This window comes from Tenacibaculum discolor (genome assembly GCF_003664185.1).
In the GTDB taxonomy this organism is placed as follows: domain Bacteria; phylum Bacteroidota; class Bacteroidia; order Flavobacteriales; family Flavobacteriaceae; genus Polaribacter; species Polaribacter discolor.
The window spans coordinates 115,344-173,014 of the sequence record NZ_RCCS01000006.1 but is presented as its reverse complement, the minus strand read 5'-3'; the positions used below and the strand labels follow the sequence as shown (position 1 = coordinate 173,014).

Annotated in this window: 47 protein-coding genes (2 of these 47 cut by a window edge); 21 read left to right on the top strand and 26 right to left on the bottom strand. The window is 31.2% G+C overall.

The features are described from left to right. Positions 1-572, bottom strand: the 5' end (the start) of a protein-coding gene (locus C8N27_RS06935) for a proline dehydrogenase family protein (RefSeq protein WP_099214461.1). Its footprint begins 592 nt before the window's first position; the window shows 572 of its 1,164 coding nt (coding positions 1-572); the start codon lies at positions 570-572; its stop codon lies beyond the left edge, outside the window. Positions 573-677: 105 nt separating this feature from the next. On the opposite strand from C8N27_RS06935, the gene aroB reads away from it, so the two are divergent. Then, positions 678-1,736 (top strand): 3-dehydroquinate synthase, encoded by a 1,059-nt coding sequence (gene aroB, locus C8N27_RS06930; protein WP_121146783.1) that lies wholly within the window; start codon positions 678-680, stop codon positions 1,734-1,736. Positions 1,737-1,753: 17 nt separating this feature from the next. On the opposite strand, the gene C8N27_RS06925 is transcribed toward aroB, so the two are convergent. From C8N27_RS06925 to C8N27_RS06915, 3 genes are all read right to left on the bottom strand, one after another. Next, the gene (locus C8N27_RS06925; protein WP_121146782.1) at positions 1,754-2,548 is read right to left on the bottom strand and encodes a patatin-like phospholipase family protein; all 795 of its coding nucleotides are present in this window, start codon (positions 2,546-2,548) and stop codon (positions 1,754-1,756) included. A 48-nt stretch (positions 2,549-2,596) separates the two neighbouring features. Further along, positions 2,597-3,724, bottom strand: coding sequence for an N-acetyl-alpha-D-glucosaminyl L-malate synthase BshA (gene bshA, locus C8N27_RS06920; RefSeq protein ID WP_121146781.1), 1,128 nt, complete (start codon positions 3,722-3,724; stop codon positions 2,597-2,599). Positions 3,725-3,867: 143 nt separating this feature from the next. Further along, complete coding sequence (locus tag C8N27_RS06915) at positions 3,868-4,713, bottom strand: transketolase (RefSeq protein WP_121146780.1); 846 nt, start codon at positions 4,711-4,713, stop codon at positions 3,868-3,870. 321 nt (positions 4,714-5,034) lie between these two features. On the opposite strand from C8N27_RS06915, the gene C8N27_RS06910 reads away from it, so the two are divergent. Further along, a complete protein-coding gene (locus C8N27_RS06910) occupies positions 5,035-6,480 on the top strand; it encodes a hypothetical protein (protein WP_121146779.1) in 1,446 nt (481 codons plus the stop codon). Further along, complete coding sequence (locus C8N27_RS16195) at positions 6,480-6,710, top strand: helix-turn-helix domain-containing protein (RefSeq protein WP_121147007.1); 231 nt, start codon at positions 6,480-6,482, stop codon at positions 6,708-6,710. The genes C8N27_RS06910 and C8N27_RS16195 overlap by 1 nt, the downstream gene beginning before the upstream one ends. A 25-nt stretch (positions 6,711-6,735) precedes the next feature. Here C8N27_RS16195 and C8N27_RS06900 read toward each other — a convergent pair whose 3' ends face one another. From C8N27_RS06900 to dnaB, 4 genes are all read right to left on the bottom strand, one after another. Beyond that, the gene (locus tag C8N27_RS06900) at positions 6,736-7,644 is read right to left on the bottom strand and encodes a hypothetical protein (RefSeq protein ID WP_121146778.1); all 909 of its coding nucleotides are present in this window, start codon (positions 7,642-7,644) and stop codon (positions 6,736-6,738) included. Between the two features lie 83 nt (positions 7,645-7,727). Then, on the bottom strand, positions 7,728-8,777 hold the full coding sequence (locus tag C8N27_RS06895) for a hypothetical protein (RefSeq protein ID WP_099214468.1): 1,050 nt from the start codon (positions 8,775-8,777) through the stop codon (positions 7,728-7,730). Positions 8,778-9,082: 305 nt separating this feature from the next. Further along, positions 9,083-10,267 carry an asparagine synthetase B gene (locus C8N27_RS06890; RefSeq protein ID WP_121146777.1) on the bottom strand — a complete coding sequence of 395 codons (1,185 nt, stop codon included), beginning with the start codon at positions 10,265-10,267 and terminating at the stop codon, positions 9,083-9,085. Positions 10,268-10,414: 147 nt separating this feature from the next. Then, entirely contained in the window at positions 10,415-11,929 is a 1,515-nt protein-coding gene (gene dnaB, locus C8N27_RS06885) for a replicative DNA helicase (RefSeq protein WP_047788883.1), read from the bottom strand. Positions 11,930-12,056: 127 nt separating this feature from the next. Between dnaB and C8N27_RS06880 the strand changes: the two genes are divergently transcribed. From C8N27_RS06880 to lysA, 3 genes are all read left to right on the top strand, one after another. Further along, positions 12,057-13,130: a DUF3810 domain-containing protein gene (locus C8N27_RS06880; RefSeq protein WP_121146776.1), complete on the top strand. Its 1,074-nt coding sequence runs from the start codon at positions 12,057-12,059 to the stop codon at positions 13,128-13,130. Between the two features lie 70 nt (positions 13,131-13,200). Continuing rightward, entirely contained in the window at positions 13,201-14,439 is a 1,239-nt protein-coding gene (pepT, locus tag C8N27_RS06875; RefSeq protein WP_121146775.1) for a peptidase T, read from the top strand. Positions 14,440-14,722: 283 nt separating this feature from the next. Next, on the top strand, positions 14,723-15,928 hold the full coding sequence (gene lysA, locus C8N27_RS06870; RefSeq protein ID WP_099214472.1) for a diaminopimelate decarboxylase: 1,206 nt from the start codon (positions 14,723-14,725) through the stop codon (positions 15,926-15,928). A 247-nt stretch (positions 15,929-16,175) separates the two neighbouring features. On the opposite strand, the gene C8N27_RS06865 is transcribed toward lysA, so the two are convergent. The 4 genes from C8N27_RS06865 to rpsF form a co-directional block, all read right to left on the bottom strand. Beyond that, positions 16,176-19,388 carry a TonB-dependent receptor gene (locus C8N27_RS06865; protein ID WP_208639306.1) on the bottom strand — a complete coding sequence of 1,071 codons (3,213 nt, stop codon included), beginning with the start codon at positions 19,386-19,388 and terminating at the stop codon, positions 16,176-16,178. 106 nt (positions 19,389-19,494) lie between these two features. Then, a complete protein-coding gene (gene rplI, locus C8N27_RS06860; protein ID WP_099214474.1) occupies positions 19,495-19,941 on the bottom strand; it encodes a 50S ribosomal protein L9 in 447 nt (148 codons plus the stop codon). A 15-nt stretch (positions 19,942-19,956) separates the two neighbouring features. Further along, positions 19,957-20,253, bottom strand: a complete 297-nt coding sequence (rpsR, locus tag C8N27_RS06855; RefSeq protein WP_028892048.1) for a 30S ribosomal protein S18 — start codon at positions 20,251-20,253, stop codon at positions 19,957-19,959. A 3-nt stretch (positions 20,254-20,256) separates the two neighbouring features. After that, positions 20,257-20,598, bottom strand: a complete 342-nt coding sequence (gene rpsF, locus C8N27_RS06850) for a 30S ribosomal protein S6 (RefSeq protein WP_099214475.1) — start codon at positions 20,596-20,598, stop codon at positions 20,257-20,259. Positions 20,599-20,721: 123 nt separating this feature from the next. On the opposite strand from rpsF, the gene C8N27_RS06845 reads away from it, so the two are divergent. Then, positions 20,722-21,618, top strand: a complete 897-nt coding sequence (locus C8N27_RS06845) for a sterol desaturase family protein (protein ID WP_121146774.1) — start codon at positions 20,722-20,724, stop codon at positions 21,616-21,618. Between the two features lie 67 nt (positions 21,619-21,685). On the opposite strand, the gene C8N27_RS06840 is transcribed toward C8N27_RS06845, so the two are convergent. From C8N27_RS06840 to C8N27_RS06825, 4 genes are all read right to left on the bottom strand, one after another. Beyond that, positions 21,686-22,756, bottom strand: coding sequence for a hypothetical protein (locus C8N27_RS06840; protein ID WP_121146773.1), 1,071 nt, complete (start codon positions 22,754-22,756; stop codon positions 21,686-21,688). Positions 22,757-22,822: 66 nt separating this feature from the next. Continuing rightward, on the bottom strand, positions 22,823-23,605 hold the full coding sequence (locus tag C8N27_RS06835; RefSeq protein ID WP_121146772.1) for a hypothetical protein: 783 nt from the start codon (positions 23,603-23,605) through the stop codon (positions 22,823-22,825). Further along, entirely contained in the window at positions 23,592-24,152 is a 561-nt protein-coding gene (locus C8N27_RS06830; RefSeq protein ID WP_121146771.1) for an RNA polymerase sigma factor, read from the bottom strand. The genes C8N27_RS06835 and C8N27_RS06830 overlap by 14 nt, the downstream gene beginning before the upstream one ends. Positions 24,153-24,398: 246 nt before the next feature. Next, complete coding sequence (locus tag C8N27_RS06825; RefSeq protein ID WP_121146770.1) at positions 24,399-25,775, bottom strand: TPM domain-containing protein; 1,377 nt, start codon at positions 25,773-25,775, stop codon at positions 24,399-24,401. 155 nt (positions 25,776-25,930) lie between these two features. On the opposite strand from C8N27_RS06825, the gene C8N27_RS06820 reads away from it, so the two are divergent. The 4 genes from C8N27_RS06820 to C8N27_RS06805 all read left to right on the top strand — a co-directional run bounded on the left by C8N27_RS06820 (position 25,931) and on the right by C8N27_RS06805 (position 30,533). After that, positions 25,931-28,147 carry a RelA/SpoT family protein gene (locus C8N27_RS06820; RefSeq protein WP_099214481.1) on the top strand — a complete coding sequence of 739 codons (2,217 nt, stop codon included), beginning with the start codon at positions 25,931-25,933 and terminating at the stop codon, positions 28,145-28,147. A 74-nt stretch (positions 28,148-28,221) separates the two neighbouring features. Next, entirely contained in the window at positions 28,222-28,671 is a 450-nt protein-coding gene (locus C8N27_RS06815; protein ID WP_099214482.1) for a Fur family transcriptional regulator, read from the top strand. A 24-nt stretch (positions 28,672-28,695) separates the two neighbouring features. Then, on the top strand, positions 28,696-29,967 hold the full coding sequence (locus tag C8N27_RS06810; protein ID WP_121146769.1) for an adenylosuccinate synthase: 1,272 nt from the start codon (positions 28,696-28,698) through the stop codon (positions 29,965-29,967). A gap of 32 nt (positions 29,968-29,999) precedes the next feature. Then, a complete protein-coding gene (locus C8N27_RS06805) occupies positions 30,000-30,533 on the top strand; it encodes a DUF1572 family protein (RefSeq protein WP_244174719.1) in 534 nt (177 codons plus the stop codon). Between the two features lie 57 nt (positions 30,534-30,590). Here C8N27_RS06805 and C8N27_RS06800 read toward each other — a convergent pair whose 3' ends face one another. The 4 genes from C8N27_RS06800 to C8N27_RS06785 form a co-directional block, all read right to left on the bottom strand. Beyond that, on the bottom strand, positions 30,591-31,310 hold the full coding sequence (locus C8N27_RS06800; RefSeq protein ID WP_121146767.1) for an SCO family protein: 720 nt from the start codon (positions 31,308-31,310) through the stop codon (positions 30,591-30,593). Further along, positions 31,307-32,083, bottom strand: coding sequence for a formylglycine-generating enzyme family protein (locus C8N27_RS06795; protein WP_121146766.1), 777 nt, complete (start codon positions 32,081-32,083; stop codon positions 31,307-31,309). Before C8N27_RS06795 ends, C8N27_RS06800 begins: the two co-directional genes overlap by 4 nt. Positions 32,084-32,112: 29 nt before the next feature. Then, positions 32,113-33,567, bottom strand: coding sequence for a copper-containing nitrite reductase (gene nirK, locus C8N27_RS06790; RefSeq protein ID WP_121146765.1), 1,455 nt, complete (start codon positions 33,565-33,567; stop codon positions 32,113-32,115). A gap of 143 nt (positions 33,568-33,710) precedes the next feature. Continuing rightward, positions 33,711-35,141 carry a pyridoxal phosphate-dependent decarboxylase family protein gene (locus C8N27_RS06785; RefSeq protein WP_099214487.1) on the bottom strand — a complete coding sequence of 477 codons (1,431 nt, stop codon included), beginning with the start codon at positions 35,139-35,141 and terminating at the stop codon, positions 33,711-33,713. A gap of 104 nt (positions 35,142-35,245) precedes the next feature. Here C8N27_RS06785 and C8N27_RS06780 point away from each other — a divergent pair, with 104 nt between their 5' ends. The 3 genes from C8N27_RS06780 (at position 35,246) to C8N27_RS06770 (ending at position 38,498) form a co-directional block, all read left to right on the top strand. Next, a complete protein-coding gene (locus tag C8N27_RS06780) occupies positions 35,246-35,602 on the top strand; it encodes a hypothetical protein (RefSeq protein ID WP_121146764.1) in 357 nt (118 codons plus the stop codon). A gap of 71 nt (positions 35,603-35,673) precedes the next feature. Next, on the top strand, positions 35,674-37,284 hold the full coding sequence (locus C8N27_RS06775; protein WP_244174718.1) for an OstA-like protein: 1,611 nt from the start codon (positions 35,674-35,676) through the stop codon (positions 37,282-37,284). A gap of 35 nt (positions 37,285-37,319) precedes the next feature. Next, positions 37,320-38,498: an aspartate aminotransferase family protein gene (locus tag C8N27_RS06770; RefSeq protein ID WP_121146762.1), complete on the top strand. Its 1,179-nt coding sequence runs from the start codon at positions 37,320-37,322 to the stop codon at positions 38,496-38,498. An 88-nt stretch (positions 38,499-38,586) separates the two neighbouring features. Here the strand turns inward: C8N27_RS06770 and C8N27_RS06765 are convergent, their stop codons facing one another. The 3 genes from C8N27_RS06765 to C8N27_RS06755 all read right to left on the bottom strand — a co-directional run bounded on the left by C8N27_RS06765 (position 38,587) and on the right by C8N27_RS06755 (position 40,885). Further along, positions 38,587-39,039 carry a hypothetical protein gene (locus tag C8N27_RS06765; protein ID WP_121146761.1) on the bottom strand — a complete coding sequence of 151 codons (453 nt, stop codon included), beginning with the start codon at positions 39,037-39,039 and terminating at the stop codon, positions 38,587-38,589. A gap of 144 nt (positions 39,040-39,183) precedes the next feature. Then, positions 39,184-39,675 carry a DinB family protein gene (locus tag C8N27_RS06760; protein WP_099214491.1) on the bottom strand — a complete coding sequence of 164 codons (492 nt, stop codon included), beginning with the start codon at positions 39,673-39,675 and terminating at the stop codon, positions 39,184-39,186. A 118-nt stretch (positions 39,676-39,793) separates the two neighbouring features. Further along, the gene (locus tag C8N27_RS06755; protein ID WP_121146760.1) at positions 39,794-40,885 is read right to left on the bottom strand and encodes a hypothetical protein; all 1,092 of its coding nucleotides are present in this window, start codon (positions 40,883-40,885) and stop codon (positions 39,794-39,796) included. A gap of 580 nt (positions 40,886-41,465) precedes the next feature. Here C8N27_RS06755 and C8N27_RS06750 point away from each other — a divergent pair. From C8N27_RS06750 to C8N27_RS06740, 3 genes are read left to right on the top strand one after another with little or no spacing between them, the layout of a single operon-like run. Further along, positions 41,466-43,898, top strand: a complete 2,433-nt coding sequence (locus C8N27_RS06750) for a PAAR domain-containing protein (protein WP_121146759.1) — start codon at positions 41,466-41,468, stop codon at positions 43,896-43,898. Further along, positions 43,858-44,904: a hypothetical protein gene (locus C8N27_RS06745; protein ID WP_147431705.1), complete on the top strand. Its 1,047-nt coding sequence runs from the start codon at positions 43,858-43,860 to the stop codon at positions 44,902-44,904. The genes C8N27_RS06750 and C8N27_RS06745 overlap by 41 nt, the downstream gene beginning before the upstream one ends. Position 44,905: 1 nt before the next feature. Beyond that, the gene (locus C8N27_RS06740; protein ID WP_121146757.1) at positions 44,906-45,151 is read left to right on the top strand and encodes a hypothetical protein; all 246 of its coding nucleotides are present in this window, start codon (positions 44,906-44,908) and stop codon (positions 45,149-45,151) included. Between the two features lie 265 nt (positions 45,152-45,416). Here C8N27_RS06740 and C8N27_RS06730 read toward each other — a convergent pair whose 3' ends face one another. Both C8N27_RS06730 and C8N27_RS06725 read right to left on the bottom strand, forming a co-directional pair. Further along, the gene (locus tag C8N27_RS06730) at positions 45,417-47,426 is read right to left on the bottom strand and encodes an AAA family ATPase (protein ID WP_121146755.1); all 2,010 of its coding nucleotides are present in this window, start codon (positions 47,424-47,426) and stop codon (positions 45,417-45,419) included. A 154-nt stretch (positions 47,427-47,580) separates the two neighbouring features. Continuing rightward, the gene (locus tag C8N27_RS06725; protein ID WP_121146754.1) at positions 47,581-48,165 is read right to left on the bottom strand and encodes a hypothetical protein; all 585 of its coding nucleotides are present in this window, start codon (positions 48,163-48,165) and stop codon (positions 47,581-47,583) included. A 716-nt stretch (positions 48,166-48,881) separates the two neighbouring features. Between C8N27_RS06725 and thrA the strand changes: the two genes are divergently transcribed. The 4 genes from thrA to thrC are packed head-to-tail and all read left to right on the top strand — an operon-like array spanning position 48,882 to position 54,173. Next, a complete protein-coding gene (thrA, locus tag C8N27_RS06720; RefSeq protein ID WP_121146753.1) occupies positions 48,882-51,323 on the top strand; it encodes a bifunctional aspartate kinase/homoserine dehydrogenase I in 2,442 nt (813 codons plus the stop codon). 3 nt (positions 51,324-51,326) lie between these two features. Further along, complete coding sequence (locus C8N27_RS06715; protein ID WP_121146752.1) at positions 51,327-51,956, top strand: class I SAM-dependent methyltransferase; 630 nt, start codon at positions 51,327-51,329, stop codon at positions 51,954-51,956. Then, positions 51,953-52,882, top strand: a complete 930-nt coding sequence (locus C8N27_RS06710; protein ID WP_121146751.1) for a homoserine kinase — start codon at positions 51,953-51,955, stop codon at positions 52,880-52,882. Before C8N27_RS06715 ends, C8N27_RS06710 begins: the two co-directional genes overlap by 4 nt. Positions 52,883-52,892: 10 nt before the next feature. Continuing rightward, positions 52,893-54,173 carry a threonine synthase gene (gene thrC, locus C8N27_RS06705; RefSeq protein ID WP_121146750.1) on the top strand — a complete coding sequence of 427 codons (1,281 nt, stop codon included), beginning with the start codon at positions 52,893-52,895 and terminating at the stop codon, positions 54,171-54,173. Positions 54,174-54,222: 49 nt separating this feature from the next. Here thrC and C8N27_RS06700 read toward each other — a convergent pair whose 3' ends face one another. Further along, positions 54,223-57,671, bottom strand: the 3' portion of a protein-coding gene (locus C8N27_RS06700) for an ABC transporter permease/M1 family aminopeptidase (protein WP_121146749.1). Its footprint extends 109 nt past the window's final position; the window shows 3,449 of its 3,558 coding nt (coding positions 110-3,558); its start codon lies beyond the right edge, outside the window; its stop codon occupies positions 54,223-54,225.

The following is a 57,671-nucleotide window of genomic DNA, read 5'->3' as shown; positions in this document are numbered from 1 at the left end:
TCAGCAGCATCTTGCATCCAACTTTCTTCAGCATCTATCAATAACGGAACATCTTTAGCTTTTGCTGCTTTACATACAGTATGAAAACGTTCTACAACTCTATCCCACTCTACTTTTTCCTCTGAAGTTAATTCTTTTCCTTCAGTTAACTTTTGATATAAAGCGAAACGCCCAAAACCTGTTGGTTTAAAAACTGCGTAAGGTATAGATTGTTTTTCTTCAGCAAAATCAATCGTTTTTAAAGTCATTTTTAAAGCGTCATCAAACTGAGCTTCGTCTTCTTTTCCTTCAACTGAGTAGTCTAAAATACTATGTACATTACCTTGTTCGTACATTTTTTCGATATTCGGTAAGCAATCATCTTCACTTACTCCTCCACAAAAATGATCAAAAACTGTTGAACGGATTAACCCTTCAACTGGTAAATGTGCTTTTAAAGCAAAGTTTGTTACCGCAGTACCTATTCTAACCATTGGCTGGCTCTGAATCATTTTAAACAAAAAATATGCGCGTTCTAACTCTGAGTCAGATTTTAATTTAAAAGCAGTTTCTGTATTGTCAAAAAGTCTCATTATCGAGGTAATATTATATCTTAATTAATAGAGACAAATATAATTGAGTAGACTGATATATTTTAATTTTTTCTATTTAATTTCGCCTTATATTTTTTTGTTATTATGACCACAATTAACGCAGCAACATACCCTATTCATTTTGAAGAAAAAGGCTATAATGAATTAACTTCTTTAGTTTCTGAAAAAGATTATTCTTCAGTTTTTATTTTAGTGGATGACAACACTTTAGATTTTTGTTACCCTCGATTTATGCAATTATTTGCTACAGATAAGCCGATTGAAGTTATTCAAATTGATGCTGGTGAGGTTCATAAGAATATAGAAACTTGTATGGGCGTTTGGAATGTAATGACTGAATTAGGTGCTGACAGAAAAAGCTTGTTAATAACTTTAGGTGGCGGTGTTATTACTGATTTAGGTGGTTTTGTAGCTTCTACTTTTAAGCGTGGAATTGATTTTGTAAACATTCCTACTACTTTGTTAAGTATGGTAGATGCTTCTGTTGGTGGTAAAACAGGTGTTGATTTAGGTGTGTTAAAAAATCAAATTGGTGTATTTGCTAATCCTGAGTTAATTATTATTGACCCTGAATATTTGCATACATTAACTCCCAGAGAAATTCGTTCTGGTACTGCAGAAATCATTAAGTATGGAATGACTCATGATATTCGTTTGTTCAATGAAATTAAAGATAACGACAAACTAAATATTGTTGATTTAATTCATCGCTCGATAGAAATTAAGAATGAAGTTGTTTTGGAAGATCCTAAAGAACAAGGAGTTCGTAAGGTTTTAAATTGGGGACATACTATTGGACATGGTGTAGAGTCTTATTTTTTAGAGAACCCGAAAAAAGAAGCCTTAACACATGGTGAAGCTATTGCTATTGGAATGGTTTGCGAAGCTTATTTATCATCAAAAGTTTTAGAATTTTCTGAAGATAAAGTCTCTGAAATAAAAGATGCTATTATTAAGATATATGGTAAAGTACCGTTATCAAAAGAAGATTTTCAACCTATTCTTGAGTTAATGAAACACGATAAAAAGAATATAGGAGGAGAAATTAACTTTGTACTACTAAATGATTATGAAGATTTTAAAATAAATAGTAAAGCTTCTGATGAATTAATCAAAGAAAGTTTACAATTTTATAATTCATAAAGAGTTTTTTTACATCTTTATTTTAGTTTTCCATTTATATACTCCTTGGCTGTTTTATAAATAGCATCTACTTCTTTAGTACTGAATCCACTAAATTCACCTAAAGGAAAACAAATAGTAGCATATGTTTTAAAAAACTTATGTTCTTCTGAAGACAACATCAAAAGCTTAGATGTGTGTGCTAAAACTTTTAGAGTTGTATTTAATTCTTCACTTGTTTTTTCAGAAGGATATACTACATAACTTCCTACAATAGGATATTCAGAATCTTTGAATGGTGTAGTTGGAAAGTTGTCTATTATTCCTCCATCAGAATAAAGCATATCGTTTATTTTCACAGGATTGAATAAACCTGGTAATGCGCATGAAGCTAAAACTGGTTTTAATAACTCACCTTCATGAAAATACTCAGTTGTACCTCTATTTAAATTGGTTGTTGATACCGTTAAAGGTATCTCTAGTTCTTCAAATGTTGGTTTAATTTTATCTTTAATTAATCTTGCATAATTCGAGGAATTAAAAATTCCTGGTTTAGCAATTGTTATCCATGTAAACTGGAAAATTTCTGTCGTTTTAAAAAAATTTAATATTTCTTTTGGCCTCATTCCTGAAGCATACATAGATCCTACAAGAGAGCCTGAACTACAAGCCGAAATAGCATTTATTTTAATGTTTAACTCTTCAAGTTTTTCTAATAAAGCAATATGAGCCACTCCTTTTTCTGCTCCTCCACTTAACACTAAATTAATTGGTACATTAGTGTCTAAGTTTTTTATTTTTTCAAGAGAACATTGATATTTTTCTTTAATCATCTTTTTCTATTTATTAGCTTTCTTAAATATAGTATAATAATTCTATAATTAACTCACATAACATTTTTTATAGAGTTTTTCATAAGCTGGTAAAATATTATCTAAAGAAAATAACTTTATATGTTCTTTAGCATTTTCTTTAAACTCATTTAAAACCGTATCATCTTTTAGGATATTAATTGCATTATTGGCCATACCTTCAATATCACCTAACTCACTTAAAAAGCCTGTTATTCCATTAATGTTTACTTCTGGTAATCCTCCTGTATTTGTAGAAATAACTGGTGTACTTGCGGCCATAGCTTCTAAAGCTGCTAACCCAAAACTTTCTGTTTCAGATGGTAATAAAAACACATCTGTATAACATAGTATTTTTGCAACTTCTGTACTATTTCCCATAAAAAGAACCTTGTCTTCAATTTCTAACTCTTTAGCTAAATTTTCCGCTTTTAAGCGTTCTGGTCCATCACCAACCATCAATAATTTTGAAGGAACTTCTTTTTGAACTTTATTAAAAATTCGAATTACATCGTCAGTACGTTTTACAGGTCTAAAATTACTTATATGTGTTAATATTCTCTCTTCTGGTTTAGCTAATGCTTCTCTTTTACACTCTCCTTCATGTGCCTTATCATACTTTTCACCATCAATAAAATTATATACAACTTTAATATCTTTTTCTATATTAAATAATCGAAGTGTATCTTCTTTTAAACTGTTGGATACGGCAGTAACTTCATCCGATTTGTTTATACTAAATTCTACTGCTGTTTTGTATGTTGGATGGCTTCCTACCAAGGTTATATCTGTACCATGTAGTGTTGTTACAACCTTTACATCAATCCCCTTATCTTCAAGCATCTTTTTTGCCATATAGGCAGCATATGCATGTGGAATCGCGTAATGTACATGTAATACTTCAAGATCATATTTTTGTACTATTTCTACCATCTTACTAGATAAAGCTAACTCGTAAGGCTGATATTGGAATAGTGGATATTCTTCTAAAACAACTTCATGAAAATGTAAACGGTGAGAAAAGAAATCTAATCGAACAGGTTGATTGTAAGTTATAAAATGTACTTCGTGTCCCTTATCTGCTAATGCCATTCCTAATTCGGTTGCTACTACTCCACTCCCTCCAAAGGTAGGATAACATACAATTCCTATTTTCATGTGTATCTGTTGATTATTTTTTGAATATAATTACTGACGTAAATTTACGGTATTACTTACTTTTTTTTGTAAAGATTTTCATAAAATAAAACGCCATTACGTAGTTTGTAATGGCGTTTTTAATATTGATTATAAAGTTTTTCTTAGTAATCTCCTAAAGTTTCAGGATTTTGAGCTAAAGCAACCTCTAACTGTTCATCATTAGGTGCTTTACCATGCCATGCATGTGTATTCATCATAAAATCAACTCCATTCCCCATTTCTGTGCGTAATAATACACAAACCGGCTTTCCATTACCTGTGCGTGACTTTGCTTCTGCCATTCCTGCTAAAACAGCTTCAACATTATTACCTTCTGCAATCTCTACAACGTCCCAACCAAAAGCTTTAAATTTAGCTTTTAGGCTTCCCATAGCTAAAACTTCATCAGTAGATCCATCTATTTGCTTTTCGTTTACATCTACCGTAGAAATTAAATTGTCAACTTTTTTAGCCGCTGCATACATAACAGCCTCCCAAATTTGACCTTCTTGTAACTCTCCATCACCATGTAATGAATATACAGTTTTGTTATCACCGTCTAACTTTTTTGCCTGAGCAGCACCAATAGCAACACTCATACCTTGACCTAACGACCCCGAAGCAATACGTATTCCTGGTAAGTGCTCGTGTGTAGTTGGGTGTCCTTGTAAACGAGAGTCTAATTTTCTAAATGTATCTAACTCAGCTACAGGAAAAAATCCACTACGAGCTAAAACACTATAATAAACTGGCGAAATATGTCCGTTTGATAAAAAGAATAAGTCTTCGTTTTTACCATCCATAGAAAAATCAGTAGAATAATCCATGATTTCTTGGTATAAACACGTAAAAAATTCTGCACATCCTAAAGATCCTCCTGGATGTCCTGAATTTACAGCATGTACCATGCGTACGATGTCTCTACGAACTTGTTGTGTAAACTCTTGTAATTGTTGTGTTGTTGGCATTATTGTTTTGTTTTATGCCCACAAATGTAATTGATTATGGAAAAATGAGCAATTACTTTTTTATTTAAGTAAAAGAAAAAGGGTTCATATGAGTTAAGTTTTCTTTTTCGTTAAATTTTCCCTTTCTAATTGAATAATTACTGAACCCTTTATTTACGTGGTTCAAAGAACTTGTTTGTTTGTTTGATTTACAAATAGTTATACACGTATTTTATAAAAAACGCCTTTTATAAATAGATAAAAAACTCATTTACAACATGTTAATTAAAATCAAAAAATCATGATTTTTTGGTACTTTTGGCCTCTATTTGATTATTTTTTATGAAAAAGATATTTGTTTTACTCCTAGTTATTGGATTAAGTTTAAAAGTTTATTCTCAAAATCATATAAAACAAGACACACTATTACAAAAAAGTTTTGAAGAACTATCTGAACTTTTTTATACAAGTAAACCTGATACTTTAAAAGCAACTATATATGCTAAAAAGTATTTTTCAAAAGCTTTAAAAGAAAAAGATACTTTACGGATGATGTCTGGTAAATATTTTTTAGCTGACATTTTAAATAATGAAGACATCTATTTAAATTTTTGTGACTCACTAATTAGAATAACTAAAAATAAACCGACTAAAAAATACCCATCAATTATTTACTTTCAAAAAGGTAAGTTCTTCTTCCATAAAAGGAGGAATAGCGAAGCCCTAAAAGAATTTCTTTTAGTTAATGAAACAAAAGATAGTATTAAAGCATACAAGAATATGTATTTGGGAATGATTAAATCATCAATAGGTGAAAAAGAAAGAGCTCTTTCTTTTTATCTAAAAGCTTTCAAATACTTAAAAAACAGAAATAAATTACATAAAACAAACGAGTATCTTTCTTTACTTAACAACATCACTTCAATTCACTTAAAGAAAAAAAACTTAGACTCAGCATATTATTACAACGCTAAAAGTATTAATTCAAGTAAAAAGTCAAATGATACACTATTTTTACATTTTTCATATTTTATGAAATCATTAATTAATTTTGAAAATAAAAAATATGAAAAAGCGTTAATTGGGTTTCATCAATTTATACCATTTATAATTGAAGACGAGAATTATGTAGTACTTAACCAAACATATACTTTAATGGGTATTTCTTATGACTCTATTAATAATTATAGCTCTTCCCTTAAGTATCATAAAAAAGCCGATTCTATCTATAAAATTAAAAATTTATCTTCAAAAAAATTAGAAGATAGTTTTATGTTTCTTTTAAAGCATTATAGAAAAAAGAATAACTTAAAAAAACAACTATTATATATAGAAAAATTACTAAAGTTAAAAGATTTCAACCTGAACGAAAAAAATAAAATAAATAAAATCCTTACTGAAAAATACGACATCCCTAACCTATTAGCAGAAAAGAAACAAGTTATTGAAAAGTTAGAGAATGAAGTACAGGAGTCTAGAAGAAACAAAATTATTTATATTTCTTTGTTAGTTTTTTCATTTGTTTTAATAAGTTATCAAATCAATAAAAAAAGAGTTTATAAAAAGCGATTTGCCGCTCTGATGAAACAAAATGAAGCTACGAAAACAAAAGAAATAGAGAAAAATATAACACAAGCTACTAGTAAACACGTGCTTTCTGATGATACTGTCACTACTCTTATGGAAGGGCTTGAGATGTTTGAAACACATGAAGATTTTTTAGACTCTAAAATCAACTTACAACTATTGGCTGACCGGTTACCAATACAAGCTACTTATCGAAAGTAATCAATCAATATAAAAACACTTCTTTTTCTAATTATGTCAATCAACTTAGGATAGAATATACGGTTGAAAAACTTAAAAATGATACTTTATGGAGAAAGTATACTGTAAAAGCTATTGCACAAGAAGTCGGATTTAAAAATGCAGAGTCTTTTTCAAAAGCTTTCTATAAATTCACTAGTATAAAACCTTCTTATTTTATTAAAGAGTTAGAAAAAACAGAAACTAATTAAAAAGGTTACTGCATACTATTGACGTCTATGTAAGTAAGTGTTTAACGCTTATATATTGCATTCCAAAAACATAATTTTGATTTTTCGGTATCACTAATCGTATAGTGATACTTTTATCTTCTTCCAATCTATAACTAATACTAGAGTTATTAATTTTTTGATAAAAAGGAAAAATAACTTGCTCAGGTACTGATTCTAACATAGTAATAGTTTCTCTATTATAATTACCAGAGATATGTATTTCTATGGTCATGTCAGAAACCGATGTTATATATGAATTAATATACTTTAAAATTCCTGTTTCTTCATTAAAAACAGTTTCCCATGAAATTACCGAATCATCCCAATTACTCGGAGTTTGATATGCATACAAAAAAGCTGCTGATGAAAACCAATTACCAAATAAAATCCTTTGACTTGAAGCCTGATTAAAGGTTATAGTGGTTGTAATAATCGCTTTTTCCACTTGTTTATTAAACTCCATCAAAGGATTAGATACTACTAAAACTGGAAATTCCGGATAAACAGGGATTCTTATTGGATACTGATTTGATTTAACTATCAAATGTGATTTACTTGAATTTTCTATGGCTTCTTTAACTGTATTAATAGTTGGCGTATATTTTGGAACGGTATAGGGAACTATCCAATTTTCAGTATTATTATAATTATTCAAACCTATTTCAATAGATAAAGGTTGATTTATCTGCGCCTTCAGAATTTCTCCATAAACCTCACTAAAATAGTTTAAGGGAACTGTACTATCAAAAAACTCGTTTCCTATAGGAACTGAATCAAGAAGTTTTACAAAATCAGTTTCTGTTTTGGGTAAATCTGGTAAAGTTGCATAAAATGTAAAATCACATAGTTGCGCGTTAAACAATCCTGCTAGTTCATTTAATACTAAATAATTGAGGCTCTCGGGGGACTTCATACCTTTAGTTTTAAGTTAATTATTTAATTTAAAAAAGATAAAGTAGAGCACATGTTTCCATGTGCTCTTTTTACCAAAAAAGATTAAATTAATCTTGAAGGTGCTTTTAAAATGTGATTGTCACTACCACCTGTTACTGCTCTATCTGTTGGAATTACTCCCATACCAAGAATTTGTAAATTTCCTTTTTCAGATGTAATTCTTACAGAAATTGATTTATCATCATTAAATTTATAGCTTGAAGTAGCTTTTGATGAAGATCCAGACGTATAGAATGGCCATACATTAGTTTCTGTACTTTTTTGAATTTCTTCGTAGTCAGATTGACTATAAGTTGCCCATGATTTTACCTCTATTGTATAACCTGATACAAGTAAAGCTTGGTTGTTTACTCTTTGTAAGGTACCAGATGGTCCAAATAAATTATTCCAGTCTTCTTTTGATTGAAATTGATCTGGGTTTTTATACATATCTGTAAAATAGCCTGAGAAAAACCATCCACCAGCTCTAACAGGTAAGAAAGCATATTTATGAAAATGCATGTCAACAGTTATTCTGCTTGCTGAAGCTTTTTCATTCAACGATTTTGATACACTATTAGATTTCTTTCCCCAGAAACCTACTCCTGAAGAACCATTACTCTGTGCCCAAGAATTTTCAATATTATCATTTGATGTTGATGAATCAAAATGAATATCTGCAGTAGATCCTTTTACATCAACTAATGTCTTTAACTCCTCTAAGCTAGGTGTGTAAATAGGGTTTGTCCCCATATTACCTCCAATCCAATTGTTAGAGTTTGTATAATTACTCATAGCTATTTTGTACAAGAACGTATTAGTATCTTCTGTTTTACTTAGCATAGTAGCGTAGTTACCACTTAAGTTATTTAAGGGGTTTCCTTCATACAACACGCCTACAGATTTAGGGGGAATGCCATCAAAGTAATTATATAGTTCTTGAGCTAAATTTTGTACTGGTAATACCCCTTGTATCATTTGAAAACTTTTATCACTTAAGTTTAATGATTGACAAAGCGTGTTGTACATTCCGTTAGTTGGAGATATCATATTTGCTTCTCCTACCTCTTTAGTCAAGGCACCATTAGATGGCTTTGCTAGATTTGTTGCCATAATAATTTAGTTTTAAGTTAGTGTTACCTACTCTTTTTAGGCTTTTCGGTGTACGCCTAAAAACCAAAACTATTCAACAGATGATCAAACCATTAAACTAAAGAATGAAATATGAAATTGCGCGCTAATCATAAAACATTCAACACATTACAAAATGAATTTTGGTTTTACTCTTACTAAGTTATATAAATAAAAAGCTAGTTTCTTTACAAAAACCTTAAACGTAGGTTATTAATATATTAAGGATTATTAAAAAGGTATAGGAGTTAACAAAAAACAAACATAAATAACTAATTTACAATTATTTAAGTTTTTTGTTTTTTCTTTTTAGCTGCAGGAAACAGTACATTATTCAATATTAAACGATATCCTGGTGAAGTTGGGTGTAAATCTAATTCTGTTTTAGGGTCTCCTACCCTATGCTGATAATCTTCAGGGTCATGGCCACCATAAAAGGTAAACATTCCCTTACCTTTAGTTCCATGAATATAACGTCCTTCTTTATTAGTTTTGTTTTCACCTAAAACAATGATGGTAGATTTTATGGTATTAGGATCAAAAGATGTTGTTTGCCCCATGAAACCTTTTACTAACATCGTGTGGTTTTGGGTAAGCATTGTTGGAACTTGATCCCATTTTGCAGAAAATTCTTTTAATACAAAGTAGTCTACTTCTTTTCTTATTCTTCGTTTACGAGTCATATCTATTGAAGAGAACTCATACGTAGTAGGATTCCGAATCAATTCAAAATCTTTAAACGCAAATGTTTTATTAAAATTTATTTTCGATTGGTAATTAGGTTCTGAAGCATCACCATCAAACATTCCTTCACAAATATCTACACCATCTGCAGCCAGCGCAATATCAAAACTATCGGTTGCAGAGCACATCGCAAACATAAACCCACCACCTACTACATAATCACGGATTTTTTTAGCTACGTCTCCTTTTTCTTCTGATACTTTACTGTATCCTAGTTTTTTTGCTAAAGCTTCTGCATCTTTTTTTTGTTGAATGTACCAAGGCGCTGTTCTAAAAGCTCCATAAAAACGCCCATACTGACCTGTAAAGTCCTCATGATGCAAGTGTAGCCATTCATACAACAATAGTTTATCATTTAGTACTTCTTCATCATAGATTACATCAAACGGAATTTCAGCATATGTCAGTACCATAGTTACTGCATCATCCCACGGCATTTTATCTTTCGGTGAATACACCGCTATTTTAGGGGCTTTTTCTAAAGTTACTGCTTCTTGGTTTTTAGATGGTGATGAAATTTCTTCTAAAATTAATGCTGACTTAGCATCAGAAATGATTTGATAGGATACACCTCGTATTTTGCATTCTTTTTCTACTGCTTCATTATTTTCAATTAAGAAAGCACCTCCATCATAATTCAATAACCATTTTGCCTTCAACCCATTTTCTAAAGCATAGTAAACAATACCATAGGCTTTTAAATGATTTTTTTGATTTTCGTTACTCATAGGTACATAAATAAATGATGCCCATAGAGAGTTAGAAAAAAGGAAAAATGTTAGTATGTAGAGAAATTGTTTCATATCAAAAACTAAAATACACAATTACTTTTAAGCAATTATGTATTCTATAATATTTTAAGTTTTATTTAAAGATTAAAACGGAACATCATCATCGCTAGGTCCAAAAGCATCTTCTGGTGAAGCAAAATTACTAGACGCTACTTCATCGTTAAATCCTGAGTTCATACTCGATTGGAATTCACTACTAAATCCTTCTTCTAAATCTGAGAATTTTGCCAAGTGTCCTGTAAACTTTAAACGGATATTATCTAATCCACCATTACGGTGTTTTGCTACAATAAACTCTCCTTGTCCTTCACATGGTGAGTGATCATCATCATCCCATTCTGTCATTCCATAGTATTCAGGACGATAAATAAACGATACAATATCGGCATCCTGCTCAATTGCTCCAGATTCACGAAGATCGGATAGTAACGGACGTTTACTTCCTCCACGGGTTTCAACCGCACGTGATAACTGAGAAAGTGCAATTACAGGTACATTTAATTCTTTACCTAGTGCTTTTAAGTTACGCGAAATCGTCGAAATTTCTTGTTCACGGTTACCTCCTGCCCCTCCGGCTGTCATTAACTGTAAGTAATCAATAATTAAGATTTTAACTCCGTGTTGCGACACTAAACGACGTGCTTTTGCACGTAAATCAAAGATTGATAGTGCAGGTGTATCATCAATAAAAATAGGTGCATCAGAAAGTTTTTTCACCTTCACGTTTAATTGCTCCCATTCGTGTGGTTCCAAGTTTCCTTTACGTAATTTTTCAGAAGTTAATCCTGTTTCTGAAGAAATCATACGGGTAATTAACTGTACCGATGACATCTCTAGTGAGAATAATGCTACTGGGTGTCCGAAATCAATCGCCATATTTTTTGCCATCGATATTACGAAAGCGGTTTTACCCATACCGGGACGTGCTGCAATAATGATTAAATCGGTAGGTTGCCAACCTGAGGTTAATGCATCTAGTTTGGTAAATCCTGTTGCCAAACCACTCATTCCCTCTTTGGTTGAAATTTCTTGAATTTTATTAATCGATTGTTGTACTAACGAATCGGCTCTTTCAGCTCCTTTTTTAAGGTTTCCTTGTGTTACTTCAAATAATTTTCCTTCGGCATCATCTAACAAATCAAAAACATCAACAGTTTCATCATATGCATTTTCAATAATTTCTGAAGAAATGGTAATTAGTTTACGTTGAATAAACTTTTCTAGGATAATTCTAGAGTGAAATTCAATATGAGCAGATGAGGCTACTTTTTGAGTTAACCCAATTAAGTAAAAATCTCCTCCAGCTAAATCTAACTTTCCATTTTTCTTTAATTGATTTGATACAGAAAGTAAATCAATTGGCTCTGAGTTTTGGAAAAGCTCATAAATAGCTGCATAAATTTCTTGGTGCCTTTTATCATAAAAAGCATCTGGATGCAAGATATCAATTACTTCATCAATCCCTTTTTTATCAATCATCATAGCGCCCAAAACAGCCTCTTCTAACTCTAAAGCCTGCGGTGGTAACTTTCCTTTTTCTAAGCTTATAATTCTAGCTTTATCTATTTTTGTTCCTTTGAGAGATTGGGTTCTTTCCATAACAGCAAAAGTAAATTTTTAAGATGATATTTTTAGAGACTATGCTCAATTTTCTTTATGCACATTTTTTGTAAATAAACTGTTATTAACTTGTTGATAACGTTACAACTTTCTTATTTTTGGAGGCATGCATAACCTAAAAAAATATTTTTTTGTTGCTTTATTTTTACCTGTTCAAGTAATTTTTGTGCTTTTTATTAGCCAAAAACCACAGTGGATTGAGTTTTATTATAGTAACGGAATTTATCCTTACATTTCTCAATTCTTTCGAACTATTTTAGGTTGGGTTCCTTTTTCTGTTGGGGATATAATTGGTTTTGGTTTGCTTTACATTTTATTAAAATCTATCTATTATTTAATTAAAAAAAGGTTTCAAAACTTCCTTCCTAAGTTAGTAAAATTTATTGCAATTCTATCTATTATTTATTTTTGTTTTTATGCTTTTTGGGGATTAAATTATTTTAGACAGCCTTTGGCTAAGAATCTTGGACTAAAACAATCTACCTATACAACTGATGAGTTAATTTCAACCACTAAACATATTGTAACAGAACTAAACAAAATTCATTTACAAATAACAAAAAATGATTCAGTTTCTGTAATAGTTCCATATTCTCAAAGAGAAATTTATAAGTTAGCTCCAACTGGATTCCAAGAACTCTCAAAAATATACCCTCAACTGGCTTATCAAACTTCCTCTGTTAAAAGTTCTTTAGTTAGTTTATTTCAGTCTTATAATGGAACTTCAGGATATTTAAATCCAATAACAGGAGAAGCTCAAGTAAACAACATGATTCCTAAAACTGGTTATCCAGCAACGACCTGCCATGAAATGGCACATCAAATTGGTTGGGCAGCTGAGAATGATGCTAATTTTGTGAGTTTTTTAGCTTCAATAGCCAATAAAGACTTATATTTTAAGTATTCTGGCTACCGTATGGCTTATAACTATTGCATAGGCCAAGTTTATAAAAGAGATAAAGAATTAGGTAAAGAAATAGCTAAAACGGTAAACAAAGGTATTTATAAAGATTTTAAAGCTACTTACTTACACTGGAAGCAGTTTAAAAACCCTATAGAACCTTATTTAAAGAAAGGGTATAACTCTTATCTTAAAGCCAATAATCAATCTAAAGGGATTCAATCGTATAGTTATGTTGTTGATTTGTTAATTGCTTATTTTAAAAAGAAAGATTCCTAAAAATTTCATCTTGTTTCAATTGACAAAATACATTTGAAATGGCTATTTTTGATGCTTTAAAAATACTACGATGAACAAACAACATATAATCGACCGATTTGTAAAGTATGTAACTATTGATACTGAAAGTGATCCTAATAACCCAGCATTTCCTAGTACTGAAAAACAATGGAATTTAGCTAAAGTTCTTGAAAAAGAACTTAAGGAAATAGGAATGGAAGATGTTGAATTAGATGAAAATTGCTATTTAATGGCAACGTTACCTAGTAATTTAGATTATGAAGTACCAACTATTGGTTTTGTTGCTCATATTGATACTAGTCCAGACTTTACTGGAGCTAATGTAAAGCCTCAAATTCATGATAATTACGACGGAAAAGACATCTTATTAAACAAAGAAGAGAACATCGTTTTATCTCCTGATTATTTTGAAGATTTATTACAATATAAAGGTCAAACTATCATTACTACTGACGGTACTACTTTATTAGGTGCTGATGATAAGGCTGGTGTTACTGAAATTGTTTCTGCAATGGAATATTTAATCCAAAACCCAGAAATTAAACATGGTAAAATCCGTATTTGCTTTACTCCTGATGAAGAAGTTGGTAAAGGGGCTCACATGTTTGATGTAGAGAAATTTGGAGCTGAATGGGCTTATACCATGGATGGAAGTCAAATTGGTGAGTTAGAATACGAAAACTTTAATGCTGCTGGTGCTACAGTTACTATTCAAGGTAAAATTGTACACCCAGGATATGCAAAAGGTAAAATGATTAATTCTATGCTTATTGCTAGTGAGTTTATCAATGCTTTACCTGAAGATGAAGTTCCTGAAAGAACAACTGGTTATGAAGGTTTCTTCCACTTACACCATATGGAAGGTAAAGTTGAACAAACTACGTTGAGTTATATTATTAGAGATCATGATATGGATCAATTCAACAATCGTAAAAAAGCTATGTTAGATTTAGCTGAAGTTTTGAATGCTAAACGTGGACAAAAACTAGTTTCTGTTGAAATTAAAGATCAATATTTTAACATGAAAGAAAAAGTTACTCCTGTAATGCACATTGTTGATATTGCTGAAGAGGTAATGAAAGATATGGGAATTACTCCGTTAATTAAACCTATACGTGGTGGTACTGACGGTTCTCAATTATCATACAAAGGGTTACCATGCCCTAACATTTTTGCTGGTGGTCACAACTTTCATGGACGTTACGAATATGTTCCTGCTGAAAGCATTGTTAAAGCTAGTGAAGTAATTGTTGGAATTGCACAAAAAGTAGCTGTAAAGTTTAATTAATTTTACATACAACATATATAAAATCAAAAACTCTAGCTTCCGCTAGAGTTTTTTTATGATATTTTTACCCCTTAAAAAAATATCATTCTGTTTGAAATAAATCCCCTTAATTTTATTTCATCGCAAATATGATTCTTTTTAAAGGATTATATTATAGGAAAATTCCCTTTTGCCTAGACGTAAAACCCCTAATTTTACAAAAAAACACAATTTTGTAAATTTCTTTCATTTTATTTTTTGTAATCAGTCACCTCTATACTTTTGCCGATAAATATTAAAGTAAATGAATAGACAAGACCTTTTAAAGCTAGCTGATAAGTATCAGTCACCTTTGTATGTTTACGACACTGAAAAAATTATTTCTCAGTATAAAAAGATAACATCTGCTTTTTCTAAAGTAAAAAACGTAAAGATTAATTATGCTGTTAAAGCGTTATCAAACATTAATATTCTAAAGGTTTTCAACAAGCTTAACAGCGGTTTAGATACAGTTTCTATTCAAGAAGTTAAACTTGGCTTATTAGCAGGTTTTGAGCCTCATGAAATTATATATACACCTAATGGAGTTTCTCTACAAGAAATAGAAGAAGTAGCTAAATTAGGGGTTCAAATTAATATTGATAACTTATCCATTTTAGAGTTATTCGGACAAAAACACCCTAAAATTCCTGTTTGTATTCGTATTAATCCGCATGTAATGGCTGGTGGAAATAGCAAAATATCTGTAGGTCATATCGATTCTAAGTTTGGAATTTCAATTCATCAAGTACCTCATATAAAAAGAGTTGTTGAAAATACAGGAATGCATATTAACGGAATACATATGCATACTGGTTCTGATATTTTAGATATTGATACTTTTTTAAGAGCTACAGAAATTTTATTTGACACAGCAAGACAATTCAAAGATATTGACTTCATTGATTTTGGTAGTGGATTTAAAGTTCCCTACAAAAAAGATGATATTTCAACAGATATAAATGAGTTAGGTAAAAAGTTATCTACACGATTTAATGAGTTTTGTAAAAACTACGGTAAGGAAGTTACGCTAATGTTTGAACCTGGAAAATTTTTAGTGAGTGAAGCTGGGTATTTTTTAGCAAAAGTAAATGTTATTAAACAAACAACTTCTACTGTTTTTGCTGGTATTGATAGTGGTTTAAACCACTTAATACGTCCTATGTTTTACAACTCTTATCATTACATAGAAAATCTATCTAACCCAAAAGGAAGAGAACGTTTTTATAGTATTGTTGGATATATCTGTGAAAATGACACCTTTGGTTCTAATAGAAGAATAAGTGAAATATCTGAAGATGATATATTGTGTTTCCATAACGCAGGGGCGTATTGTTTTTCTATGGCTTCAAATTATAATTCAAGGTTCAGACCCGCTGAAGTTATGATTTACAAAGGAAAAGATTACTTGATTAGAAAAAGGGAAACTATGGAAGATCTTCTTAGGAATCAAGAAAGTGTTACTTTATAGTCCTACACTTAAAAACTCTGACCTTTACTAAGGTCAGAGTTTTTTTAAAATATAATCAACCCCTCAAAGACTATATTTTAAAACGTTGTAATTAAAGTCCCCTATCTTTATTTACATCTACAAATATCACTTATTTATTTCAAAAATTTAACAGGAAAAGCACCCTTTATTATAAAATTTTTAACTAATAAACAAAAAAACCACCCAAAAAATGAGTGGTTTTATAAGTTTTCAAGCTGTCTTTTTTTTAAAATATATAGCGTAAACCTATTTGCATTTGCCAACGAGAAAGTAAACTAGAATCGAAACCAAATGTTTGTTCTTGGTTGGTACTAAATGTATAAGTAGGTGCTTCAGAATAATCAGGCACATAATTAGCAGGATCTGTATTCATAGGATCTACATCAGGGAATCTTACACCTAAAGGTTGTACATTATTAGGCTGTTGTACTACTCCCCAATCTGAGTTAATTAAATTACCTACATTTAAAATATCAAGACTTAATTGTATAGTATTTTGTTTTTCAGCAGATACATTAAAATTAAAATCTTGTAATATTTTTAAATCCCATTTACCTCTCCATGGTGCTAAGGCCCCATAACGTTCAACATACTGCCCTCTTCTTTCACTTAAGTATTCATCTTGCTGTATATAGCTTTCAAATGCAGATGCTTGAGCAGGATCACTAAATTGCATTTGATTGAGTTCTGAACTTGTCGGAACATACAATAAATCATTTACAGCAGAACCATCATTATTAATGTCTCCTCCATAAGTATAATTAAACCTTCCTCCTTGAGCATACTCAAAGAACGTTGAAATAGTCGTAGCAAACTTATCTCCTCCATATGTAAACTTTTTAGAAAGAATACCTATAATTCTATGTGTATCTCCATATTTAGAATATGATAATACATCATTATTTGCATTTCCTACTACAGGATTAAAAGCAAAAGCATCACCTGTAATTTCTGCTTCAATAGAGTTTACATCTTTTGCATTTAAGTAGTTATAAGCTACACTTGTATACAATCCATTTTCAAAAGTTTTTTGAAGTTTTAAAGAAGCATTCCAAACTCGACCTTTATCGGAGTTTGTGAATACATAAGCATTGTTACCTTTATCGCTTCCTTCATATATTTCTCTAGTATCAAATGGTGTATTTAAAGTAGCACTAGGTTCTCTAAGCCCCCAGTTTTGTACATGTGCCCCATTAATATCTTTTGTATAAGAAATATCTGTGGTCGCTATAATTCCATTTTCAAATTTCCAATCTAGTCCTAAATTTGTTCTCCAAACTTGTGGGAATTTAAAGTCAGGGTCAACTAATTGGAAGAAACCATCGTCAGCTCCACTTACTTGGTTTCCAATCCACACGAAAGGTAAGCGTCCTGTAAACACACCTGAACCACCACGAAGTTGCATTGTATTATTTCCTTTTACATCCCAGTTAAAACCTACTCTTGGTGAAATTAACCATTGATTAGTAGGCATTTTGGTTGAAAGTAATTTCTGTTCTTCACCTGTATTAGGGTTGTAGTACAATACTGAATTATCTCTGGTTGCTCCATTATCAGTATTAATAAATTTCTGAATTAAACTAGAAGTATTGAAATACAATGGTTTATCAAAACGAACTCCGTAAGTTAACTTAAACTTATCATTCATTTCCCATTCATCTTGTACATAAAATGCTAATTGACCTACATTTAGTTCAGATAATTTCCATCCTCCATCAACTCCAACACCTGCTGCGTTAAAAGCTCTGTATCTATCTTTTGCATATGCTAAATTAGTAGCTAAAATACCATTAGGATCAGCAGCATCACTTAAAAAATTAGCTACACTTGGATATGGTCCTCCAAAATTAGGTATAGTAAATGTTCCTCTATATGGAAAAGTTCCAAAATTATCATAAGCTGCCAAATTGAATGAATTCTCAAATTCAAATTGTTCAAATGAAAAACCAATAGTATAGGTATGATCTCCTTTGAAAAAATTCATATTATTAGTCAATTGAAATACTCTTTGATCAAGCGTATTATGAATCGAAAATGGTTCATGACCAGCTATAATATAATTACTACCATTACCATCTTGTATGGTAATTACTGGTGCTGGTGCAGATAAAGGATTTCTAAAATCATCAAAATGTGTATAACCTATTTGTAATTTGTTAGTTGTTGTTTCTGATAAATTAGAGTTTAATTCTAACTGAAATGAATTTAAGTTATTATTAATTTCATACCCTGAATTTTCAAATTGTAATGTAGAAAAACTTGGACCTCTAATACCTAAAGCTGTTGGATGCGCAGGAGTTTCTTTTGAAGCTCTAAGGAAATTATAAATTAACGCTAATCTGTTTTTATCGTTAATATTCCAATCTAATTTAAAAATCCCTTTAGTAGATTCAGAACCATAAGTAAAACCTTCATAAGCTCCCGTATCATATCCTAAAGCAGCTAAGGCATCACGAACAGCTATCATATCCGATTCTAAAACTCTAGATTCATTAACAGCTCCGCTACCTTTATTCGGTATCCAACCAGCAGTACCTAAGTCTTCTCTATCATCTTTTTCAAAATTTGCGAAGAAAAATAATTTATCTTTAATTAAAGGACCTCCTAAACTTATACCATATTGATTTTGACTCAACTTAGGTTTTACAACTTTTTGACCTTTGATTTTACCGCCAGTCATATCCTGATTTCTGTAAAATCCATAAACTGTACCTGTAAATTCGTTAGTACCACTTTTGGTTACAGCATTTACAGAAGCTCCTGTAAATCCTGATAAAGTTACATCATACGGCGCTGTTGAAACTGAAATTTGTTCAATTGCATCTAACGAAATTGGCTGTGAACCTGTTTGACCTCCTGGTGTTGGTGAATCTAAACCAAAAGGGTTATTAAAAATAGATCCGTCTAATGAAAAGTTATTGAACTGATCGTTTCTTCCTCCAAATGAATTTCCACTCGCAGTTGGTTCTAAACGGGTAAAATCTGCAGCCGAACGTGAAATAGTTGGCAAGGTTTTTAATTGAACTGCACTAACACTTGTTTGTGCTCCTGTTCTATCATTATTAAAAACTTTACTTCTTGTTGTTGATATAACAATTTCTTCTAATTGTTCTCCATCCTCAGATAAAGTACCATCAATATTTGTTGTTTTACCTAAAGTTAAAAAAACGTTTGTTACTTCTTGTGATTTAAACCCTATATAACTAAATGTTACTTTATAAGGACCTCCTACCCTTAAGTTAGGTATGGTGTATCTTCCATTGTCTTGGGCTACAGCTCCTGATATAGTACCTGTCGGCTCATGTAAAACAACAATGTTAGCACCAAACAAAGGTTCACCCTGATTGTCTGTTACAGTTCCTTTTATTTTTGATGTGGTTACCTGGGAATAAATGGATAAACTCAAAAAAACAAAAGAAAAAATTATTAATTTCTTCATAATAGTTCTGATTTTGTTTATGTTACATCCCAAATTTAAGCATAAAAAAAATCCGCTCGACCGAGCGGATTTATACTTTATTAACATGTATTTAACAATTTAGTTACTATTCAGCAACTACTTCAAATACGATGTCTACTACAACAGCTCTGTGTAAACGTACAGCAGCATTGTATTTTCCTAATCTTTTTACGTTACCTCCAGTAACTTTGATAAATTTCTTATCTACTTCAGTACCTGCTTTAGCTAAAGCTGCAGCAACATCAATGTTGTTTACTGATCCAAATAATTTATCTCCTGAACCTACTTTTGAAGCTATTTTGATTTCATAACCTTTAACAGTTTCAGCTATTTTGTTAGCATCTTCTATTAATTTAGCTTCTTTATAAGCACGTTGCTTTAAGTTTTCTGCTAATACTTTTTTAGCTGAAGAAGTAGCTAAAATTGCATATCCTTGAGGTATTAGGTAATTACGTCCGTAACCATTCTTAACAGTTACAACATCGTCTTTAAAACCTAAGTTTTCTACGTCTTGTTTTAATATCAATTCCATGTTTCTACTTCTTTATTATTTTAACATATCTCCAACGTAAGGCATTAAAGCTAAGTGACGAGCTCTTTTGATAGCTTGAGCCACTTTACGTTGATATTTTAATGATGTTCCTGTTAAACGTCTTGGTAAAATTTTACCTTGTTCGTTTACTAAATACATTAAGAAGTCTGCATCTTTGTAATCGATGTATTTAATACCGTTTTTCTTGAAACGACAGTATTTAGCTTCCTTTTTAGTTTCGATATCAAGCGGAGTTAAGTAACGTACTTCTCCTTGCTTGTTTCCTTTTGCTTGTTGTTCTATAGATGCCATTTCTTACTTTTTTGCAGATTTAACACGGTTTCTTCTCTTTTCAGCCCAAGCTGCAGCATGCTTATCTAACTTTACAGTTAAATAACGCATAACGCTATCGTCACGTCTAAACTCTAATTCAAACGGAGCAATTGCATCACCTGCTACTTTGTACTCAAATAAGTGGTAAAATCCACTTTTTTTCTTTTCGATTGGATAAGCTAATTTTTTTAAGCCCCAATCTTCTTTAGAAATCATTTCTGCACCTTTAGAAAGTAAATAGTCCTCAAACTTCTTTACTGCTTCCTTTATCTGAGTTTCAGATAAAACGGGATTCAAAATGAAAACAGTTTCGTAATGATTCATAATTAAATTATTTAAAATTTATTTTTAAGCCTGCAAATATACTGCTTTTTAATCCATAAACAAACTCTACGACTTAAATAATTTAATGATTTTGTGTAAGTTTGTAACTAAACACTCTTTTTTATGCAAATCCCTGAAATTCCTAATTTAGTTCATTATGCTATTCCTTTTTTTATCTTAACTGTTATAATAGAGGTAGTACTAACTGTTAAAGTTAAACTAGAGGATTATGAATTTAAAGATGCTGTTACATCCATAACTATGGGATTAGGGAATGTTTTTATAGGACTATTTACCAAAGGATTAATATTTGGAGTGTTTTTATTTCTTTATCAATATCGCCTATTTACTATTCCGTTTACTTGGTGGGCTTGGTTTATTTTATTGTTTGCTGAAGACTTTGCATACTACTGGAACCATCGAATTGCACATGAAAGTAGACTCTTTTGGGCCAGTCATGTGGTACATCATTCTTCAACTAAATACAATTTAAGCACTGCTTTACGTCAAACTTGGTCAGGAAGTTTTTATACTTTCATATTTTGGGCACCATTAGCTATTATAGGCTTTCATCCATTAATGATAGTAACTCAAATGAGTATTAGTTTGTTATATCAATACTGGATTCATACTGAGCTTATTGATAAAATGCCTAAATGGTTTGAAGCTGTTTTTAACACTCCAAGTCATCATAAAGTTCATCATGCTACGAATCCTCAGTATCTGGATAGAAATCATGCAGGAATCTTTATTATTTGGGATAAGCTTTTTGGAACTTTTGAACCTGAAATAGAAAAACCAGTGTACGGTTTAGTTAAAAATATAAATACGTATACCCCAATTAAAGTGGCTTTTATTGAATGGTATAATATGTTCAATGATGTTTTTACTAGTAAAACCACATTAGGGAAGAGGTTTTTGTACTTTTTTAAACCTCCTGGTTGGAAACATGATGGTACTGGAAAACTTTCAATGCATTTGCGTAAAGAATGGGAAGAAAATAAAAAAGGAGAAGTTTAAACTTCTCCTTTTTTATTGGCACCGCCAAAAGGAAATAATCCTCAAAAGCTAGCCTTAATGTAGTTTACTAATTAATATCAAATCGAAGACCTAATGAAATATTTCTTGTATCTGTATTTTTAAACAATGGATTTAAATCATATTTAGCATATAACCCAATTCCTTGGTAAGCAACATAAGCACTTAATCCGTAGTTATATTTGTTCATATTAAAGTTATTCTTCTGAACTTCTTCAACTGTAACTCCTTGGGCATTTTTATATTCTAAATACTGACGAGTTCCTAACTTGAATCCAAAGAAACCACCTACACCAACTTGGAAGCTTTGATGCGTTCTATCAACAATTTCTCCATCAGAATATTTTTTGTTTTTCGAAAAATCGAACTCTAAATGCATTGGAAAGGTCATTTGTACATGTCGTAATCTACTTTCAGAAAGTTGTTCTGGGTGAATACTTAAATTTGTTTCATTTCCATTTACAGTATGATATTGATTGTTTTTAGCTCTTAAATTATTCCACAGAAAAGAAAAACCGTATTTAAAATATGCTTTTGATGGTTCTTTTGATAACCGTGTTTTCCATGTAAAACCTAACTCATAAAAATGCGATTTCCAAAACTTATAATCTGAATCCTTTAAAGAGCTTAGTTTATTATTTGTTAATGTATTATTTGCTCCTATAGCAAAAACAAATTGTGTTGTAGTTCTTTTTCTTCTTCTTTTCTTTTCTCTTTCAACTTCATCTTCTTCATCGTCAGAAAAGTTTAGTCTGAACTTAAATTTTGCTATTTCAAAAGTTTGCTCTCGTGATTCTTCTTCATTGCTAAATATTTTACCATCAATTTTGTCTTGTACAAGTTGTTGTAGTTTTTGTTCCTGAAAACTAACTTTTTTCTCTATTTGAGCTGCATGGTAGTCTGCTGCTTCTTTTTTTAATATAGCAGCTTCATCAAATGTTATTTTATTCTTTTCTAATTTTGCATTAATCTCTTTTACTTTAATCTTTAAAGAGTCTTTTTGCTGTTTAGTAATACTATCAATACTCATTGATATTTTCTTTACTTCTTTTTCAAATACTTTTTCTTGAGATTGGGCAATAGTTGTTACAAACAACACTAATAATAGTATTCTTTTCATTTTAATAATTTTAAATTAAATTGATAATAATTTGGAATGGTTAATTATCGATAATTAATAAGCGCTTTATTTGTTTCTATCTACAATCGCTACAGCAATGTCTGATATTTTTGATTTTAATTTTTGCATAAAGTCTCCTTTAAACTCTTCATCATCAATCGTTCTTTCAACTTCAGCTAAAATGATATTTGGGTCTATTTTTAAGTTTGACTTTTTCAGCTCTTCTTCAATAGTTTTTAACACATCTTCTCTCTTTACTTTATTTTTCGCATAGTATTCTTTAACCTCTTCAGAACTATGTGTTACTGCAAATAGTAAGTCATCACTATTCACCCTAACTCTTGAATTAAACTCTTTCTTTTTTGTTACTATTGGCTTATCTAACTTTGCTACTACCTCCTCTTCTTTTGGTTGTTCTTCATTTTGGATATTTTTAAAGACTATATCTTTTTCTTTTAAGGTAGAATTCTTAGTTGTAGTAATCTTTTTCTTCTTTTTAAGCAATTGCTTTTCTTGTTGATTTTCTTCTGCCTCCACAACAGCTTCCTCAGTATTTCTAAGGAAATTTTCTATGCCTTTATTATTAATTTTTAGTGTATCAATTGGAATATCAACTATAACTTCTTCTATCGTTTCTTTTGAACCTGAACCTGTAAAATAGAAAGCTACAAAGCTTATTAACAAAGCTAAACTAGCTGCATAACCTACATATAAAAACCAGTTTCTTTTCTTTGTTGCCTCCTGATTATCTAAACGAGTCTCTAACCTTTCCCATGCTGAATTAGATGGTTTTAGTTCTCTGTTTTTTAGCTTTTCTGCTATATGTTTGTCTATATTATTGCTTGACATTTCTTACTTGATTAATTTTCTCGTAGCTTGCTTGTAAACATTTACGAGCTTTAAATAATTGTGACTTAGAGGTACTTTCAGAAATTTGTAATTTTTCTGCAATCTCTGAATGTTTATATCCTTCAATAGCATATAAATTAAAAACTAACTTATACCCTTCAGGTAACTCATCTATTAACTTTTGTATATCTTCTACCGATGTGTTTTCAAGACTTTCTGTTGCAACACCATTAAAAACAAAGTCTTCATATGATACTTGAACAGGATTCTTTTTTCGCAAATAACTTATACAGGTATTTACCATAATTCTACGAATCCAACCTTCAAAACTTCCTTCTCCTTTAAATTTTTCAATGTTGGTAAAAACTTTAAAAAAACCTTGCAACATTAAATCTTCTGCATGATGTAAATCTTTAACATACTGTCTACAAACTCCTAACATTTTTGGGGAGTGTTGCTCAAATATTAATTGTTGAGCTTCTCTACTCTGTTTCTTTGCTTGTTTTATAAGCGAAGCTTCTTTATTATGTAGTGAAATAATTTTCAAATCAATAGGTACGTTTTTATAGCCTTACAAATATAAAGACTACTGGATTTGAAAAAAGGTTGCCTGAAGAATAAAAAAACCTCCGAACTTTTTAAAAGACCGGAGGTTCAAATACCATAATTAAATGATATTTCAGGGGGGACTAGCTCTTTTTGTGTCTCCTCTGAATTCTGAATTATGATACAAAGTTATACTATATCAACAAATATATGTACAGGAAAAAGCCTAGATGTTTATTTTTTTTATCTACCAGCTTACTCCTGCTCCGCCCCCGCCTGAACTACCACCTCCAAAACTTGAAGATGATGACGATGAGGATGACCATGAAGATCCTCCAGAACTAGAAGAACTACTACTTCTTTCTAATCTTGGAATTATTATTGTTTTACTTTCTTGATAGTTACAGTTTTTACATAAATAGTCTTCTTTTTTTTCGCCACTAGAGTCGTAAGTTGCTTTACATATAATTTTCGTACTAATTCTTCCATAGGTTTTATAACCACATTTTTTACAATTAGAATACTTTCTACTAGAACCTTCATACTCTAAAATCAAAATATCACTTTCATCTTCTGTAACCCAGACATCATATTCTTTTGACTTAATTTTTTCTTCAAGAATTTGTGCTTTCTCTAAAAAACTGTTTTCACTCCATTCATCTTTTAAATAAAGTTGCTTTCCGTTCTTTTTACTAAAACGAGGAGAAAATCTATATCGTTTAAGCTTAGCTTTTACATATCTATTAATAAAATAAAGTGGTAATGGAAATAAAAAGAGTAAACAACCTAACCCAAGCTTGCTCATATCTTGATATTTATCATAAAGATCTTCCTTAGATTTATCTATTGATTTAGCTTTTATACTAAACCAACCTCCTATAAATAAGCCAACTATTGAATAAAAAAGTAGGTATAAAAAAAGCGGATTCTTAAAAAAATTAGTTTCCTCTTCATTATAATAATTAATGTTCTGAGCATAAATTTCATCAATAACATCAGGTTTATTAATTATTTCTTCTACTCTAGAAACAGCAGATAGCAATCCTTTACCAAATTCTCCTTCTTTAAAATACGGTACAATCTCGTCTGTTCCTATTCTATGGCAAACAATATCAGTTAAAATAGGTTCTAACCCATACCCTACCTCAAATTCTGTTCTTCGTTGATCTATTACCGTTAAAATAAGTAATCCGTTATCGACTTCTTTATCGCCTATTGCCCATTCTTCAAATAATTTAACAGCAAAATTTTTAGGTACTTCCTTTCCTATACTTTTAAGAATAACAACAGCTACTTGCGCTGTTGTATTTTGTTCTATTTCCCAAAGCTTTAAATTTAATTGTTGCTCTTCAATTTCATTTATATAGTTATTGGGGTCAGATATAAACCCATTAGCACCATTCTTTTTTGGGTTTGGAACTTCTTTAACCGAATAAACTTCTTTTTGAATATATTTTGGAGGAATAAAACTATCAGGATATGTTTTTTGAGTTTTTACTTCTTCTTCCTGAACCTCTTTTTCTTTTAAAGTTGTAGCTTTATTTTCTTTACCAACAACTTCCTGAAAGCTATACACTTGAAAAACAACAAATAACAACAGGAAATTTAATACGTACTTTTTCATCTTTTATATACTCTAAATTCTTTCTATTTTCTAGTATTTTTTACTTGCTTGTAAAAGTAACAAGTTTACAACAAACATTTCCCTACAAAACTTGCCCAATATAATTCTTTGTACTACTTTTATTATAAACCTAATGAGTAAAAGAGTTTTATTATATGAGTTATAATGCAACGATAGAAGAAGAAAACAAAGAGATAGCAAATAGGTATAAAAATTTATTAAAAGGTACATATCAAACATTATCTGAAGATGATAAAAAACTGATACGTAAAGCTTTTGATATTTCTGTAGAAGCACACTCTGAACAACGTAGAAAATCAGGAGAACCTTATATTTATCATCCTATAGCTGTAGCTAAAATAGTTGCAGACGAAATAGGTTTGGGGGCAACTTCTATTGCTGCTGCCTTACTACACGATGTTGTTGAAGATACGCACTATACCTTAGATGATATGGAGCGTTTGTTTGGAGAAAACATAGCTCGTATTGTTAGTGGATTGACTAAAATCTCAAACCTAAAGCAAGAACAAGATTACTCTATACAAGCAGAGAATTTTAGAAAAATGTTACTCACATTGCATGATGATGTTCGAGTAATACTTATTAAAATTGCTGATAGATTGCACAATATGCAAACTATGGATTCTATGCCTCCTCATAAGCAGGTAAAAATAGCCTCTGAAACCTTGTATATTTATGCTCCTCTTGCACACCGTTTGGGACTTTATAATATTAAAACTGAACTTGAAGATCTTGGTTTAAAATATACAGAACCTGATGTTTATAGAGATATTGCTAACAAAATAAAAGAAAGCAAAGAAGACCAACAAAAGTATATTGATAGCTTTACTAGTGTTTTAAAAGAAGCTTTAAATAAAGAAGGTTTTGCTTATGAAATAAAAGGTCGTTTTAAGTCTATTTTTTCTATTCGTAGAAAAATGCGTAAACAAAACGTAACTTTTGATGAAGTGTATGATAAGTTTGCTATTCGCATTATATATAAGCCTACTTCTGAAGATGAAAAGTTTGATGCTTGGAAAATTTATTCTATCGTTACTGACTTTTTTAAGCCAAATCCTGCTAGGTTAAGAGATTGGATTTCCCAACCAAAATCAACAGGATATGAGGCATTGCACATAACAGTAATTGGCCCTCAGGCAAAATGGGTAGAAGTTCAAATCCGCTCAGAAAGAATGGATGAAATAGCTGAAAAAGGTTATGCTGCTCATTTTAAATACAAACAAGGTTCTGTTAAAGAAAATGGCTTAGAAGGATGGTTAAATCGTTTAAAAGAGAGTTTAGAAAACCAGAGTTTAGATGCTGTAGATTTTGTTGAAGACTTTAAACTAAACCTTTATGCCAAAGAAATCTATGTATTTACTCCAAAAGGAGATTTAAAATCACTTCCTAAAGGAGCTTCAGCATTAGATTTTGCCTTTTCTGTACATACCGATGTTGGATTAAAGTGTCGTGGAGCAAAAGTAAACGGAAAGCTAGTGCCGTTAAGTCACGAATTAAAAAGTGGAGATCAGGTAGAAGTACTTACCGCCTCTAACAACAAACCTAATGTGCGTTGGTTAGACTTTGTTATTACGGCTAGAGCACGTGCTAAAATTAAATCGGCTTTAAAAGCAGAAGAAAAGAAAATAGCAGAAGAAGGAAAAGCTGTTTTACAACGAAAACTACGTCATTTAAAAATTAACTCAAATGAAAAAGTTATTCATGAGTTAGCCAGTTATTTCGGCTTAAAAACTAGTTTCGATTTATTTTATCGGGTTGGTAATGGTGCTATAGACAATACACAACTTAAAGAGTTTGTTGCTCAAAGAAGTAATCGTCTTATGGGATTCATCAAGAATACCTTTAGACGTTCTCCTTCAAAAGAAATATCAGAAAAAGAAGAAGTTACTAATAAATATGATGCTTTAGTTTTTGGTAAAGAAGAGCAAACGTTAGATTATACTTTGGCTAAATGCTGTTCTCCTATTCCTGGTGATAAAGTTTTTGGATTTGTAACTATTAATGAAGGAATTAAGGTACATAAAAATGATTGCCCTAATGCTATTTCGTTACAGTCTAACTATGCTTACAGAATTATGCCTGCTAAATGGATTGATTCTACCAAGCAAGAGTTTACAGCTATTTTACACCTTTCTGGTATGGATAATAAAGGTATCGTAAATAACATTACTAGAATAATTTCTAATAGTATGGATGTGTTTATCCATAGTATTAATATTTCTGGAGACAATGGGGTATTTGATGGAAAGCTATCGTTAAGTGTAAAAAACAAGACTCAACTAGATAAATTAATTAATAACATGAAACAAGTAGAAGGCGTTCAAAAAGTTGAGCGTGTTAATACTTTGTAAATTTCGTTTTTAACATCCTTGTATTTTATCAAGAAATAAACGTAAATTTGTCCTTTCGTAAAATTTAAAAATAAATGAGTAATTCAGCCGAAAATCAAGAAATTGTAAAAAAAGTATTCACTTCTTTTTTAGAAGAGAATAAACACCGTAAAACACCTGAACGTTACGCTATTTTACAAGAGATTTACGATGCTGATGAGCATTTTGATATCGAATCTTTATACATTAAAATGAAAAACAAAAACTATCGTGTTAGTAGGGCTACACTTTACAATACGATGGATTTATTGTTAGACTGCGGTTTGGTACGTAAGCACCAATTTGATGGGCAGTCAATGGCTCGATATGAGAAGAGTTACTTCGATAAAAACCACGATCATGTTATACTTACTGACAGTGGTGAAGTGAAAGAGTTTTGCGATCCTCGAATTCAAATTATCAAAAAAACAATTGAAGATGTTTTTGATATTGATATTCACAATCACTCATTATACTTCTACGGAACAAAAAGAAACAACAAATAAAACACACACTTAACAACACACTAAATGGCAGTAGATTTATTACTTGGTTTACAATGGGGAGACGAAGGAAAAGGTAAAATTGTAGACGTTTTAACAAAAAACTACGATATTATTGCTCGTTTTCAAGGAGGTCCTAACGCAGGTCATACCCTAATTTTTGATGGAAACAAGCATGTATTACACACAATTCCTTCAGGAATTTTTCATAAAACAGCCTTAAACGTGGTAGGTAACGGAGTAGTTATCGATCCTGTTATCTTTAAAAAAGAATTAGAAAATTTAGATCAACATAACATTGATTATACTTCTAAATTATTAATTTCTCGTAAAGCACATTTAATTTTACCAACACATCGATTATTAGACGCTGCTTCTGAAACTTCAAAAGGAAAAGCAAAAATCGGATCTACTTTAAAAGGAATTGGGCCTACTTATATGGACAAGACTGGTAGAAATGGAATGCGTGTTGGTGATTTAGAATTAGACAACTGGAAAGAAAAATATAGAGCTTTAACTGAAAAACATTTAAGTATGTTAGCATACTTTGATGTTCAAATCGATTATGATTTAGATGAGTTAGAAGCTGAGTTTTCTAGAGGAATTGAAAAATTAAAAACATTACAGTTTATTGATTCTGAAGAGTTTTTAAATAACGCTATCAAAGAAGGTAAAACTATTTTAGCTGAAGGAGCTCAAGGATCATTATTAGATATCGATTTTGGAACATACCCGTTCGTTACTTCTTCAAACACAACTGCTGCTGGTGCTTGTACTGGTTTAGGAGTTGCTCCTAATAGAATTGGTGAAGTTTTCGGTATTTTTAAAGCATACACTACTCGTGTAGGTTCTGGACCTTTCCCAACAGAGTTATTTGACGAAGACGGAGCTACTATGGCTAAAGTTGGTCATGAATTTGGAGCTACAACAGGACGTGCTCGTCGTTGTGGATGGTTAGATTTAGTTGCGTTAAAATATGCGGTTGATGTAAACGGTGTTACACAATTAATGATGATGAAAGGTGATGTATTATCTGGTTTCGATACTTTAAAAGTTTGTACTTCTTACAACTATAAAGGAGAAGAAATTTCTCACTTACCTTATAATATTGAGCCAGAAAATGTAAGTGTAAACTATACTGAATTCAAAGGTTGGGAAGATGATTTAACAAAAATGACTTCTGCTGATGAATTACCTCAAAACTTATTAGACTACATCGCGTTTATTGAAAAAGAAACTGGTGTACCTGTAAAAATAGTTTCTGTAGGTCCTGATAGAAAACAAACAATTAATAGATAAAATTTAAAGGAGCTCAATTGAGCTCCTTTTTTATGATGGTAAAAGAATACTTAGAGAATATCACTACCCAATTTAAATCGTATAAAGAGGTAGCTGATAAAACGATTGCACAACTAGAAGAAAAGGACTTACACTGGAAATACAATGAGGAAAGTAATAGCATTGCTGCTATTATTGTACATGTATCTGAAAACATGTTATCTCGTTGGACAGACTTTTTTACTTCTGATGGAGAAAAAGATTGGAGAGATAGAGATGCTGAATTTGAAACTCATGATTTATCTAAAAATGAATTAATTGCTCAATGGGAAAAGGGTTGGAATTGTCTTTTTTCTGCTTTAGACTCATTAAATGAAGAAAATTTCAATCAACCAATTCTTATCAGGAATAAACAAGTTAAACTAATTGAAAGTATTACCAGACAAATAGCTCATTTTCCTTATCATATAGGTCAAATAGCTTATATAGGTAAGATGATTTTAAACGATAAATGGCAAACTGCTTCAATAGCAAAAGGAAAATCAAAAGAGTTTATACAGGCTCAATTTGAAAAAAACAATTCATAAAAAAAACGTCTTTTAGAAATTTCTAAAAGACGTTTTTAATAGGAAACATATGGCAGCTTATTTTTTTACTGTTTCCAAAATACTTGCTACAGTTTCTTTATTGTCTACACCTAAACCTTCTTGTTGATGCACTAACTCCCCTTCCGGATTAAATACACTTATTATATTTGAATGTGAAAAATCTAACGGAGAAATTTGTTTGTATTTTACTGCCAACACATTTGCAAACTCTCTAACTGATTCTTCTGTACCTTGTAGAAAAGTCCAATGCTCATCATCCATATAATTTTCTTTAGCAAAAGATTTAAGTTTTTCTGGAGTATCATTTTTAGGATCAATACTGATTAAAACATATTGTAAATCACTATTATACTTCATTGGTATTTTAGCCTCAATATTACGCATATCAGCCACCAATCTTGGGCAAGCAGCTTTACAAGTAGTATAAATCATGACCATTACCAAAGTTTTTCCTCTTAAATCTTCTAAATGAATACTTTTATTTTCTTCAGTTTTCCATTCTGATGTTAAATTGAATATAGAACTTTCAGAAATATCAGTTGCTAAAGCTATTTCTTTAGCCTCTTTTTGATCTTTTTGTGTTAAATCCATTTTACAAACTGGACAAACTCCTTCTTCAGTATACGTTTTATCTCCCTCACATAACATTGGGCATTCATATACTGTTGCTAAACTCATATTATTCTTTTCTTTTTTACATGAACTCAATAAAGTAATTGAGAAAAGAAGTATCGTTATATATTTTACTACTTTCATTGTGCTGTATCTTTATTTTTTACACATCTAAAACCCAAGTTTCGCATTGTGTATTTAGCTTTTAAGCTTCCACGAGTAGCATAACGCATAAAAGCTGCATAATTCATTAAATCTGTTGATCCTATTGCTGCACTTCCGCAAAACAAATTACTATCGTTATCAACGTCTTTTCTAGACTCTCCCGATACCAATACTGAATTAAAATCGGAAGTCCATTCCCAAACCAACCCATGCATATCATAAACTCCCCAATAATTCTTAAATGTTGACCCTATAACATTATCGAAAGTTCTTGGTTTTTCATACCATCCTAAAATGTATTCATTATACATTTTTAAAGTTCTTGCATCGGGTAATTTCTGATTAGCCATTCCCACATATTCCCATTCATCCACAGTAGGTAATCTTTTTCCTTTACTTTCACAGTAACATTTAGCTGCAAACCATGAAACATTGGTTACCGGTGATTTTAAACTAAGCTTCTCTCCTATTTCTGTATCACTTTTCCAATTAATAAGATAACTTTTATCAGCAAACAGCTTAATTACTTTAGATTTTCTCAACTTCGGATTTTCTTTTACAAACTGTAAAAATTCTTCATTAGTTACAGGGTATACATCCATTAAAAAATCTTGAATCGTAACTGTTGCTGAATCTCTACCGTACAAAGGAATATAACTCCCTCCTTTAATAGGAACCATTTTAGATTGACAATTCATATGGAAAATGCCTAAGAAAAATATACAAATTGTCAATCTTAAAATAGTTTTCATTTCTTTTAATTTAAATTTTAACTACGTTTTTAGTGAGCGCTTTTTACTTCCATTACAGTATTTACACTAACATTGGTTTTATTATTGCCCCATGAGTTGTAAACATAAGTTAGTACATCTGCCACTTCTTGATCATTCAACGCTTGTTTAGTCATTACACTATTATATTTTTGACCATTTACAGTTATTTCTCCTGTTTTACCATGTAAAACAATATCGATAGCTCTCTTAACATCAGCATTTAAGTAGTCTGATTTTGCTAAAGGAGGAAATGCATTTGGAATTCCTTCACCATTCGCTTGGTGACAAGCAAAACATGTTTTCGTATAAATCTGTTTACCATCAGCTATTTTTTGTGCTAATGTTTTTTCTTGTTTAGAAGCAACGGCCTTATCTTCTTTACCATTTGGCATTTCTTGAATAGTACCTCCTTCTGGGTTATAAATACCTTCTTGTTTTACCCCTGAATAAACCTTTTTACTCTCTTCTCCTTTTACCTTTAACATTCCTAAAGCTCCTTTATTAAAAGCTCTAAAAATAGCGTGATCTACTAAAATAAAAGTACCAGGAACGTCGACTTTAAAATCAACGATTGCTGCCCCTCCTGCTGGAATAGAAGTTGTTTGAACATTTTTATTAATTACATCTCCTCCTTCTATATGTACATTGTCAAAAATTTCACCAATAACATGGAAAGATGATGTTAAGTTAGGCCCTCCATTACCTACAAATAAACGTACTGTTTCGCCAACATTAGCAGTAATTGCATTATCTCCTGTTAAAGCTCCTACACTTCCATTAAACACTACATAATCTGCATCTTCATCTACTGCTTTTCTCATATCAAAAGCTTGTAAACCTGGCTCTCCATTTTCTCCTTTTGTATAGAAGTCTCCTTGCATAATGTAATATTCCTTATCAACCTTTGGTAAACCTCCTTCTGGCTCTACTAAAATTAGTCCATACATTCCGTTAGCAATATGCATTCCTACAGGCGCAGTAGCACAGTGATATACATATAATCCAGGGTTTAATGTTTTAAATGAAAATGTTTTTTCATGACCTGGAGCTACAAATGATGAAGTTGCTCCCCCACCTGGTCCTGTAACTGCATGTAAATCGATATTATGAGGTAATCTATTATCTGGATGATTTGATAGTGTAAACTCTACTTCATCTCCTACTCTAGTTCTTATAAAGCTTCCTGGAACAGAACCACCAAACGTCCAATAAACATATTCTACACCATCAGTCATAGTTCCTTCTTTTTCAAGAATTTCCATGTTTACCAGTAACTTTTTTGCGGATCTATTACCAACAGGTGCTGGAACATGAGGAGGAGCTGTTAATTCTGCTTCTATCGTTCCTTTAACTGCTATATCTGAAGCGCTCTTCATAGCTATACTTTCAGACTTTTCATTTTTACAACTAGCCATTAAAAACATAGCTGCTAAAATCATTAAAATTGTTTTCACTTGTTTCATCTCTCTTCTATTGATGTAGTTATTAATAATCTTGCATAAAAGACTTTTTTATCTTTTATACAAGCAAAACTACTAAGAGAAAGGCTTTTGAAATATGACTTTTGTCATAAAAACAAAAAAAGGAGCTTTAAGCTCCTTTTAATTTATTTTTCTTTTAAAATTTCTTCTCCAAATTGATGACACAACTCAAGAGTTTCTTTAATATCATCCATCGTTGTTTTCGGATTTATTAAACACATTCTAAGTACTACTTGCTTATTTAATATAGTAGTTACTAAAAATGCTTCTCTAGATTCCATTATCTTTTGAGAAATTTTTTGATTTAACTCGTCAATCTCTTTTTCTTCTAAGTTTAACCCAATAGGATTATATCTAAAATTGATAACCGCTAAAGTTGCAGGAGAAATAATTTCCCAGTTTCTACTTTTACGTAACATTTTCTCTACATCATCTGCTAACTGGATATTGTAAGTAACAGCTTCTTTAAAAGCATCTAATCCATAGGTTTTGATGGACATGTAAAATTTCAATGCTCTAAAACGTCTTGTTAACTGAATACCGTAATCGTAAAAGTTAATTTCTGATTCATTTCCTTCTATATCACGTAAATACTCAGGTTTTTCACTAAAAGTACCACTTAACCAAGAAGCATCTTTTACTAATAAACATCCTATTTCATAAGGTTGATAAAACCATTTATGCGGATCTACAGTAAGAGAATCAGCTCTTTCAATTCCTCTTAATGCTTTTGCTCCTTTTTCAGCTAAAATAGCGGCTCCACCATACGCTCCATCAATATGAAACCATAAATCTTCCTCTTCACAGATATCTGCTATTTCGTCTAAAGGGTCTACAGTACCTGTATTCGTTGTTCCTGCTGAAGCGATGTAACAAAATGGTTGTAACCCTTCTAATCGGTCTTTTGCTATAGCGTTCTTTAGTTTGTTAATACTAATTCTAAACTCTAAATCGGTCGGTAAAATTCTAATTTGTTCTTTTTTAAACCCTAGAACACGAATTGCTTTAATATTAGAAGAGTGTGCTTGATCAGACAAATAAATCACAGCTTTAGAAAAATCATCACCACACTTTAAACGTCTCGCAGTAACCAAAGCTGTTAAGTTTGCCATAGAACCACCACTGGTAAAAATTCCTCCTCCTTTTTCAACAGGAAAATTATACATTTTTAGTAACCAATTCATCGTTACAATTTCTAACTCAGCTGCTGCTGGAGAAACCATCCATCCACCAGAAAAAATATTGAATCCAGTAGCCAAACTATCTGCCATAGTACTAATAAAGTTACTAGGTCCAGGTACAAATGAATAAGCTTTAGGGTGAGAAATAACCGTACTGTTTGGTATCACATTGTCCATCACAAAATCTAACACCTTTTCAGCAGACATTCCTTCATTTGGAGCTTCTTGCAAAAAAATGCTATCCATTTCTTTTCTTGAAGCACTAGCTACAGGCTTTTTTTGTTCTAAAGTAGCCCAATGTTCTGCAATTATATCTACAATTTTATATCCGTAAGACTTCATCTCTTCTTTTGATAAATCAAAATGAGCGCTCATATCTTTATAATTTTTTAATTTGTTACAAAAATAAGATAATTAAAAACCTCGAACAGACTATTTTTATTTTATATTTATCATGTTATGTATTAAATTAAGTTTCTATGAAAAACACTAAAACTTCAGGTGCTGAGCATGCTAAAGAAATAGCTTATTTTGCTTTTTGTATGTTTTCTCCTTTTATATTTTCATTTATTTTACATTTATTTTTCAAAGCTTCATCGGTTATTTTTACCTTTGTTGTAGCTATTATACCTTTAGGAGTTGTATTTTCTATAGGTGAAGGAATTTTTCCGAGTAGGCGTATAATGAAGTTTATTTTAAAATTACTCATTTATTTTTTCACCTTCTTGTATGTGTTTATTTTCACTTCTTTAACTTTTTGGGGAATTCTTTTTTACTTTGTAGGAGCATATTTACATACTTTTTTCTATTCTAAATTAATAGATGAAATGGATTAATGTATTTTATTCTTTCCTTAAGAAATTTGGTAGTTACTTTTCATTATTTTTGTGCATTAAATCGTATTATTTTGAAAAAACTATTTCTATTAATTTTTATATTATTCTCTGTTGTAAGTTTTTCTCAAACAAAAAAAATCAAAATACTTTCTACCGAATTAAGTACTGCTGATGAAAGTAAGTACCCTGGAGCTACTATATTGATAGGAAAAGTTAAAATGTCGCATGAAGGAGCTACTCTAGATTGTAAAAGAGCACTACTTTACAAAGACAAAAACTTATTTAAAGCTATTGGTGAAGTAATTATTGAGCAAGGAGATAGTATTATTCAATACAGTGATTTTGCCACATATAATGGGAATACAAAAAAGGCAAAATCTTGGGGAAATGTAGAAATTAATGATAAAGAAATGACGCTAAAAACTGATACGCTTCATTTTGACAGAATCAACCAAGTATTATACTACCCTAATGGGGGAACTATCCGCGATACAAAAAACACTCTGAAAAGTGTAAAAGGAACTTATCTTTTAAGAGACAAAAAGTTTACAGCAAAATCTAAAGTAACTGTTGTAAATCCTGATAACCATTTAGAATCTGACCATTTAGATTATTATACCAATACAAACTTGGCTTATTTATACGGACCAAGCACCATTACCAACTTAAAGGATAGTACTAAAGTGTATTCCGAAAGAGGTTTTTACGATACTAACACGGATGTTTCATACTTCGTAAAACGAGCAAAATTGTTCTTAAAAGAACGAACTGTTTCTGCCGATAGTTTGTACTATGACAAGCGTAACGGTTTTGCTTCTGCAACCAACAATATAAAAGTGGTAGATACTGTACAAAATATGGTAGCTAAAGGAAATTATGCTGAGCTATATGAGCACAAAGACTCCTTGTTCATTATTGATAGGGCTGTTGCTATTTCAGTATTAGAAAAGGACTCTATGTATGTAGCTGGAGATAAAATTTTACTAACAGGAAAACCTGAAAAACGTATTGCTCGTATTTTTAATAATGTAAAAATATTTAAGTCTGACTTACAAGGTAAATGTGACTCTATTCATACCAGTCAAGAAACAGGTTTAACTAGAATGTTTAACAGACCTATTTTATGGTCTAATAACAGTCAAATAACGGGCGACAGCATCCAATTACTCACTCATCAAGAAAGTAATAAGCTAGATTCATTAAAGGTGTTACAAAATGCATTTATGATTCAACAAGACTCCATTCATAAAGATAACTTTAATCAAATTAAAGGACGAAACATTTATGGTAAGTTTGAAGATGATGACTTACGAACTATGATGGTAAAAGGAAATGCAGAATCATTGTATTACAATAATAATGATGATACTCATAAATTAGAAACAATTACCAAGGAAATAGCAAGTGATATTGAATTCATTTTAGAAGACGGAGAGATTATTCAGACTACATATTTTAAGAAGTCTGAAGGAAAAACGTATCCACCTTCCAAATTTCCTTCTGAAGAGAAAAAATTTAAAGGTTTCTTGTGGCGTGGTGATGAACAACCAAAAACAGTAGAAGATATTTTTGTAAAAGACTCTACTTCTACTATTCCCCAAAAAAGAAAAAAACAACCTGATGTTGTTAAAGAGGCTAGGGAACAGTTCATTAATGAAACTTCAAAAAAGGAAGAAAAATAAAAAAATCCTAACCTTAAAAAGTTAAAATAATTCCTGTGAAAGACGATTTTTTAAAATACCAAGGTCAAACCACTCCTCATCCATTAGCTATTGAAATTTCACATGCTAATGGAAGCTACATTTATGATAGCAACGGAAAAGCTATGTTAGACTTCGTAGCTGGAGTTTCTGCTAATAGCTTAGGTCATAGTCACCCAAAGGTTAACGAAGCCATAAAAAATCAGTTAGAGCAATATACGCACGTAATGGTGTATGGTGAGTTTATTCAAAAGCCACAGTTAGAATTGTGTAAAGCCTTAGCAGCTACCTTGCCTCCTAACCTTTCATCTGTTTATTTGGTAAACTCTGGTACTGAGGCTACCGAAGGCGCTTTAAAGTTAGCGAAACGCTTTACCGGTAGAAGCGAAATTATTGCCGCTAAAAATGCTTATCATGGAAATACCCAAGGAGCAATGAGCGTTTGTGGTGCAGAACAACAAAATAGAGCTTTTCGTCCGTTAATTCCAGGAAGTAAATTTATTGAGTATAACAATGAATTAGATTTAGAAAAAATCACTTCAAAAACTGCCGGAGTCATTTTAGAAACCATTCAAGGTGGTGCTGGTTTTATTGAACCTAAAAACGATTACCTAACAAAAGTTAAGCAACGATGTGAAGAAGTTGGTGCATTATTGATTTTAGATGAAATCCAGTCAGGTATTGGACGTACAGGAACATTTTGGGGGTTCGAAAATTACAATGTTACTCCTGATATTATTATCACTGGTAAAGGTTTAGGTGGCGGAATGCCAATCGGAGCTTTTATTGCTTCTTTTGAAGTGATGGATTACTTAAAAGAACACCCGAAATTAGGACATATTACTACGTTTGGTGGACATCCAGTAATTGCAAGTGCTGGTTTAGCTACGGTACAAGAGATTACTTCCTCTAACTTAATGGAAGAAAGTTTACGAAAAGAAACGTTAATCCGTAATAAATTTAAAAATCACCCAAAAGTTAAAGAAATTAGAGGAAAGGGTTTGATGCTTGCTTTATTAGTGGATACTCCTGAAGAAGCTTCACAAGTAATTTTAAACTGTTTAGACAAAGGGTTGATTTTATTCTGGTTACTTTTTGAAGGAAGAGCCATTCGTATTACTCCTCCCCTAACTATTTCTGACGAGGAAATAGAAAAAGGATGCGATCTTATAGTAAGTGAGCTGGATAAGTTGTAGTAAAGTTTGACTTAATAATATTTTATATCGTTGTAAGTAATTTTCTATTCATTTATTGGAAATTGAATTTCAATTACTTCTGCTTCTCCTATTTTTTTACCCCCTCATGAATCCACCATTTTCTCCCTATATTCATGTATTCGTCTATTGGTTGTCTTGATAAAAACCTAATCAAAACTTCTTTAGTTTCTCCTGGTAAAATCAATTCATCTTCGTCAAATTGAATATCTCCCACATATGAATACTTAAATTGTCCATTTGATTGGTATCCAAAAATATGATTAGGTCGATATCCGCTTTTAATCCCTGTTTTTCGACCACCTTCTTCTTTAGATATTAGTTTTAGTTTTGCTTTTACATGAATTAATTCAGGTGTTTCTTCTAGATCAAAATCCGTTATACTACAATCAGTGTATTTTCCAAAAGCCTGTTTATCAAAAACTTTTCCGTAACCTAAATTCAACCATCTTTTATAAATTAATTTCCCATTAAAATATAGATAAAGTTCATTGTCATTTTTTATTTCTTTTCTTATTATCATAGTTTAGTTAAATTACCTAACAGCTTAGATTATGAGTACTAGCGTAATTTATACTCTTTTTAAATTTGTAAGTACACACCAAACTGAAAATCCTCGCAGATTTTCGTGAGTAGACTAGTTTATACACAATGTTGACAACAATATTTATTTACTTTCCTCAATCTGTTTTAGGTGTCGTTCGGTATGGAACAAGATAAAGTTGAGCCAATCGGTTATTGTCATTTCGCCTAATAGAAAATGATTGTGTATTCTATTGTCAAATCTTATTTTTCCTGTAGACAAGCCATTTTTCATAGTATTTCTTAATGTTAAAAAAGCTGAATTAAAGTCAGTTAGATTTTTAAAGTCTCCTTTCGGCTTGAGTAATTCAGGTGATTGCTGTTTTTTGTTTCTCTGTTCTACTAAAATTGTTTCCAGTTTGTTTCGCCCAACAATTTCCGTAGTCTTAGATTCATTTTCCGAGGGTTTAGACACTATGCTATAGATAGCCTTGTCAGTAATGTAAATGTGTTCTAAAATTTCTAATATGCTCCATTCAGAACCATTTTTTTTAGTAAGTTTTTCAATAGGATAATCCTTAACGGTTACTAATAGTTTATTAGTGTTTTGTTCTAGGTCTTTAATATATCTTTCCATTTCTATTTTTTATATCGTTGTTAACAGTTACTGTTTTAAAGTTAATAATTTTCGGTTAAGAACTTACGTTAGCAATTCCGAGTGGATTCGGACATAGTCGAATCTGCCGTAATTGCGGTTATGCATTGTTGGCAGTAGTCATTTTTTTTAAAAAGTTAGTCATTAATTCATTCAAAGACTCCGTTTCTCTATATAAGTCAAGTAAACAAAATTTACATAAAATATAATCCTCACTTACAAGATTGAAAAGGTCAGATTTAAATAATTGATTAATCCGATTACAATTTTTACATTTTACTTTTAATACTTTGGAAATATTATTTAAAGCCGATTTTCCTTTTATGGATTTTTCATTGAATTGGTCATGTAACATAAGTTGACCAATTAGTCTTAAAAACTTTCTTTCAGTCAGTTTTCGTTTGGTTATAATTTTCTTTCTTAAAACATAACTATCTACAACTTCTGTAAAATAATATAATAGAACAGGAACAAAATAATAGAAATAGTCAAGTTGTTCTGACCATTCTTCTTCGCCAGAAAAGATTAAGTTTAAATTTTGTCTTTCTGTTTTGTAAGAAGGATTCCGAGTAGTAACTAAATGAGTGCCTAAATTAGCATTGGCATATATACTATTTGGATTTTTTTTATCCCATCTTAAATCATTTATTAAGTCTGAAGAAAGTAAATAATTATTAGAAATTTGTTTTAGAGAATTTTCAATAAGCTGTTTTTTCTTAATGTCATTAATCTTTCCTGGGTCGAACTTTTTCGAATCAGATTCGAATTTCTCTAAAAACACTTGTTCTTCTGTTAGAAGCTGTTCTAAAATTAATAAGTTTTCTAAAAAAGGTTTTCTTATAAGTGTAAAAGCAACTGTAAGTTTTATATTTTTTGAGCTGTCTAATGCTTGATGGATAAAATGACAAACGTCTGAAATTATCCCAAGAACAAGGTTTTTGCTAATTATCTCATCAACCTCTTTCTTGTAGCCCTTTTCAATTAACCATTCGACTATATCTTCATCTTCCTCGGATGGCACATCTCCATCTTTTTCAAAATGAATTTTGGTATTAAACTTCTTTTGAGTTTTTTCATCTTTAAGTATCCATACTAAATCGTCGTATAGTTTTACAGCAACGTTATGTGAAAAATGATAACCATTTGGTAGATAAACTTCATCTCTTGGATATATAAATAATGTGTCTTTCAAACTTTGCTCTAATTACTGCCAACTTGTATATAGATGTAAAATACATCGTTATACACCTGTTTTGGTAGGTTTATAGTTGTATTTTATGTTTGTTTATACTTTTACGAACTTACTAATAATAATTTAATTTTCTTACGGAATACCATAAGCTCAACTATTTAGATACTAAAAGTAGTTTTAGTTGTTATTAACGATCTCTGATACCTTATTTAGAAAATCTAAAAACCAAGTTGACAAACTTTATTGAATACTCCCGTTATTGAGTCGCTGATATCACGGCATGCTCCAAAGAAACTACGGCACGGGTCGCTGATGTAATTCTTCTTATTTTTTTTAGCAAAAAGATTGTGTTATGTGTACTATCCAAATATTTTTTTTACAAAAAACAACAACTTTTCTTGTTTTTTAGAACATAATTTATGCATTTAACTCAATGTTAAAGAACAAAAGACATATCATTACTTTTCTAGCTGTAACCCTGGTTTCTTTTTTTGACTCTACAAATAACCTCACTAAAAAAACATAAACAACTGATAATTAACACTTTTTTATTATTTTAGTTCGCAAAAAACAAAAAGCTATGTCTAAAAAACCAGTTGTAACTCTAGGTAGTAATCACCAATGTCCAATGTGTAGTGGGTCTACACCTCATGTTGGAGGACCTGTTACCCAAGGAGAGCAAAATATTTTAATTAACGGTAAACCTGTGGCAACTATTGGTAGCATGTGTACATGTAATGTAGGTATAGATACTATAGTCACTGGAAACCCAAGCATACTTGCTAATGGTAAACCTATAGTATGTATAGGTGATATGACTGCACATGGGGGAACTATTACTTCTGGAGAGAATAATGTTCTTGTTAGTAGTAGCTCACCACAATCAACTGTAGTGATGCCTATTGATCAAATTCCATTTCCTGATATTAGTTTTAAAGACAGAATTGGGGCTGCTTTTACTGGTAACACAAGAATGCTTAAACAAGCTGAAGCCAATCAACAAAAAATAAAAGAACTTGCTGAGCAACAAGAGCAAGAAAAAAAAGAAAAAGAACTCCCAAAATTACAAGGTGAAATTATTTTTATAAATGGTTATTTAAGCGACTTTAAAACAAACAGCGAATCACACTGGAATGCTATAATGGATTTAAACCCTGATAAACCAGGTTGGTTTACCTCAAGAGGTGAAAACACTAATGAATATAAGCGTACTGATCATGATGATTATTATACTGCCGAACAACGTAAAAAAGACCTGCACAGAAGTAAATTTAGAAAAATAGTTGAAGAAAAGTTTAGAAATCCTAATACGTTAATTTTTAAAACTCCCGAAAGTAAATATTATGGTTACTGGAATGATATTGCTAATGACTACAAAGCTACAGAAACCTACGCCAAATACTTTAATGCAGAAGGTAGAGTGCACTACATAAACGGTTCACATGGGCTAGGAAGTAGCGGAGCACATAGAGTTGATCATGGTATTGCCTTGGGGTATGAATGGGCTCGTTATAATTGGAAACTCATAAAAAAAGAAAAAGTTGAGGTAAAAAAAGAAGAATCTCCTCAAATAGAAAGTTATTCACCACATTATAAACCCGTAACTATTGTTGGTCATAGTCAAGGTGCGTGTATGGCAGCAGGTGTAAAACTAGGTATTATTAAATATGCTAACGAAATGGGATGGAAAAAAGTAGCCATAAATACTATTTTCTTGGGAGTACATCAACCTAAAGGATTATATGGGAAAAACTACGATAGTCTTATTAAGAAAAAAACACAAGAGTACATGGTTTACAAAAATGCTGTACTTAGGGGAGAAAATGAAGATAGCGGACATAAATTTTTAAGTGCTATTTCTGAATTATATAGTCCTAAATATAAAAAGGTTTTTAACAAACGAGGTTTATTTGAACATGTAAAAGCTATTTGTTACGATTGGAATGCTTATAAAAGTAGGGCTGTACAATTTACTTTTCCAAACGACAGAGGTGATTTAGTAACTATAGATGGAGATATACCAGAAATAAAAAGTGCCTGTCATCCTAAAAGGGATAAAACGTTATTTAGTGCTGAATATTTTCATAAACAAGATAGTATTCCTTCGTATTACCAAACACAACAAAATAAAAAAATCATTGATTTATCTATGTATGGAGCTGAAAGTGGCTATGTTGTTGTTCCTCCTTATGTAGCTGAAGAACGTTACGATTACGATGCTTTAGAAAAATTAGACTCCCCCACTGTAAGTCAACAAATGCATGGTGTACATTGGAAGGGCTATAGTAGAGTAGCCATACGTTGGGGAGTAGCTATGAATGCCTTTAAACTAGCTAAATCAAACTACCAAAAGTACACTAACCATAAGTTTGTCGCAGATACTGTTGGTGATCTTTTAATTGGAACCTATACATTTATAGAAAACAATCATAAAAAAATAGCGTTATACAAAAAACTAATTGCTAGTTATAAAAATAAAACGATCAAAACTAACCTTATAAATTTATTTGAAGGACATTTTAAAACTCCTATTAAGATACCTAAACACCTAACTCGTAAATGGAGATATTCTAGCGACGAAAAGTATGCTATCATTCTATACAATTTAGCCTATGTAACTTATCAAAATATGCTACTACAATACGCTCCATTACAAAGTGCTGATTTATATGCTCACTTTGCTCCTGTAGGACATGTTTTGCACACAAAATTATTACAAGATAAAAGTGGTAGTTTTAATGACCAGTACGGTAATACTTCTATATTTGAACGTATAAAAAATGCTGGAAAAGATAAATTCTATAGAATGAAATATAAAGTAGAACTTGGAAAAGAGCTAACAGATGAAGAAAAACGAAAACAAGAAAAAAAGAAAGTTGAAGAACTAAAAGATAAACTTATTGATTCTTCTATTGCTGACACAGAATATATAAATAATGTTATCAAAGCATACGTACACAAAAAGAAAAGTTATGAATCTAAGTTATATGATGAAAGTAAAAATAAAAATTAGTGCTATTTGTTTGCTTTTGTTAACTAGTTCTAGTTGTAATTATTTAAAAAAGAAAAAAGCTATACAAAAAATGGAAAAAGAATATACAGAATATCAAGATTTACATAAGCATCAAGGAACAGAAAATTATGATGTAATTACGTTGTTTAATGAGCACTCTGTAATTGAAGAGAAATTAGCTGAACAAAAACAACTATTTTTATCTGTAATAGGTAAAGAAAAAGAAAAGTCTAAAAGAATAAAAGTAAATTTTTTCGGAAACCTATTAGGCATAGGTTTATCTTCTGAAACACTAATAGATGGTACTATGTCTGGGTATAAAACATATGGAAACTGGCTCATTAATAATGACACTACTTTAAATAAATATATAGACCCTTTTTTAAATAAAGAAATTAAAGATCCTTTAGATTATAATTTCAAAAATGTAGAAAAAAGAGAATGGTTACAAAAGTTCAAAGAACTATATTTAGATGCCTCATATGTACATATTGACTCTTATGATTATTATTTTAAAATCAAAGAAAAGTGGTATTTAATTCAAACTTATAAAAAAGCAAAAGAGTTAAATATTGATATAAAAAAACAATACCCTTTCAAAATAGTCCCCGAAGAAGTACGTATGGTAAAAATTCCTGAAGTCTTTGATAACTTATTAGAAAACAAAACCCTACAATTAGCAGAATATGTAGAAATGGACAAACAAAAAAGTAGTGGTTTAAACCCTATTAGTTTTTCTTCTGGTTATTACATGTTCGAATTACATTTACCACAAGGTGACATCTTAAAATTTAGACGTTATGGTGCCATGGGGTTTAATGCTGATATGAATATATATCAAATACCTAAAGAATTAGGTGGTAGCGACGAAGTTTTTTTTATAGAACAATTACCTAGACAAACTTATCCTGATAAATCCTTTGCTGGTTTTTATGCCATACGACCTAAAAATTACAAAGAATTACCTGAGTATAAATCATATTCCGAAAAAGAGAAAAAAAATTAACATGAATAAAAAAAGTGATAGTTTTGGTTGTACACATGTGATATATGGTATTGTTTTCTTTGATATAATTGCTATAATTATATGGCATGAAAAATATATCTCTGGTAAATGTAGTTTTTGTACAGGCTTAGGTGAGTTTATTATTTTGTTATTGTATTTAGGAGTAGCTTCAACTATCGGAACTTTTCTATCACTACCTTTTCATTACATCTATCAATACATTAAAAAGAAAAAACAAAATAATTAATGTTGACTTCATAAATTCTACTAAAAAACTCAAAGTTTTGTTGTTGACATTAAGTCTGAAATTTATTCAATACTTTTTTATCATATGTCCATTACAATTTAAATTTACTTTGTTTTTCAAATTGGTTACAACGGTCAAGTATAAGAATAGTAGCGGATTTTGAAACCCTAACTTTTCGGTTAAACACAGACCTTTTTCATATTTGCTTACTTGCGTTTTAGCGATTAAACCGCTATTATTTTTATACATTGTTGCCACCAGTACTTTATTCAGCAACTCTGTCAATTATTGACTCAGACCATTCCAGTTTAGTTATTTGCTCAATTAAAGCGTCTATTTTGCCGTCAATCAATTCTGGTGTCTTACAAATTTTCTCCGAAAAATACCTAGCTGTTAATGGCTTACTATCACTACTATACAAGTCTTTAGCTTCTGCCTTAATCTCATCGTAATTCTCTATGTTTTGATGAAACTCTTGCTCAAAATCTTGTTCCCAAATAGAAAAATTTGAGTTTATACTTGTTGGTGGAAAAAAGAATAACTCATCTGTTGTTTCTTGTCCAAGCATTTGAAGTATTTCTTTATTCCTTCTAGACTTATTGATTGCATTTTTTCGATAATCGCCCGTTAATTCCTCAACAGGATTGGTCGGTTTGTCGCCATCAAAAATCACATAGCAAGGAATTCTAAATTCGTTAAATAAAAGTAATAAATATGAAATTGTATCAACTGAACCAGCATTTATCAATGAAATTCGATTAGTATCAATATCAAAACCTTTAGTTTTAAAATAATTTGGTAATGAATATTTCTCAGTTTCTCCTTCAATTAATATTATTTTCTTTGCGAAAAACCCCTCATTCTTTGTTTCGTCAATAAGATGATGAAATCTGTGTCTAATACTTAATTCATCTATTACAATTCCATAAATGTTGTAATAATGATTAATGATTTGTTGAACACTTAATTCGTGAGAAACTGTTTTTGGATTTTCTTCGGAAGACTTTCTAAAAAGTCTTATTTGGTCAAAATTATCTACTGATATAAACAGACTATCGTGTGTAGTATAAACTACTTGGTCATTTCCCTCTGAAATTTCTTTTAAAAGGTTGTAAGTTGCCCTTTTTAATGGTGGATGTAAATATATTTCAGGTTCTTCTATGCCAATAATTATATTGCTTTCATTAGTTTTCTTTCCAAAATCGAACGTATTGTAAGTTCTTAATAATGAAAATAGTGCTAGTCTTTGAATTCCGTGCCCTTTTTCTGTAAGTTCTGAATCATAACCATCATTAGCGAATACTTTTGGTTGAGGAAAAACTACGTCTTGGATTTCTGGCGAACCAAATTTTAATTCAAGTGAACAGCCAATATCAAAACCTATGTTGTCGTTTAGAGCTTTATTTATTTTTTCAATTTTCGATTCTCCTTCTTCTGTCGTGTCAATTTTTTCAATTAGCTCTTTTACTAGAGCATCAGTTTTTGTCTTAAATTCTTGTTTGATTTCTGTCGAGACTGAACTTGAAAGCCAATTAATCAATTCGCCTAAAGCACTTGTTTTTGTGACCTTTAAATCTTCTGATAAATTTTTGATTGCTGGTATGTAAAAGAATTTGGGAAGATTAGCTTTTAACTTACTTTTCCATCCCAAAACTTTTTCATCACCAGTTATTTGTTCTTTAGGAATTTCATCATAACGCTCTTCATTTAATTGAATTAGTTTATTCAGAAATTCTTCTTGTGTTGGTTCTTCTTCACTTTCAAAAAGAGTTTTGAAGTCAAAATCTCCAATCTTTAAGTCTGATTTCCACCATTTTTTTAGATTAGCTTTTGTTGGTTTTTTGTCAGCAACTGTCCAAAGATATTCTTCAGTTGGTATTTGTTTTGTTCCGTGTTTTGATTCTATAAAATCTATATCCTCAATTGAAGCGTCTTTTAACTCAACTCCATCTTCTTTTGAAATAGCCTCAATGTATTGAGTTATTGTTAAGTCATTTTGGTCATCTAAATGTGTCTTAAATGTTGTAAGTTCATCTTCGTTTAATTTTTTAAACTTTACTGTTATAACTATTGGTTGAGAATAATCATTATGATGATAACTTTTTGTAGAAATTTTTGTCTTTGAAAAATTAAAAAATAAGTCTAATGCTTCAAGAACATTAGATTTACCTACACTATTTTCTCCAATTAGGGATGTTAAGTCATTGAATGAAAATTCGATTTTTTCAAGTCCAAATGTTTTAAAATTTTGTATGCTGATATTCTCAATTTTCATTTCAAGGGTGATTTTTTTCGTATTGGTGGCAACGGTCTTGTATAACAATCAGTTGCGGATTGATTAGAAACTAAGATAGTTAAAATTACCGACTTTTATGCTTGCGCGGTTGTGTCCGCAGGACACAAAGCCGCAATTGTTGTTATATGGTATTCTACGCAGTTTTTATTTCTTTTACTAATTTTCCATTTTCATTCAACTCATAAAAAGTACCTTCCCAATCAATTAGTTCTATCCGATTTTCATTTATTTCAATTTCAGTTTTTCCATTTGGATTTACAAAAATATCTCTCGCTCCAAAAGACCATTTTATATTTCCGTTTTGGTCAATTCTATTGATTTCTAATTCTCCGTGAATAATAAAATCTTCACAGAATTCATAAATTCCGAAACACGTAGCTATATCAAATTCATTTTTCCAATTAAGAGAAAGGTCTTTCAAATTCAGAGAATAAATTTCATTTGAACAGCAGATAAATAAATTTCCATTTTTAATCAGGTATGAATTTTTGTAAATTCCAGTAGCTCCTGAAAATCCCATAATTAAAGCACTCTGCTTTACAATTCCGTTCTGGATTATTCTAATTCCGTGTTTTGTAGTTGGATTATATTCTAATATAGAATCTGTTGGATATATTCTTCCATAAATCCGTTTATTATCAACTGAATTCAAATCGAAGTTATCTTCATCAAATATTTCGATTTCTAAATTTTTATATTTTTCTGTAATTTTTTTCAAATTGCGTAGAACTTGTTTATATAGATGTAAAATACATCGTTATACACCTGTTTTGGTAGGTTTATAGTTATATTTTATGTTTGTTTATACTCTTACGAACTTACTAATAATAATTTAATTTCCTTACGGAATACCATAAGCTCAACTATTTAGATACTAAAAGTAGTTTTACTTGTTATTAATGATCTCTGATACCTTATTTAGAAAATCAAAAACCAAGTTGACACACTTTATTGAATACTCCCGTTATTGAGTCGCTGATATCACGGCATGCTTCGAAGACACCACGGCACGGGTCGTTGATATTACGGCGCGCTCCGAAGACACCACGGCACGGGTCGCTGATATCACGGCATGCTCCAAAAACACTACGGCACAGGTAGCTGATGTAATTCTTCTTATTTTTTTAGCAAAAAGATTGTGTTATGTGTACTATCCAAATATTTTTTTTTGCAAAAAACAACAACTTTTCTTGTTTTTTAGAACATAATTTATACATTTGGCTTAATGTTTAACAACAAAAGACATATTATCTCTATTCCAGCTGTAAGTATTACGGCTTCTTTTGTTGGCACAACAACTACAATTACTACTACAACCCTTTAGGGGTTATTTCTATACATATCATCATTCCGTATATATTTATTTTTTCAAAAGACTTGAAAACAGATAAATAGCTTAAAAAATCTTATTTTTAATTTATTATCCTTTTTAAAATGAACGTTTTAAAATTTGGTGGTTCATCAGTAGCCAACCCTAAAAACATAGAAAAAGTAGTACAAATCATTGCCAATGCTTCAGCAAACAACCAACTAATTGTAGTGGTTTCTGCCTTTGGAAAAACTACCAATAAACTGATAGCATCAGCAGAACAAGCTGCTCAAAACAATGCTAATTACCTCAAAAACTTTAAAGAAGTTGAACAATTACACTTAGAGGTAATTCATGAATTAGTCGCTAAAAACCAGCAAGAAGAAGTAAAAACTCATATTACTTCACTGTTTAAACAACTAAAAACCTTGTTAGAAGGTTGCTTTTTATTAAATGAAATTACTCCCAAAACATTAGCTACCATTAGTGGTTTTGGGGAGTTACTATCTTCTTATATTATTGCAAACATCGCTAGTAAAGAACTCGATGTAGTATATAAAGACAGTAGAGAATTAATTAGTACTTCTAATGATTTTGATAAAGCACAAGTTGATTTTCAATTAACTAACTCCAATTGTCAAGAGTTTTTTGCAACTAATAAACACCAAATAACACTCTTACCAGGATTTATTGCTCGTACAAAAGAAGGAAAATCAACTACTTTAGGACGTGGAGGATCCGATTATTCTGCGGCTATTTATGCCGCTGCTGTAGGTGCAGATGAATTACAAATATGGACAGATGTTAGTGGTATGTACACTGCAAACCCGCATCTGGTAAAGCAAGCATTTCCTATTCCACATATTTCCTATCAAGAAGCCATGGAATTGTCGCATTTTGGTGCGAAAGTTATCTACCCTCCTACGATTCAACCTGTGTTGGAAAAAGAGATTCCTATTCGAATAAAAAACACTTTTGACCCTGAAAATTCGGGAACACTCATTTCAAAAATTACAGAAAATGGAAAGCCTGTAAAAGGTATTTCTCATATTGAGAATATTACCTTATTAACTCTAGAAGGAAGCGGCATGGTAGGTGTTTCTGGCATTTCTAAGCGATTGTTTGAAACTTTATCGCTACACAATATCAATGTGGTACTTATTACACAAGCTTCTTCAGAGCACTCTATTTGTGTGGGAATTTATGATGAAGATGCTGAAAAAGCAGCTTTAAAAATTAATGAAGCTTTTGCTGTAGAAATAGAGCGTCATAAAATAGATCCAATTATTGTAGAACAAGGATTAGCCATTATTGCTTTGGTAGGTGATAAAATGAGAAATCATCAAGGGTTGAGTGGTCAAATGTTTAGTTCCTTAGGCAAAAACAATGTAAATATTCGTGCGATTGCCCAAGGTGCTTCAGAAAAAAACATTTCTGCTGTTATCGACAGTTCAGATGCTAAAAAAGCACTCAACACGCTACATGAACAGTTTTTTGAAGAGAAAGTAAAACAATTGAACTTGTTTGTCACGGGTGTAGGAAATGTTGGTGAACGCTTTTTAGCACAAATACACCAACAAAAAAAATACTTAAAAGAACAGTTGAAACTGAATGTGCGTGTCGTGGGAATTTCCAATTCTAAACAAATGGTCTTTGATGAAAGTGGCATAAATTTAAAATCTTGGAAAGAACAATTACAAAACGGAGAAGCAAGTTCTTTAGATCGCTTTTTTCAAAGAACAAAAGCGTTTAACCTTCGTAATTCTGTTTTTATCGACAATACTGCCAATCAGCAAGTTTCTGAAATATATGAACATTATTTAGCCAACAATATTGGGGTGGTTACATGTAATAAAATTGCCTGTGCTTCTGAACTAAACAATTATAAAAAATTAAAGTATATCTCTCGTAAATACAATGTACCTTTTTTGTTTGAAACCAATGTGGGTGCAGGTTTACCAATTATTGACACACTTAAAAACTTAATTGCTTCTGGTGACCGAGTACATAAAATACAAGCAGTTTTATCAGGGTCTTTAAACTTTGTTTTCAATAATTTTAACGAAAATATTTCATTTCACGATGTCGTAAAGCAAGCACAAGAACAAGGATATACTGAACCTGACCCGAAAATTGATTTAAGTGGTGTAGATGTTGCTCGAAAAATATTAATTCTAGCACGTGAAAGTGGTTATGAATTAGAACTTTCTGACATCAAAAACAATGCGTTTTTACCTAAAAAGAGTTTAGAAACCACCAGTAATGAAGATTTTTATGCTTCTTTAACCGAATTTGAAAGCCATTTTCAACAAATATATAAAGAAGCTTCCAACAAAAACTGTCGTTTAAAATATGTTGCTGAATTTAATGATGGAAAAGCGAGTGTTGGCTTGCAACACATTCCTTTTGACCATCCTTTTTATAATTTAGAAGGTAGCGACAATATCGTATTATTTTTTACGGATAGATATCCTGTTAATCCACTACAAATAAAAGGAGCTGGTGCTGGTGCTGAAGTAACTGCTTCAGGGATTTTTGCTGATGTGATACGAATTGGAAACCAGTAGTACATGGAAAAGCGTTATCAAAATATTGTACAGATTTACAATACCGTAGCTCAAGAGTATCAAGATAAGTTTGCTAATGATACAGTATATAATCACAGTTATGACTTGCTTCTAAAACATATGAAACCAACTCATAAAAATGTGTTGGATGTAGCTTGTGGCTTTGGAAAGATTACTCACTATCTTTTAAATCAAACCCCTACACTTTCTGTGTTAGGAATTGATTCAGCAGAAAATATGGTGAATTTGGCAAAACAAAACAATCCGAAAGCTTCCTTTAAAGTGATGGATTGTAGAGAAATTAACAGTTTACAGCAAGGTTTTGATGTTATTATCTTCGGATTTTGTTTTCCGTATCTTACCAAAGACAACGTTTTAAAACTTATTGAAGAAGCTTCTATTTTGTTGAATTCTAATGGACTTTTATACATCAGTACCATGATTGGTGATTACGAAAAAGATTCTCGTATAACTACTAGTTCCGATGGAAAAAACTCCATGTTTATAAATTATCATGAACCATCATATTTGATTGAAGCTCTAGAAAAACAAAAACTCAAAATTTTAGAAAACTATACCAAATTATATCAAGAAGGTGGCGATACCGACTTGTTTTTAATCGCAAAAAAATGAATTATATAAAAATATTTTCACCTGCAACTGTCGCTAATGTTTCTTGCGGATTTGACGCTTTAGGTTTGGCTCTCGAAACGGTTGGAGATACCATGACTTTTACAAAAAAGGATGTAAAAGGTATAAAAATTACTCAAATAACAGGCGCAGATTTACCTTTAGACGCACAAATAAATGCTGCGGGAGTAGTTGCTTTAGCTATGCTAGAAAAACATCCTATTAATTTTGGTATCGATATTACCATTCACAAAGGATATACTCCTGGAAGTGGTTTAGGAAGTAGTGCAGCCAGTGCTGCAGGGGCTGCCTTTGGTGTAAATCAGCTGTTAGGAGGCATCTTCTCCCCTCTTGAATTGACACAATTTGCTATGCTAGGTGAAGAGGCTACTTGCGGAACCCCTATTGCTGACAATGTTTCTGCTGCTATTTATGGTGGATTCACGTTGGTTCGCAGTTATGAGCCTTTAAGTATTGTAAAAATCCCTGTTCCTACTGATTTAAGAGTGGTAGCTATTCATCCACAAGTTGAAGTAAAAACAAAAGATGCTCGAGACGTGCTACCAACAGAGGTTCCGCTAAAAGATGCGGTTACCCAATGGGCGAATGTAGGCGGGTTAATTAGTGGATTACACTCCAACGATTATCAATTAATCGCAGACTCCCTAATTGATATTATCGTTGAACCAGCTAGAAAAACACTAATTCCTCATTTTGATTTAGTGAAAAAAGAGGCTTTAAAAGCAGGTGCTTTAGGAGCAGGAATTTCAGGTTCAGGTCCAACTATTTTTGCTTTATGTAAAGGCGATGCAACTGCTGAGAATGTTTACAAAGCAATTCAAAACACATACCAAGACAAACAAATTGATTTTAACATGATTCTTTCAAAAATTAATACAGAAGGAATTAAAATTTTAGAACAACACTAAATACGAAATTATGAACTATTATAGTCTCAATCATACATCACCTAAAGTTAGCTTTGAAGAAGCTGTAGTAAACGGATTAGCTCCTGATAGAGGGCTTTACTTCCCCGAGAATATTACGCCACTATCAAAAGAATTTATTGATAATATTGGTGAGTATTCTAATGAAGAAATTGCTTATAAAGCCATTAAACAATTTGTAGGTGATGAAATACCTAAAGACGTTTTACAAAAAATCATTAAAGAAACAATCAATTTTGAGTTTCCTGTAGTACCCATTGAAAATAATATTGGTACACTAGAACTATTTCACGGACCAACCATGGCTTTTAAAGATGTAGGTGCTCGTTTTATGGCGCGCTGTTTAGGGTACTTTAATCGTGATAAAGACCAACAGGTTACAGTTTTGGTGGCAACTTCAGGAGATACAGGAGGTGCTGTTGCTAATGGATTTTTAGGAGTTAAAGGTGTAGATGTGGTTATACTCTACCCTAGTGGAAAAGTAAGTGATATTCAAGAAAAGCAACTCACAACTTTAGGACAAAATATTAAAGCTTTAGAAGTAGATGGTGTTTTTGACGATTGTCAAGACATGGTAAAAACTGCTTTTTTAGATGTGGAAATTAATCGTACGTTAACCTCAGCAAATTCCATAAATGTTGCACGTTGGTTACCACAAATGTTTTATTTTTTCTTTGCCTATAAACAAGTTTACAAACAGCATAAAGAAGTTGTCTTTTCAGTGCCTAGTGGAAACTTTGGAAACATTTGTGCAGGTATTATGGCGCAAAAATTAGGATTGCCTATTAAACATTTTGTGGCTGCTACCAATGTAAACGATACCGTTCCTAATTACTTACAAAGTGGAGATTATCAACCAAAACCTTCTAAAGCAACTATATCGAATGCCATGGATGTTGGAAATCCTAGTAACTTTATTAGAATCCAAGAATTATTCAACAATAATTTAGAAGCTTTAAAAACCGCTTTTTCGTCTTTTTCTTTTTCTGATGATGAAACTCGTGAAGCTATGAAAAACATCTATGAGAACTCTAATTATATTGCTGATCCACATGGAGCTGTTGGTTATTTAGGGTTGAAAGAATACGGGTTACAAAATGAATTCGGGATTTTCTTAGAAACAGCCCATCCTGTTAAGTTTTTAGATGTTGTTGAAGATATTTTAGAGGTAACCGTTGAAATTCCACCACAAATAGTATCCGTTATAGATAAACAAAAAGAAGCAACTAAAATTAGCTCATATAAAGAGTTAAAAGACTTTTTAAATGCTTAAAAGCATCACTTAATAACAAAAACCGCCTTAATTAAGGCGGTTTTTGTTATTAAAAACTAAATATATTGTCTCTTAAATTTTCATCATTTCTTGTTCCGTAAGGATCTATAGCAATATAACTAGGTTTTTTATTTATTATAAACCTAACTTCAGTGAGCTCTTTATTTATTCGACTGGATTTATAGTACAGCATAGTATTATCATCTTTTACAAGTGATGGATGGATTGTAAAAGCTCCTATTTTAATTGGTTCATTAATCCCTGTTTCTTTAGTTTCTCCATTTTCTAATGTTTCAATTCGTTTTGCTTTTATAGTTGCAGTAACCTCATAGGTACCATTGGGTAGCTGTTTGTACGTACTTTTTTCTACAGCCAAATCATAGGTTATTACCTTTTTAAACCAATCATCTATCAAATGGTGATTTTCTTCTGAAACTATTTTATATAATTCATCTAATAGCTCAATAGTATGTGCTTTGGGAGAGTTTTCAAATCGATATCGATCTGTAATGGTTTTTAATACTCTATTTACTTGCTGTTCCCCTATTAGGTCTCTCAATGCCATGAACACTGTGTATGCTTTTCCATATGATATATAGCCTTCATCCTGTACTTTATAAATTGGTGGTTCTTGAGTTCCGCCAAAAGCTCTTCCGAAGAAATAACGTCTTCTTGCTGCTTCTGCCAATTCATATAGAGCGCTTTTTCCATACATTTTTTCCATTACTACAGCTTCAGTATACTTTGCCAAACCTTCTACAAATAAAGAACCTCCAGCAACAGGTTTGGCTGTTAATGTATGTCCCCACCATTGATGTGCTACTTCATGAATTGTTCTTTTTGAAACTAAGTTAAATGTGTTTTCTTCACGAACATCTGATAAATACAAACGGTCTTCAACCATGCTAATAACTCCCGGATGCGCATACCCTCCGAATGACCAATGAGAAGGTACTTCTGCTATACGAACATGATTAAAGTTATACGTACCAAAGTTTTCTTGACAATACGCTAAGGTTTCTTTAGTACTCTCTTCTATTTCATCAATATTAAAATTATGATTTGAATGATAATATTGCTCAATAGAAATACCTTCATACTTTGCTTTTTTAACTTGATATTTCCCCGAAAAATAGGCTACCATGGGCAATATTTTCCCTTGAGATTTATAATGATAATAATTTCTATTATTTTTTGACCAAGTCTTAATCAAATCTCCAGAGCTTATAGCTATTTGGTCTTTACTTGTGGACACAATAGTTTCAAATTGTACTTTTTCAATTTTAATATCTTCAAGAGCTATATGAGCATCTGAATTATCTTCTTCTATTCTCTCAGGTAATCCTCTTTTTTTACGCTCAATTCTGTCTGCTATTTCATATCCAGAAGCATATCCAATAATAGGTTCAAAATTTCTGTATGTTATATACGTTCCGTCATAAACTATACTTTTATCTTCCTCATACCCTTTTAGTTCTTTTTCAATAGCAAAAGTATATGCTACTGAATCATTGGGTTGGAGTTTTTCTTTAAATTCAAATACATACGCTCCGTGTACTGTATCTTTCGTAGTCAAAAGAGCATTTTTTATATGAATATGCTTTACAGGAATTCGTTCTGTTATTAGTAGTTTGGATATTACTTCATTACTCGTGTTTTTTAAAATGTAATTTGCTTTTACAGTAAATTTTCTTTCCTTTGGAAAAATAGCTACTTCCGTTTTTTGTGAGGTTGGATAAGGCTTTTCTAATACTTGATATTGCTTATACATACGTTCATAATTTTCACTAAAATTTAAATAATCATTTTCAGTTTGATAATCACCAACAAAGTTTGTATTGTAAAAGACCAAGCTTGCCATACCAATAGATACGGAAAGGAAAGTTAAAAACAATACCTTTTCGGTTAAGTTGCATCCTTGTTTCAGTTGCTCTACTTTATAAGAAAATCCTTTTACCATTCCCCTGTTCCATATCTTAAACGCTAATAAAATTAATAGCGCTCCTATACTTAGCCAATACAAACCTAAATGATTAAATAACTTAGCATTATTGGCATAGGCATTCATACCATTAAAAGTTACTCTAGGCATAAACCCTATACTTGTTAAAGGGTGTTCTAATCCTAAAAGGTTAGCTTTCATACTTACAATAACAAACAAACCAAAAGCTCCCATTCCTATATATTTACTCTTCGTAATACTGTTTATAAATATGGCAAGCATAGCATATATAAACAGTTGTAAACCATAATAATAAAACACAGATGCGTACATACTAAAGTTTATATCAGCAAAACCTAAGCTTACTTGAAAAGCTATACACATAAGCACTCCTGATGCTATTAGTAGCATTGGTAGTAATGACAAGCTGACAAACTTAGCTGTAAAAAGTACCCAATTTTTTACAGGAGTAGCGCCCATAATCAGATTAAAATTGACACTATACTCTCTCCATACAATCTCTGAACCGTAAAAGATTAGTAGTATCAATCCAAAAAGAGTTAGCGGACTTGTTATGAGTTCGATTAATTGATTTGTAACCGGATAAATACTCACTCCATATTCACCTCCTTCAAGAACAGTTGCATACAATTCTGAAAAAACAATAATTAACCACATACCTAGTATTACTAAAAAAGGTAAGCTCTTAAATACGCTCTTTAGTTCTAACCGTATTAGCGATAACAGTGATTTTATTTGCGTAGCTACTCCGTATGTTCCATTTATAGGTTTGTATGATATGAGCTGTTTTTTCTCTTTCCTTGTTGTCTTTTCTTTCTTAACTCTTTTTGTAGTCATTCTAAAAGAAAAGGCTTTATACGTTAGTAACAGCACTCCTATAGAAAGCGCTATCCAAAGTATTCTATTCAATAAAAACAACCCTGAAAAAGAAAGCAACTGTGTGTTTTTTTGATATGCTGTCCAATATTGAGTCTGTTCAAAAAAAGCAGCCATACCAAAAGAATCTGCTATTGCGGCTACCGACATCATTTCTGGCGATGCTGGAACAGATTGTGCTAATAATGGTGAGTTTAAGAAAATAGAACTTACAAAATACAACATGTAAATAAATACTGCACTTGCATAAGTGGCTATACTGTTTTTAGTAAGTGTACTGACTGAAAATATTAAAGAGGTACAGATAAAAATATTAGGTAACACTAAATACAACCAAGGCTGTAAGTAGTTTAATACATTAAAATTCCCTAGTCTTTCAGCGTCTAAATTAGAAAAATGATTCCCGAAAATATAGCCAATAACAAAAGGTGTAAAAGCAACTACACTAAAAATAAAAGTGCCTAAAAAACGGCTCCAAAAATAATTACTCTTTTTTATGGATGAACTGTAAATTAAGCTTTCCATGTTATGTTGCTTATCTCTTATAATAGCTGTTACCGCGAAAAACATGGTTATAAAAACACTACCTAAAGTAAAAAGACCTGTATGAAAATAAACTTGATAAACAGCGTTAAAATTAACTCCTGTAGGAGCATGCC

Coding starts and splice junctions, on each gene's coding strand:
- aroB (WP_121146783.1), top strand. CDS start 678: ATGACCACAATTAACGCAGCAACATACCCTATTCATTTTGAAGAAAAA.
- C8N27_RS06925 (WP_121146782.1), bottom strand. CDS start 2,548: ATGATTAAAGAAAAATATCAATGTTCTCTTGAAAAAATAAAAAACTTA.
- bshA (WP_121146781.1), bottom strand. CDS start 3,724: ATGAAAATAGGAATTGTATGTTATCCTACCTTTGGAGGGAGTGGAGTA.
- C8N27_RS06915 (WP_121146780.1), bottom strand. CDS start 4,713: ATGCCAACAACACAACAATTACAAGAGTTTACACAACAAGTTCGTAGA.
- C8N27_RS06910 (WP_121146779.1), top strand. CDS start 5,035: ATGAAAAAGATATTTGTTTTACTCCTAGTTATTGGATTAAGTTTAAAA.
- C8N27_RS06900 (WP_121146778.1), bottom strand. CDS start 7,644: ATGAAGTCCCCCGAGAGCCTCAATTATTTAGTATTAAATGAACTAGCA.
- C8N27_RS06895 (WP_099214468.1), bottom strand. CDS start 8,777: ATGGCAACAAATCTAGCAAAGCCATCTAATGGTGCCTTGACTAAAGAG.
- C8N27_RS06890 (WP_121146777.1), bottom strand. CDS start 10,267: ATGAGTAACGAAAATCAAAAAAATCATTTAAAAGCCTATGGTATTGTT.
- dnaB (WP_047788883.1), bottom strand. CDS start 11,929: ATGGAAAGAACCCAATCTCTCAAAGGAACAAAAATAGATAAAGCTAGA.
- C8N27_RS06880 (WP_121146776.1), top strand. CDS start 12,057: ATGCATAACCTAAAAAAATATTTTTTTGTTGCTTTATTTTTACCTGTT.
- pepT (WP_121146775.1), top strand. CDS start 13,201: ATGAACAAACAACATATAATCGACCGATTTGTAAAGTATGTAACTATT.
- lysA (WP_099214472.1), top strand. CDS start 14,723: ATGAATAGACAAGACCTTTTAAAGCTAGCTGATAAGTATCAGTCACCT.
- C8N27_RS06865 (WP_208639306.1), bottom strand. CDS start 19,388: ATGAAGAAATTAATAATTTTTTCTTTTGTTTTTTTGAGTTTATCCATT.
- rplI (WP_099214474.1), bottom strand. CDS start 19,941: ATGGAATTGATATTAAAACAAGACGTAGAAAACTTAGGTTTTAAAGAC.
- rpsR (WP_028892048.1), bottom strand. CDS start 20,253: ATGGCATCTATAGAACAACAAGCAAAAGGAAACAAGCAAGGAGAAGTA.
- rpsF (WP_099214475.1), bottom strand. CDS start 20,598: ATGAATCATTACGAAACTGTTTTCATTTTGAATCCCGTTTTATCTGAA.
- C8N27_RS06845 (WP_121146774.1), top strand. CDS start 20,722: ATGCAAATCCCTGAAATTCCTAATTTAGTTCATTATGCTATTCCTTTT.
- C8N27_RS06840 (WP_121146773.1), bottom strand. CDS start 22,756: ATGAAAAGAATACTATTATTAGTGTTGTTTGTAACAACTATTGCCCAA.
- C8N27_RS06835 (WP_121146772.1), bottom strand. CDS start 23,605: ATGTCAAGCAATAATATAGACAAACATATAGCAGAAAAGCTAAAAAAC.
- C8N27_RS06825 (WP_121146770.1), bottom strand. CDS start 25,775: ATGAAAAAGTACGTATTAAATTTCCTGTTGTTATTTGTTGTTTTTCAA.
- C8N27_RS06820 (WP_099214481.1), top strand. CDS start 25,931: ATGAGTTATAATGCAACGATAGAAGAAGAAAACAAAGAGATAGCAAAT.
- C8N27_RS06815 (WP_099214482.1), top strand. CDS start 28,222: ATGAGTAATTCAGCCGAAAATCAAGAAATTGTAAAAAAAGTATTCACT.
- C8N27_RS06810 (WP_121146769.1), top strand. CDS start 28,696: ATGGCAGTAGATTTATTACTTGGTTTACAATGGGGAGACGAAGGAAAA.
- C8N27_RS06805 (WP_244174719.1), top strand. CDS start 30,000: ATGATGGTAAAAGAATACTTAGAGAATATCACTACCCAATTTAAATCG.
- C8N27_RS06800 (WP_121146767.1), bottom strand. CDS start 31,310: ATGAAAGTAGTAAAATATATAACGATACTTCTTTTCTCAATTACTTTA.
- C8N27_RS06795 (WP_121146766.1), bottom strand. CDS start 32,083: ATGAAAACTATTTTAAGATTGACAATTTGTATATTTTTCTTAGGCATT.
- nirK (WP_121146765.1), bottom strand. CDS start 33,567: ATGAAACAAGTGAAAACAATTTTAATGATTTTAGCAGCTATGTTTTTA.
- C8N27_RS06785 (WP_099214487.1), bottom strand. CDS start 35,141: ATGAGCGCTCATTTTGATTTATCAAAAGAAGAGATGAAGTCTTACGGA.
- C8N27_RS06780 (WP_121146764.1), top strand. CDS start 35,246: ATGAAAAACACTAAAACTTCAGGTGCTGAGCATGCTAAAGAAATAGCT.
- C8N27_RS06765 (WP_121146761.1), bottom strand. CDS start 39,039: ATGATAATAAGAAAAGAAATAAAAAATGACAATGAACTTTATCTATAT.
- C8N27_RS06760 (WP_099214491.1), bottom strand. CDS start 39,675: ATGGAAAGATATATTAAAGACCTAGAACAAAACACTAATAAACTATTA.
- C8N27_RS06750 (WP_121146759.1), top strand. CDS start 41,466: ATGTCTAAAAAACCAGTTGTAACTCTAGGTAGTAATCACCAATGTCCA.
- C8N27_RS06745 (WP_147431705.1), top strand. CDS start 43,858: ATGAATCTAAGTTATATGATGAAAGTAAAAATAAAAATTAGTGCTATT.
- C8N27_RS06740 (WP_121146757.1), top strand. CDS start 44,906: ATGAATAAAAAAAGTGATAGTTTTGGTTGTACACATGTGATATATGGT.
- C8N27_RS06730 (WP_121146755.1), bottom strand. CDS start 47,426: ATGAAAATTGAGAATATCAGCATACAAAATTTTAAAACATTTGGACTT.
- thrA (WP_121146753.1), top strand. CDS start 48,882: ATGAACGTTTTAAAATTTGGTGGTTCATCAGTAGCCAACCCTAAAAAC.
- C8N27_RS06715 (WP_121146752.1), top strand. CDS start 51,327: ATGGAAAAGCGTTATCAAAATATTGTACAGATTTACAATACCGTAGCT.
- C8N27_RS06710 (WP_121146751.1), top strand. CDS start 51,953: ATGAATTATATAAAAATATTTTCACCTGCAACTGTCGCTAATGTTTCT.
- thrC (WP_121146750.1), top strand. CDS start 52,893: ATGAACTATTATAGTCTCAATCATACATCACCTAAAGTTAGCTTTGAA.